The sequence below is a fragment of the Rhizobium sp. BK289 genome (assembly GCF_014193575.1).
GTDB lineage: Bacteria > Pseudomonadota > Alphaproteobacteria > Rhizobiales > Rhizobiaceae > Rhizobium > Rhizobium tropici_C.
The window spans coordinates 1-55,161 of sequence record NZ_JACHZO010000009.1 but is presented as its reverse complement, the minus strand read 5'-3'; the positions used below and the strand labels follow the sequence as shown (position 1 = coordinate 55,161).

Annotated in this window: 59 protein-coding genes and 1 tRNA gene (1 of these 60 only partly in view); 30 read left to right on the top strand and 30 right to left on the bottom strand. The window is 59.2% G+C overall.

Annotation, left to right across the window (positions count from 1 at the left end):
* A protein-coding gene (locus FHT84_RS18575) for a cell wall hydrolase (protein ID WP_183763416.1) crosses the window boundary here: on the top strand, positions 1–680 show its 3' portion. It extends 211 nt beyond the left edge of the window; only the last 680 of its 891 coding nucleotides appear in the window; its start codon lies off the left edge, out of view; it ends in the stop codon at positions 678–680.
* A 75-nt stretch (positions 681–755) separates the two neighbouring features.
* On the opposite strand, the gene FHT84_RS18570 is transcribed toward FHT84_RS18575, so the two are convergent.
* The 6 genes from FHT84_RS18570 to FHT84_RS18545 all read right to left on the bottom strand — a co-directional run bounded on the left by FHT84_RS18570 (position 756) and on the right by FHT84_RS18545 (position 7,694).
* Positions 756–1,178, bottom strand: a complete 423-nt coding sequence (locus tag FHT84_RS18570; protein WP_183763412.1) for a DUF4864 domain-containing protein — start codon at positions 1,176–1,178, stop codon at positions 756–758.
* A 57-nt stretch (positions 1,179–1,235) separates the two neighbouring features.
* On the bottom strand, positions 1,236–2,501 hold the full coding sequence (fabF, locus tag FHT84_RS18565) for a beta-ketoacyl-ACP synthase II (protein WP_183763409.1): 1,266 nt from the start codon (positions 2,499–2,501) through the stop codon (positions 1,236–1,238).
* Between the two features lie 17 nt (positions 2,502–2,518).
* Positions 2,519–3,025 carry a helix-turn-helix domain-containing protein gene (locus FHT84_RS18560; RefSeq protein WP_183763406.1) on the bottom strand — a complete coding sequence of 169 codons (507 nt, stop codon included), beginning with the start codon at positions 3,023–3,025 and terminating at the stop codon, positions 2,519–2,521.
* Positions 3,026–3,170: 145 nt separating this feature from the next.
* On the bottom strand, positions 3,171–3,761 hold the full coding sequence (locus FHT84_RS18555) for an NADPH-dependent FMN reductase (RefSeq protein WP_112340759.1): 591 nt from the start codon (positions 3,759–3,761) through the stop codon (positions 3,171–3,173).
* A gap of 136 nt (positions 3,762–3,897) precedes the next feature.
* Positions 3,898–5,799 (bottom strand): ABC transporter ATP-binding protein, encoded by a 1,902-nt coding sequence (locus FHT84_RS18550; protein ID WP_183763403.1) that lies wholly within the window; start codon positions 5,797–5,799, stop codon positions 3,898–3,900.
* Positions 5,800–5,801: 2 nt separating this feature from the next.
* Positions 5,802–7,694 carry an ABC transporter ATP-binding protein gene (locus FHT84_RS18545; protein WP_183763400.1) on the bottom strand — a complete coding sequence of 631 codons (1,893 nt, stop codon included), beginning with the start codon at positions 7,692–7,694 and terminating at the stop codon, positions 5,802–5,804.
* A gap of 225 nt (positions 7,695–7,919) precedes the next feature.
* Here FHT84_RS18545 and FHT84_RS18540 point away from each other — a divergent pair, with 225 nt between their 5' ends.
* Positions 7,920–8,576 (top strand): dihydrofolate reductase family protein, encoded by a 657-nt coding sequence (locus FHT84_RS18540; RefSeq protein WP_183763397.1) that lies wholly within the window; start codon positions 7,920–7,922, stop codon positions 8,574–8,576.
* Positions 8,577–8,618: 42 nt separating this feature from the next.
* Here FHT84_RS18540 and FHT84_RS18535 read toward each other — a convergent pair whose 3' ends face one another.
* The gene (locus FHT84_RS18535) at positions 8,619–9,509 is read right to left on the bottom strand and encodes a LysR family transcriptional regulator (protein ID WP_183763394.1); all 891 of its coding nucleotides are present in this window, start codon (positions 9,507–9,509) and stop codon (positions 8,619–8,621) included.
* Between the two features lie 101 nt (positions 9,510–9,610).
* On the opposite strand from FHT84_RS18535, the gene FHT84_RS18530 reads away from it, so the two are divergent.
* The 3 genes from FHT84_RS18530 (at position 9,611) to FHT84_RS18520 (ending at position 12,226) form a co-directional block, all read left to right on the top strand.
* A complete protein-coding gene (locus FHT84_RS18530; RefSeq protein ID WP_183763391.1) occupies positions 9,611–9,832 on the top strand; it encodes a DUF1127 domain-containing protein in 222 nt (73 codons plus the stop codon).
* Positions 9,833–10,213: 381 nt separating this feature from the next.
* Positions 10,214–11,068 carry a D-alanyl-D-alanine carboxypeptidase family protein gene (locus FHT84_RS18525; RefSeq protein WP_183763387.1) on the top strand — a complete coding sequence of 285 codons (855 nt, stop codon included), beginning with the start codon at positions 10,214–10,216 and terminating at the stop codon, positions 11,066–11,068.
* A 414-nt stretch (positions 11,069–11,482) separates the two neighbouring features.
* Positions 11,483–12,226 carry a class I SAM-dependent methyltransferase gene (locus tag FHT84_RS18520; protein ID WP_183763384.1) on the top strand — a complete coding sequence of 248 codons (744 nt, stop codon included), beginning with the start codon at positions 11,483–11,485 and terminating at the stop codon, positions 12,224–12,226.
* A 182-nt stretch (positions 12,227–12,408) separates the two neighbouring features.
* Here the strand turns inward: FHT84_RS18520 and FHT84_RS18515 are convergent, their stop codons facing one another.
* From FHT84_RS18515 to metG, 5 genes are all read right to left on the bottom strand, one after another.
* Positions 12,409–12,888, bottom strand: coding sequence for an SRPBCC domain-containing protein (locus FHT84_RS18515; protein WP_112340752.1), 480 nt, complete (start codon positions 12,886–12,888; stop codon positions 12,409–12,411).
* Between the two features lie 72 nt (positions 12,889–12,960).
* Complete coding sequence (locus FHT84_RS18510; protein ID WP_112340751.1) at positions 12,961–13,452, bottom strand: YbaK/EbsC family protein; 492 nt, start codon at positions 13,450–13,452, stop codon at positions 12,961–12,963.
* Positions 13,449–14,276, bottom strand: coding sequence for an MBL fold metallo-hydrolase (locus tag FHT84_RS18505; RefSeq protein ID WP_112340750.1), 828 nt, complete (start codon positions 14,274–14,276; stop codon positions 13,449–13,451). Before FHT84_RS18505 ends, FHT84_RS18510 begins: the two co-directional genes overlap by 4 nt.
* Positions 14,277–14,280: 4 nt before the next feature.
* Positions 14,281–15,063: a TatD family hydrolase gene (locus FHT84_RS18500; protein ID WP_112340749.1), complete on the bottom strand. Its 783-nt coding sequence runs from the start codon at positions 15,061–15,063 to the stop codon at positions 14,281–14,283.
* 8 nt (positions 15,064–15,071) lie between these two features.
* Positions 15,072–16,625, bottom strand: a complete 1,554-nt coding sequence (metG, locus tag FHT84_RS18495; RefSeq protein WP_112340748.1) for a methionine--tRNA ligase — start codon at positions 16,623–16,625, stop codon at positions 15,072–15,074.
* Between the two features lie 250 nt (positions 16,626–16,875).
* Between metG and FHT84_RS18490 the strand changes: the two genes are divergently transcribed.
* On the top strand, positions 16,876–17,676 hold the full coding sequence (locus FHT84_RS18490; protein ID WP_113249966.1) for a sulfite exporter TauE/SafE family protein: 801 nt from the start codon (positions 16,876–16,878) through the stop codon (positions 17,674–17,676).
* Between the two features lie 51 nt (positions 17,677–17,727).
* On the opposite strand, the gene FHT84_RS18485 is transcribed toward FHT84_RS18490, so the two are convergent.
* The 10 genes from FHT84_RS18485 to FHT84_RS18440 form a co-directional block, all read right to left on the bottom strand.
* Entirely contained in the window at positions 17,728–18,759 is a 1,032-nt protein-coding gene (locus tag FHT84_RS18485; RefSeq protein WP_112340747.1) for a DNA polymerase III subunit delta', read from the bottom strand.
* On the bottom strand, positions 18,756–19,433 hold the full coding sequence (tmk, locus tag FHT84_RS18480; protein ID WP_112340746.1) for a dTMP kinase: 678 nt from the start codon (positions 19,431–19,433) through the stop codon (positions 18,756–18,758). The genes FHT84_RS18485 and tmk overlap by 4 nt, the downstream gene beginning before the upstream one ends.
* 153 nt (positions 19,434–19,586) lie before the next feature.
* Positions 19,587–20,795, bottom strand: coding sequence for a D-alanyl-D-alanine carboxypeptidase family protein (locus tag FHT84_RS18475; protein ID WP_112340745.1), 1,209 nt, complete (start codon positions 20,793–20,795; stop codon positions 19,587–19,589).
* 70 nt (positions 20,796–20,865) lie between these two features.
* The gene (locus FHT84_RS18470; RefSeq protein WP_245430259.1) at positions 20,866–21,996 is read right to left on the bottom strand and encodes a septal ring lytic transglycosylase RlpA family protein; all 1,131 of its coding nucleotides are present in this window, start codon (positions 21,994–21,996) and stop codon (positions 20,866–20,868) included.
* Between the two features lie 479 nt (positions 21,997–22,475).
* Positions 22,476–23,348: a sigma-70 family RNA polymerase sigma factor gene (locus FHT84_RS18465; protein ID WP_112340743.1), complete on the bottom strand. Its 873-nt coding sequence runs from the start codon at positions 23,346–23,348 to the stop codon at positions 22,476–22,478.
* A complete protein-coding gene (locus tag FHT84_RS18460) occupies positions 23,341–23,964 on the bottom strand; it encodes a flavodoxin family protein (RefSeq protein ID WP_112340742.1) in 624 nt (207 codons plus the stop codon). The genes FHT84_RS18465 and FHT84_RS18460 overlap by 8 nt, the downstream gene beginning before the upstream one ends.
* Before the next feature lie 326 nt (positions 23,965–24,290).
* Positions 24,291–25,508: an arsenite efflux MFS transporter ArsK gene (arsK, locus tag FHT84_RS18455; RefSeq protein WP_112340741.1), complete on the bottom strand. Its 1,218-nt coding sequence runs from the start codon at positions 25,506–25,508 to the stop codon at positions 24,291–24,293.
* Entirely contained in the window at positions 25,489–25,911 is a 423-nt protein-coding gene (gene arsC / locus FHT84_RS18450; protein ID WP_112340740.1) for an arsenate reductase (glutaredoxin), read from the bottom strand. Before arsC ends, arsK begins: the two co-directional genes overlap by 20 nt.
* Positions 25,908–26,591, bottom strand: coding sequence for an MIP/aquaporin family protein (locus FHT84_RS18445; protein ID WP_112341050.1), 684 nt, complete (start codon positions 26,589–26,591; stop codon positions 25,908–25,910). Before FHT84_RS18445 ends, arsC begins: the two co-directional genes overlap by 4 nt.
* The gene (locus tag FHT84_RS18440; RefSeq protein WP_112340739.1) at positions 26,591–26,956 is read right to left on the bottom strand and encodes a metalloregulator ArsR/SmtB family transcription factor; all 366 of its coding nucleotides are present in this window, start codon (positions 26,954–26,956) and stop codon (positions 26,591–26,593) included. Before FHT84_RS18440 ends, FHT84_RS18445 begins: the two co-directional genes overlap by 1 nt.
* 42 nt (positions 26,957–26,998) lie before the next feature.
* On the opposite strand from FHT84_RS18440, the gene FHT84_RS18435 reads away from it, so the two are divergent.
* From FHT84_RS18435 to FHT84_RS18365, 15 genes are all read left to right on the top strand, one after another.
* Positions 26,999–27,523, top strand: coding sequence for a DUF6428 family protein (locus tag FHT84_RS18435; RefSeq protein ID WP_112340738.1), 525 nt, complete (start codon positions 26,999–27,001; stop codon positions 27,521–27,523).
* Positions 27,524–27,876: 353 nt separating this feature from the next.
* Entirely contained in the window at positions 27,877–29,115 is a 1,239-nt protein-coding gene (locus tag FHT84_RS18430; protein WP_183763378.1) for a site-specific integrase, read from the top strand.
* Complete coding sequence (locus FHT84_RS18425; RefSeq protein ID WP_183763375.1) at positions 29,108–29,620, top strand: hypothetical protein; 513 nt, start codon at positions 29,108–29,110, stop codon at positions 29,618–29,620. Before FHT84_RS18430 ends, FHT84_RS18425 begins: the two co-directional genes overlap by 8 nt.
* A 104-nt stretch (positions 29,621–29,724) precedes the next feature.
* Positions 29,725–29,919 (top strand): AlpA family phage regulatory protein, encoded by a 195-nt coding sequence (locus FHT84_RS18420; RefSeq protein ID WP_183763372.1) that lies wholly within the window; start codon positions 29,725–29,727, stop codon positions 29,917–29,919.
* A 217-nt stretch (positions 29,920–30,136) separates the two neighbouring features.
* Positions 30,137–30,394 (top strand): hypothetical protein, encoded by a 258-nt coding sequence (locus FHT84_RS18415; protein WP_210278898.1) that lies wholly within the window; start codon positions 30,137–30,139, stop codon positions 30,392–30,394.
* Positions 30,395–30,581: 187 nt separating this feature from the next.
* Entirely contained in the window at positions 30,582–31,049 is a 468-nt protein-coding gene (locus FHT84_RS18410; RefSeq protein WP_183763369.1) for a hypothetical protein, read from the top strand.
* Positions 31,050–31,427: 378 nt separating this feature from the next.
* Positions 31,428–31,820: a hypothetical protein gene (locus FHT84_RS18405; RefSeq protein WP_183763366.1), complete on the top strand. Its 393-nt coding sequence runs from the start codon at positions 31,428–31,430 to the stop codon at positions 31,818–31,820.
* Complete coding sequence (locus tag FHT84_RS18400; RefSeq protein ID WP_183763363.1) at positions 31,817–33,313, top strand: terminase large subunit; 1,497 nt, start codon at positions 31,817–31,819, stop codon at positions 33,311–33,313. Before FHT84_RS18405 ends, FHT84_RS18400 begins: the two co-directional genes overlap by 4 nt.
* Complete coding sequence (locus FHT84_RS18395) at positions 33,303–33,929, top strand: hypothetical protein (RefSeq protein WP_183763360.1); 627 nt, start codon at positions 33,303–33,305, stop codon at positions 33,927–33,929. Before FHT84_RS18400 ends, FHT84_RS18395 begins: the two co-directional genes overlap by 11 nt.
* A 2-nt stretch (positions 33,930–33,931) precedes the next feature.
* Positions 33,932–34,381, top strand: coding sequence for a hypothetical protein (locus FHT84_RS18390; protein ID WP_246698568.1), 450 nt, complete (start codon positions 33,932–33,934; stop codon positions 34,379–34,381).
* A gap of 14 nt (positions 34,382–34,395) precedes the next feature.
* The gene (locus FHT84_RS18385; RefSeq protein ID WP_183763354.1) at positions 34,396–34,653 is read left to right on the top strand and encodes a hypothetical protein; all 258 of its coding nucleotides are present in this window, start codon (positions 34,396–34,398) and stop codon (positions 34,651–34,653) included.
* Positions 34,654–34,663: 10 nt separating this feature from the next.
* Positions 34,664–35,368 (top strand): hypothetical protein, encoded by a 705-nt coding sequence (locus FHT84_RS18380; RefSeq protein ID WP_183763351.1) that lies wholly within the window; start codon positions 34,664–34,666, stop codon positions 35,366–35,368.
* 4 nt (positions 35,369–35,372) lie between these two features.
* Positions 35,373–37,838: a NosD domain-containing protein gene (locus FHT84_RS18375; protein ID WP_183763348.1), complete on the top strand. Its 2,466-nt coding sequence runs from the start codon at positions 35,373–35,375 to the stop codon at positions 37,836–37,838.
* Between the two features lie 119 nt (positions 37,839–37,957).
* A complete protein-coding gene (locus FHT84_RS18370) occupies positions 37,958–38,425 on the top strand; it encodes a hypothetical protein (protein WP_246698569.1) in 468 nt (155 codons plus the stop codon).
* On the top strand, positions 38,418–38,756 hold the full coding sequence (locus FHT84_RS18365) for a hypothetical protein (protein WP_183763342.1): 339 nt from the start codon (positions 38,418–38,420) through the stop codon (positions 38,754–38,756). Before FHT84_RS18370 ends, FHT84_RS18365 begins: the two co-directional genes overlap by 8 nt.
* Positions 38,757–38,784: 28 nt before the next feature.
* On the opposite strand, the gene FHT84_RS18360 is transcribed toward FHT84_RS18365, so the two are convergent.
* Positions 38,785–39,123, bottom strand: a complete 339-nt coding sequence (locus tag FHT84_RS18360; RefSeq protein ID WP_183763339.1) for a hypothetical protein — start codon at positions 39,121–39,123, stop codon at positions 38,785–38,787.
* A gap of 375 nt (positions 39,124–39,498) precedes the next feature.
* Here FHT84_RS18360 and FHT84_RS18355 point away from each other — a divergent pair, with 375 nt between their 5' ends.
* Positions 39,499–40,032 carry a hypothetical protein gene (locus FHT84_RS18355; protein ID WP_183763336.1) on the top strand — a complete coding sequence of 178 codons (534 nt, stop codon included), beginning with the start codon at positions 39,499–39,501 and terminating at the stop codon, positions 40,030–40,032.
* Between the two features lie 237 nt (positions 40,033–40,269).
* Here the strand turns inward: FHT84_RS18355 and FHT84_RS18350 are convergent.
* Positions 40,270–40,359: transfer RNA gene (locus tag FHT84_RS18350), tRNA-Ser, on the bottom strand.
* A gap of 414 nt (positions 40,360–40,773) precedes the next feature.
* On the opposite strand from FHT84_RS18350, the gene FHT84_RS18345 reads away from it, so the two are divergent.
* Entirely contained in the window at positions 40,774–41,370 is a 597-nt protein-coding gene (locus FHT84_RS18345) for a DNA-3-methyladenine glycosylase (protein ID WP_112343076.1), read from the top strand.
* A 173-nt stretch (positions 41,371–41,543) separates the two neighbouring features.
* Here FHT84_RS18345 and FHT84_RS18340 read toward each other — a convergent pair whose 3' ends face one another.
* The 4 genes from FHT84_RS18340 to FHT84_RS18325 form a co-directional block, all read right to left on the bottom strand.
* Complete coding sequence (locus FHT84_RS18340; protein ID WP_112343077.1) at positions 41,544–43,088, bottom strand: DHA2 family efflux MFS transporter permease subunit; 1,545 nt, start codon at positions 43,086–43,088, stop codon at positions 41,544–41,546.
* Positions 43,081–44,307 (bottom strand): HlyD family secretion protein, encoded by a 1,227-nt coding sequence (locus FHT84_RS18335; protein WP_112343078.1) that lies wholly within the window; start codon positions 44,305–44,307, stop codon positions 43,081–43,083. Before FHT84_RS18335 ends, FHT84_RS18340 begins: the two co-directional genes overlap by 8 nt.
* Positions 44,300–44,764: a MarR family transcriptional regulator gene (locus FHT84_RS18330; protein ID WP_112343079.1), complete on the bottom strand. Its 465-nt coding sequence runs from the start codon at positions 44,762–44,764 to the stop codon at positions 44,300–44,302. Before FHT84_RS18330 ends, FHT84_RS18335 begins: the two co-directional genes overlap by 8 nt.
* Before the next feature lie 257 nt (positions 44,765–45,021).
* Positions 45,022–45,303 carry a hypothetical protein gene (locus tag FHT84_RS18325; RefSeq protein ID WP_112343080.1) on the bottom strand — a complete coding sequence of 94 codons (282 nt, stop codon included), beginning with the start codon at positions 45,301–45,303 and terminating at the stop codon, positions 45,022–45,024.
* Positions 45,304–45,482: 179 nt separating this feature from the next.
* Between FHT84_RS18325 and FHT84_RS18320 the strand changes: the two genes are divergently transcribed.
* From FHT84_RS18320 to glp, 5 genes are read left to right on the top strand one after another with little or no spacing between them, the layout of a single operon-like run.
* Positions 45,483–47,375 carry a peptidylprolyl isomerase gene (locus FHT84_RS18320; protein ID WP_113249943.1) on the top strand — a complete coding sequence of 631 codons (1,893 nt, stop codon included), beginning with the start codon at positions 45,483–45,485 and terminating at the stop codon, positions 47,373–47,375.
* Between the two features lie 25 nt (positions 47,376–47,400).
* Positions 47,401–48,423: an anthranilate phosphoribosyltransferase gene (gene trpD / locus FHT84_RS18315; protein ID WP_112343082.1), complete on the top strand. Its 1,023-nt coding sequence runs from the start codon at positions 47,401–47,403 to the stop codon at positions 48,421–48,423.
* A 6-nt stretch (positions 48,424–48,429) separates the two neighbouring features.
* Positions 48,430–49,245: an indole-3-glycerol phosphate synthase TrpC gene (gene trpC, locus FHT84_RS18310; protein WP_112343083.1), complete on the top strand. Its 816-nt coding sequence runs from the start codon at positions 48,430–48,432 to the stop codon at positions 49,243–49,245.
* 1 nt (position 49,246) lies between these two features.
* Positions 49,247–49,741: a cyclic pyranopterin monophosphate synthase MoaC gene (moaC, locus tag FHT84_RS18305; RefSeq protein WP_112343084.1), complete on the top strand. Its 495-nt coding sequence runs from the start codon at positions 49,247–49,249 to the stop codon at positions 49,739–49,741.
* A 3-nt stretch (positions 49,742–49,744) separates the two neighbouring features.
* Entirely contained in the window at positions 49,745–50,971 is a 1,227-nt protein-coding gene (glp, locus tag FHT84_RS18300) for a gephyrin-like molybdotransferase Glp (protein WP_112343085.1), read from the top strand.
* A 122-nt stretch (positions 50,972–51,093) separates the two neighbouring features.
* Here glp and gnd read toward each other — a convergent pair whose 3' ends face one another.
* Positions 51,094–52,119: a phosphogluconate dehydrogenase (NAD(+)-dependent, decarboxylating) gene (gene gnd, locus FHT84_RS18295; RefSeq protein ID WP_112343086.1), complete on the bottom strand. Its 1,026-nt coding sequence runs from the start codon at positions 52,117–52,119 to the stop codon at positions 51,094–51,096.
* 305 nt (positions 52,120–52,424) lie between these two features.
* On the opposite strand from gnd, the gene tehA reads away from it, so the two are divergent.
* A complete protein-coding gene (gene tehA, locus FHT84_RS18290) occupies positions 52,425–53,426 on the top strand; it encodes a dicarboxylate transporter/tellurite-resistance protein TehA (RefSeq protein WP_112343087.1) in 1,002 nt (333 codons plus the stop codon).
* Between the two features lie 30 nt (positions 53,427–53,456).
* Positions 53,457–53,828, top strand: a complete 372-nt coding sequence (locus FHT84_RS18285) for a VOC family protein (protein WP_183763333.1) — start codon at positions 53,457–53,459, stop codon at positions 53,826–53,828.
* Positions 53,829–53,861: 33 nt separating this feature from the next.
* On the opposite strand, the gene FHT84_RS18280 is transcribed toward FHT84_RS18285, so the two are convergent.
* The gene (locus FHT84_RS18280) at positions 53,862–54,995 is read right to left on the bottom strand and encodes a citrate synthase (protein WP_112343089.1); all 1,134 of its coding nucleotides are present in this window, start codon (positions 54,993–54,995) and stop codon (positions 53,862–53,864) included.
* Between the last annotated feature and the right edge of the window lie 166 nt (positions 54,996–55,161).

The following is a 55,161-nucleotide window of genomic DNA, read 5'->3' as shown; positions in this document are numbered from 1 at the left end:
CGAGCGGTTACATGGCCGTCGGTACGGTCGTAATGAACCGCCTGACCTCCGGTGCTTATCCGCCCACGATCTGCGGCGTCGTCGCCCAGGAAAAGCAGTTCGCGCCAGGCGTGATGACCAGGGAAGTCAAGGATCAGGCAAAGCCCGATCTTGAGGTCGCTGCCTCGAAGATCCTGCGCGGCGAACGGCATCCCCAGGTGAAGGACGCAATGTTCTTCCATACCGAGGGCCTGAGATTCCCCTACGATAACATGCACTACGTCGCTTATGCCGGCGGCAACGCGTTCTATGAGAAGCGTGGTCGCGATGGTGAATTGCAGACGCCCGCGCCGCTTCCGGCCTACGAGGTTGCCATGAATTATGTGCCCACGCAGGGCGCGCCACAATCTCCGTTCGTCCTGCCGGAAACGCAGCCGGCGCAATCGGCTTCGTCGGTTATGGCCTTTACGCCTGTCTCCAACCCGGTGGTGACGATGCCGCAGAGTGCCGTTCTGATCCCGGCTGCGGTACCGATCCCGACACCGGCACCCACGGACATGGCAATTTCGGGACCGCTTTCGAGCGGCGAAACCACCTATACGAATACGCCAATGCCGGCATCGACGGTCGTCATTCCGCAGCCGCGTCCGGAGTTTGACGGCAACGTGCCTGCGGAAAATTCGCTTAGAATTCGCGGCTAACACCAACTGGCTCAAACCCTCGAGCAGCGCGCTTCTTTCTCAGAGGCGCGCTGTTTTGTTTGGGATGAGCCATGTTCAGATGCCCTCGCTCGTTGCTTTCGGGAGTATCTGCACACCATTGATCTTGTAGCTGCCGTCAGGCTGACGGGTTATCTGATAGATCGCGGTCCAGTCCTGGTCGTCGGTGCCGGTGATCAGCACTTCCTGATAGACGACCGCGCCGTTGTCGATCGCGCGGCTCTTGCCGAAGGCATAATTGCCGGGATGATAGACCGGCTGATAGCTCTTCTTCACCATGGCAAAGAAGGTGTCCTTGTCCGGAAAGAGCGCCTTGATGCCGGGCGCGGCGAAGGAATAGGCCGTCGCTGCGTCATCGTGCAGAAAAGCTTCGATCTGTTGTTCAATGAGGCTCTGTGCCGTTCGAACCGGATCGTCTGCGCGGGCGGCCGATGCGAAGGCGATACAGCAGAGAAAAGCGGCTATGGAAAAAGCGCGCATGTTCGATCCCAGCCATATGGGAAGAGCATAGCGCGCTTTGGTATCAAGCGGAAGCGATTACTGCCAGCGGCGGAAGAGAGCACTGGCGTTGACGCCGCCAAAGCCAAAGCCGTTGGATATCGCATAATCCATGGCCATCGGCCGCGCCTTGGCACCAACAATGTCGATACCTTCGGCCGCCGAATCCGGATCCTGCAGATTGCGGGTCGGCGGAGCGATCTGGTCGCGCAGCGCCATGACAGTGAAGATCGCCTCCATGCCGCCGGCGGCACCCAGAAGATGGCCGGTCGCGGCCTTCGTGCCGCTGACAGCGATACCGCCATCGCGGCCGAAGACGGTCTTGATGGCTTCCATCTCGCCGCGGTCGCCTACCTGTGTCGATGTCGCATGCGCATTCAGGTGTTTGACCTCGGCCGGCGAAATGCGAGCCTGAGAAAGGGCGGCAAGCATGGCCCGGCGCGCACCATCGCCATCTTCCGGCCCGGCAGTCATGTGATAGGCATCGGCGGCAGTGCCGTAACCGACAAGCTCGGCAAGCGGCGTGGCACCACGCGCAAGGGCGTGCTCCAACGTCTCGATGACAAGCATTCCCGCGCCTTCACCCATGACGAAACCGTCACGGCCGCTGTCGAAGGGGCGGGAGGCTTCCTCGGGGCGATTGCTGAAGCCTGTCGAAAGTGCGCGCGCCGCAGCAAAGCCGCCAAGGCTGACCTTGTCGATGCAGGCTTCCGCTCCGCCGCAGATGGCAACATCGGCCTCTCCGGACCGGATCAGCCGCGCTGCATCGCCGATTGCCTGCACGCTGGCCGCACAGGCGGTGACCGGCGCACCGAGCGGCCCCTTGAACCCATAGCGGATACTCACTTGGCCGGCGGCGAGATTGACAAGGAAGGAGGGGATGGTGAAGGGCGACAAACGCCGCACACCTTTCGTTTCCGCTGTGCGAACCGCATCGGCGATGGCGGGAAAGCCACCGATGCCCGATGCGATGATCGTGGCCGTCCGTTCCAGAGCGCTGACGTCAGTCGGTTGCCAGCCGGCCTGCAGGATCGCCTCCTCGGTGGCCGCCATGGCGAACAGGATGAAGCGGTCCATCTTTTTCTGGTCTTTGATCGGCACATAGCGGTCGGCGTCGAAGCCGGCTTCGAGGTCCTCCGCTATATCGGGAACAACACCGCCGATCTTGGCGGCGAGGTCGCCTACCATTTCCTCAGGCAGCAATCGGAGGCCGGAACGGCCTTCGATCAGCCGTTTCCAGCTTGCATTGACACCCACACCCAGGGGAGAAACCAGCCCCATGCCGGTAACGACGATACGATCCATGTCTTGCTCCTATTGTGTCAGGCGTCGAAGCCCAGAAACCATGCTTTCATCTGGGCGATGCGGTCATGAACGGCCTCGTCGGCCGCAGGCCCAGGCACGAGGATCGTGTCTTCAGGCTGAAAGGCGCGGCCAGTGACGCGGTCGATGAGAAGCGGGTCGCGGTCTTCACCGGTATTGGCGTCGGCTAGCCGCACGGCGACCTCTTCGGCAGGCAAATGCCGGTTGCCCCAGGTGAAAAGCGCCATCAGAACCGGGAAGAAATCCCGACCCTTGTCGGTCAGCGCATATTCGTAGCGCGACGGCCGCTCACTATAGAGACGCCGCTCGAACAAGCCTTCATCGGTTAGGTGCTTGAGCCGACGCGTCAGGATGTTCGGCGCAATTCCAAGGTTCTTCTGGAATTCGTCAAACCGGCTCAACCCCTGAAGGGCATCACGCAGAATCAGAATGCTCCACCAGTCGCCGACGCTTTCGAGCGCGCGGGCGGCTGGGCATTTGAAGGTGCTGAAGCTGGTTCTCTGCATGGGCAGGGCAGATAGCATGAGTAACTAGCATTATGCAAGTTACTATCATGAACCGGCGTGTGCGCGAAACGAGAACTCAATCTGCTGATGTGAGGCTAGATGGGAATAAGCGCGATGTGCCCGGCTGTAGCCACGCCGCGAGTTCTTAGTAAGGAGGTGCCTTGCGGGCGCGCTGGTGTTTTGCTGCCTCGGTCCACCAGGCGAGATCCTCAGCAAAACGGGGGAAAGCTCTTGCCAACGCATCGCCTCCGCTCCCGGTCGGTTTACTGTCAACGTCCAACGCCGCCGAGATATTGGCGACCGCGAGGGTGCTTGAGATGACGACCATTCCCATCTCGGAAAGGGTGCCATGCCATGAGACTGCCGCATGGGCGCCGGAAAGGCGGCCGCCGGAATAGCTGGCAATTGCCGCCGGGCGCCAGAACCACTCTTCAAGGTAATGGTCGGTCAGGTTCTTCAGCCCGGGTTGCATGCCCCAATTATATTCGCCCGTAACGAAAACGAAGGCATCGGCCACCCGGATTTTCTCGGCAAGCTGCTCCATTGCCGATGGCGCGGAACCTTTGGGGTATTCCTTGTACATCCGATCGAGCATCGGCAGTCCAACCGCCTTGGCGTCGATGAGTTCGACGGCGTTTCCGCGCTCGCGAAGTCCGGTTACGATATAATTCGCAAGACGGATGCCGACACGATCCGACCGGTAGGAACCGTAGAGAACCAGAATACTGTCGACCATTGGCGATTATGTCCTCACAGCTCGCGCGGCATGTCTGGAGCAGTTCAGCTCTTCATGGAATCTCTGAACCGCTCTATCCCATTGTTTTCAAATCAATTCTGGACGAAAACCGCCACGCACTTTTCCGCGAATTGCTTTAGGTTCGCGACTCCGCCGGCACCGAAGCGGAGACTTCCTCCTCCGGAATATCGTCGAACGACGCGTAGTTGAGATTATAGAGCTTCGAATAGAGTTTGCCATTCGCCATGAGCTGATTGTGGTTGCCGCTTTCAAGCAGCTGACCATTTTGCAGCACCATGATGCGATCGGCCTCGCGGATGGTGGCCAGACGATGGGCGATGACGAGGCCGGTGCGGCCCTCGAGCAGCTTCACCAGTGCCTTCTGGATCAGCATTTCGGTGTAGCTGTCGATATTCGCTGTCGCTTCGTCGAGTACGAGGATCTTGGCGTCAGCGACAAGGGCGCGGGCGAAGCTCACGAGCTGGCGCTGGCCGAGCGAAAGACCGCCGCCGCGCTCGCCGAGAACGGAATCGTAGCCATCCGGAAGACGCATGATGAACTCATGCGCACCGACGGCCTTGGCAGCTTCTATGACTTCCTCGCGCGTCGCCTCCGCCTTGTTATAGCGAATATTATCGAGCACAGTGCCGGTGAAGAGGAACGGCTCCTGCAACACCATGGCGATCTGGCGGCCGAGCGAATCCTGGGTGAGGGAGCGCACGTCGTGACCGCCGACCAGTACCTGGCCCTGCTGCACGTCGTAGAAACGATGGATAAGTGCCATCGAGCTCGACTTGCCCGAACCTGTGGGGCCGATCAGCGCTACGGTTTCACCCGGATTGACCCTGAAACTGACATTCTTCAGCACCGGATGCTTGGGATTGTAACCGAAGACGACGTCGCGGAACTCCACCGAGCCGTCCATGTCCCGCGAAAGCTCGACGGCATCGGGTGCATCCTTGATGTCGATGGGTACATCGAGCACCTCGGTCAGTCGCTGCCCGGACGCCATGGCGCGCTGCATGACCGAATACTGCATGGTGAGGGAGCGGATCGGGTCGAAGAAGCGCTGGATGTAGAACAGGAAGGCGACCATGATGCCGACATCGAGCCTGTGGTTCAGGACCATCGAGCCGCCGACGATGATGACGATCGCCATTGCCATGCCGGTCAGCGTATCGACGATCGGCACCATGATCTGCGCATAGCGCGCCGCCGTCAGATGCGCTTGAAGATTGGTATGCGCCTTGTCGTCGAAAAGCGAGAAGTTGACCCCTTGCCGATGCATGCCCTGAACGGCGCGCACGCCATGGATTGCTTCGGCCAGCGCGCCGTTGGTGACGGAGTTGGTCTCATGCGCGTTCATAAAGGCGAGGCGCGCCTTCGGCAGCCAGAACAGCCGCACGATGAAGAGGATCGGCATGACGGAAAGCGTCAGCAGGCCAAGACGGAAATCCAGCGACAGCATGACGATGACGATGCCGAAAAGCAGGGCTATGTCACCGACGGAAAGCACTGAAGTTTCAAGGAATTCCTGCATGGAGTTAACATCGCCCTGCAAGCGCGACATCAGGCGTCCTACTTCCGTCTTGTCCATGAAGGACAGCGAGACGCGCTGCAGATGCGCAAACATCGCCCGGCGTATGTCGAACAGCACTTCCTCCGCGACCTGGCCGACAAAGGTCTCCTGCACATAGCTCGCCCCGTAATTGACGAGAATTGCCGCCGCGAAAATTGCGAGAGACAGCCAGAGTGCCGAGTAGTCTATGGCGCCCGGTGCCATCGCATTGTCGATCGCATGCCGGATGACGAGCGGTATGATAATCTGTGATCCCGTGAACAGCAGAACGGCCGCGACCGAAATATAGATCTGGCGGCGATAGGGGCTGACGAAGGCCCAGATGCGGCGAATGATCTTGCTGTCGAAGACCTTGCCGAAGACCTCCTCTTCGACGCGGTGCGAGCCGACCACGGCACGGGGAGGGCGGCGACCATCCTCGCGCACGTCATTGCGCTCGGTTTCGGTGATTTCCGACATTGTCAAACCTCCCTTTTTGCCCTCTCGAGCGTGCCGCCACTGGATGTCCTGATGACATCGTCCTCCGGGCGAACCTGCAGATCGTAAAGCGCCTTGTACCGGCCTCCAGCGGCCAGAAGCTGCTCATGGGTGCCGCGCTCGACGATTTCACCATCCTCGATGAAGAGGATCTTGTCGGCATGCATGAGCGAACTCAGCCTGTGGGCGATGACCAGCGTCACGCGATCCCGCGCGAAGCGCTTCATGGCACTGCGGATGCGCTGCTCGGTTGCAGCGTCGATCGCCGCCGTGGAATCGTCGAAGACCATCACGGCCGGCTTCAGCATCAAGGTGCGGGCGATCGTCAGGCGCTGGCGCTGGCCGCCGGAGAGCGACACGCCGCGCTCGCCGACGACCGTGGTGTAGCCGGCAGGCAAGCCGAGAATGTAATTGTGCAGCTGTGCCGACTCGGCGGCGCGCTCAATGCGGGTTTCCTTTGCCCAGGGATCGCCATAGGCGATATTGTTCTCGATGCTTGTCGTGAACAGGAAGGAATCCTGCTGCACGACGGCCACGTTCTGCCGCAGCGATTGCAGCGTCGCCTTGCGGATATCCTGGCCGTCGAGGGTGATCCGCCCGGCCGTGACATCATAGAAGCGCGGAATGAGGTGGGCGATGGTGGACTTGCCACTGCCGGGCGGGCCAACGATGCCGATCGTCTCGCCGCGCCTTGCCTCGAAACAGATATTCTTCAGCACCGGCCGCGTTTCCGAGCCGGGATAGTTGAAGTCGACATTCTCGAAACGCAGCATACCGTCGGTTACGACAAGCGGCTTGGCATCCGGTGCATCCTTGATGGGAATATCGAGATCCAGCAGTGCAAACAGCCGAGAACCGCAGGTCGATGCGCGGGCGAAGGCATTCACCATCAGGCCGAGCTGGCGTACCGGCATCTGCAGGATGGTCATGAAGGTCAGGAAGGAGGCCAGTGTGCCGACGCTGATCTCGCCCGCAATGACCTTGAGACCACCCAGCCAGAGCACCAGCCCCATCGACACGAAGAAGGAGAGGTTCATGGCGCTGGTATTGATGACGCGGATGCCGACGCGCTTATGGGCCAGCGAAAGCGCGTTATGCGAGGCGCGGTCGAACTTCATGAGTTCATGCGCCTGGGCGGCGAAGGCACGGACGACGCGGATACCGCCGAGATTTTCTTCCATCACGCGCGTCAGCACCGAGAGCCGTTCCTGCAGCTCGAGCCAGGTCGAACGCAGCCGCAACTGCGTGACGGAGGAGCGCCACGCGACGAAGGGCACGAAGCTCAGGGCGAGCAGGCCGAGTGCCACATCGGTCGACAGCAGCATATAGGCGCCGACGCCGATCAGCATGGTGAGCAACACCGTGCGCACCAGGGCGGTCGAGAAATACATGCGCACGCCTTCGAGATCGAGCAGGCCTACGGTGATGAGATCGCCGGAATGGACCTTGTCGTGGAAGCTGAAGGAGAGCTGCTGGATTTTCTCGTAACAGGCGAGGCGGAGCTCATAGCCCATGTGGTGGCCGACGGATTCGCTGTAATAGTTCTGCACCATCGTGAACAGGCCGCGCAGGACGCTGACGACAAGCAGCAGCAGAGCCGTCGTCATCAAAGCATTTTCCGCGATCTGGCCGGCAGCGCCACCAGCAACCGCCGTCTGTGTCTGGTCGACGGCTCGACCCAGAAGCCTGGGGATCGTCAACTGCAACGTTGCAGCTACAAAAGTTGCTCCTATGGCCAAGCTTGTCTGCCAGGGGTGGCGCAGCGTCATATGGGTGATACGAACGATCGTCGAGAGGCCCTGGCCCCAACCGACCGCGTTGATATGCGCGCGCGAGGCCAATGGCCGCGCCGCGTTTCTTGATGAATCGCTGCTCACGCTTTTATCCAAGCACAATTAAACGAGGCGGGCCCGCAGTCGGGTTCGTATCTCAGGGAAAGTATTGATAGGATGAATTTTGCCGATTCCGTGGCGACGTTCAAGAGTCAATTGGTCACAAGTCCCGCGCGAACGTTAGATTGCGTGTTCAAAAAATAATCGATGACATGTCGGGATCGAAATCGGCGGGACGTCCTTCGAGCACCAAGCAAAAAGGAGGACATCATGCGCAAGGTCATCGCAGCCACATTTATCAGCCTCGACGGCGTCATGCAGGCACCCGGCGGTCCGGATGAGGATCCGACCGGCGGTTTCAAGTATGGCGGCTGGGTATTTCATTATTCCGACGAAGAAACCTTCAAGACACTCTTCGAAGTGTTCGAAAAGCCGTTCGATCTGCTGCTCGGGCGCAAGACCTATGAGATTTTTGCCGCCTATTGGCCCTATATCGACAATGACAATCCGATTGCCGCGAAATTCAACAGCGTCACCAAATATGTTGCGACACGCGGTAACGGCGAGCTGAAATGGAACAAGAGCCGGTCCCTTGGCAAGGATGTCGTGGCGGCGATCAAGGAACTGAAGGCAGGCGAGGGGCCGGATCTCCTCATCCAGGGCAGCGGCGATTTCATTCAGACCTTGCTGCGCCACGGACTAATCGACGAATTCAACCTGATGATCTTTCCGCTCATGCTGGGTAGCGGCAAGAAGCTGTTTGCCGGCGGGGCGGTTCCCGCGGCGATGAAACTGCTGCGCACACAGTCATCTCCGACCGGTGTCATCTTTGCGACTTACCAGCCGGATGGGCCGGTGAAGACAGGTTCCTTCGTCGGGCCGGATCCGTCTGAAGAGGAGATCGAGCGCCGCAAGCGGTGGAAATAGATAATCGAAGGATCGGGACGACCGGAGAATGCCTTGTCACGATCACATCGCATGTCCGATCGTCTGGAATTCTCGTAGGGATTTCATGATTTCACGAAGACCTTTTGTGAGATGCTTGTCCCGGCGCAATACCATGCCGAGTTGCCGAACGAGTCTTGGTCGGAGCGGAGAGGTGACCAACAGGTCCGATTTGTCACGCCTCAGCGCCATGTCTGGAAGAATGGACCATCCGAGGCCCGCCGCGACCAGCTCCTTTATGGCCTCGACGCTGCCGAATTCCATGGCGGGCTCCGGTTGGGCTCCGCCAGCTCGGAACCAGTCATCCGTGGCGCGACGCGTATTGCCGCCTTCATAAAGCAGCAGCGCCTTGTCCTTCATGAATTCGACATCAGGTCCGCCATCCGGCATTACGCTTCCCTTGGGAGCTACCGCCAAAAGCTCGTCGTCATGGAATGGTTCGATTTCGAGGGAGCGACCGGAGGCGGGCAGGGCGACCACCGCGAGGTCGAGCGCATTGGCTTCGAGATCGTGCAGTATCTCTGCAATATTGCCGATGCGGACGATGATCTCGAGATCGGGCATGCGTTTCTTTGCCGTTGCGATGGCGCGAGGCAGCAGGTGGATCGAGGCCGTGCCGCCGCTGCCGATCCTCACGCGGCCGACCGATCCTTCGCGAAACGGCATCATCGCCTCTTCCGCCATGGAGCAAGCTTCTACGATGCGGCGCGCATGCGGAAGCAGATCGGCACCTGCCGGCGATGGCTGCGCCCGCCGGCCGACACGCTCGATCAGCTTTACACCGAGGCGCTGCTCCAGAAGCTTTACCTGCAGGCTGACGGCCGGTTGCGTCAGCCCTGCCTTGTCGGCCGCGGCGGTAAAACTGCCAAGATCGACGACGCTGATAAAGGCGGCGAGCTGATCCAGATTGAGCATTAGAAGAATTCCTTATGGATTGCATAAAGACCATAAGCTTCATTCGCTGCTAACACCAGTGCATCCTGAAGCCATGTTGATGCGGCTCAGGGAGCATGAAGATGACAATCGATATCGGTAGAGCAACGCCAGCGGCTGACGCGGGCAGGGAACGGCGAAAGCCGGGATTGCTGCGGGCTGCGCTCAAAAGATTTCTGATCTACCTCGAAAAGCGCGAGACAAGATGGAACCTGCGCGACCTGACCGACGATCAGCTTCACGATATCGGCATGACGCGCGCCGAAGCGCGAACCGAGGTCCGCAAGTCATGGTTCTGGAGCTGAATGGCCCGAAGCTACGGGAAGGGGCAAGGTTCCGAAGAGGAGCCGCATAACTGTGCCGTTTGCACAGAGAGGGCTTATGCAGGAAGTGACTGCCGGAAGCGGACGGTCGGAGGACTTTATGCCATCGGCCAAAAGGTTTGACCGAGCGATTTCAAGCGTCATCCCCGGCATACGCACCACAGGTTGCAGCAGGCCGTGATCCTTGCGGCAGGGGCCGGCACTTCGAATGATCTCAACCTCAGTACACAGCAAATATGTCTCATGCAGTCCTTTTTGTGGCAGCGTTCTTCTTTCCGCCATAGAGTTGTCTGATCCATCGCCTTCCAAATTCAGCGGTGCCTTCCGCCCGGATCGTCAATTCAGAGTACCAGATAGAGTTCCATGCTCAAGACAACTTCAATGCTTCTTACCGCGGCGCTTTCGGCCGTGTCTCTTCTTGGCAGTCTTTCGATAGCGCAGGCCGGTCAGGCAAGTTACGTCGTGGACGCGCGTAGCGGCCAGGTGCTGGAGGCATCGAATGAGAACGAATTGAACTATCCGGCATCGCTTACCAAGATGATGACGCTCTATCTCGCCTTCGAGGCGCTGCATGGCGGCCGCCTGACATGGGATCAGAAGCTTACCTTGTCGGAGAATGCCGAGAGCAAGGAGCCCTTCAAATTCGCGATCGGTGCTGGCCGTAAGGTGACGGTGCGCGAGGCTGTCGAAGGCATCGTCGTCCTATCGGCCAATGATGCGGCTGTCGCGATTGCCGAGCAGCTTGGCGGCTCCGAGGAGAGCTTCGGCAAGATCATGACTGCGAAGGCGCATCAGCTTGGCATGAGCAGTACCGTCTTCAAAAATCCCTCCGGCCTGCCGGATCCGGAACAGGTCACGACCGCGCATGACATGGCAACGCTGGGCATTGCGCTGATGCGCGACTTTCCGGAGGAGTTCAAACTCTTCTCGCTGCGCGGCATGAAGTTCCGTGGCATGAAGCTGCGCGGCCACAACAATCTCATGTATCGCTACGCCGGTGCCGATGGCATCAAGACCGGCTATACCGATGCCTCCGGCTATAATCTCGTGACGTCTGCAACGAAGAACGGCCGTCGCGTCGTCGGCGTGGTCATGGGGGAGAGGACCGCCCAGATTCGCGACGACAAGATGGCAAGCCTTCTGGACACCTATCTGGCCCCGGTGGCGACGACGGCCACGGTATCGACCGGCGCTCCCAAGCAAAGCTCGGCGAACTGATTTCGGCTCGATTTCAGCATTCAGCCGACCATTGATCTTTTGGCGGCTGATAAGGGGTGGCTCCGTTTCCGAAGTCGCTGCGAGGAGAAGCTAATCCCGCAGCATGACAGGGTGAGCCTTCACGCAAGGCTTTTTCATGGTCGATCGGTGAGAGGGCTCTCTCATGATGAATAGACGAACAGTGATTGCCGAACTGGCGGACTGCCCTATGTCTACCGTTGCTCGTTCGCTGCGCTTGTCGTGATTTGGTAGGAATCCGCGCCGAACTGCGAATTCGCATAGGCGGAGATATCTGGTTTCAGTTTGTATTCTCCGAAAATGAAGGATCCATCATTGGCCGCGACCGGTCTGATGCTCCTGTAAGATCTCGCTAGCAAATATTTCAACGCATTGGGTCAAGTTGGGAGGACCGGAATGACGTATGATGATGCACGTTTGACGCGTGAGCGCGACTTTCATAATGAACGTTTTGGTGCAGTGGAGGAGCGCAAGGAGGATTCGTTTTATTTCGCCGTCAAAGCCGCTGTGGATGCTTATTGGCGGCTGGTGAGGATGGCTTGCCCCGAAAAGGACGTGCTCGAATACGGATGCTCGAACGGCATGAGCAGCATCGGTCTCGCGCACTCCGCCAAGTGGATCACCGGTATCGACATTTCTGATGTTGCCATTCAGCAGGCCACGAATTCGGCAGCTCTCCGCGGAATCGACAACGTGACGTTCCAGGTCGATAATGCTGAGGACATGAGCCTGCCGTCAGCGGGTTTTGATGTCGTCTTCGGCAGCGGAATCCTGCACCACCTAGTCCTCGAAAAATCGCTCAGCGAGATCCGGCGTGTGCTCAGACCCGGCGGCAAGGCCTTCTTTTTCGAGCCGCTCGGCCACAACCCCGTGATCAATCTCTATCGCAACCGGACGCCGGAGGCCCGCACGGTCGATGAGCACCCGCTCTTGAAATCCGACTTCGACATCGTGCGCAAATATTTCTCGAAGTGCGATCTGGAGTTCTTCGGGCTCGCCGCGCTTGCTTCCATTCCGTTTCGCAGGAGCCCGTTCGGCGCCGCGGTTCGGGGCACCGGCGAACAGATCGACAATCTGCTGCTCAAAATCCCAGGCGTCAGATGGCAGGCCTGGATCGTCGTTATGACACTGGAGGCGTGAAGGGCAGGCCTGTTCAATCGCGCAGAAGAGCAGGCCATTCCATGTCCAAAAATCATGGCTGACGCTGTGTGTTTGTTGCATTCGAAAATGGAACCCACCGGGCTACATACAAAAATCAGATAAGATAGATTATGGAACAAAAGCTGATATGGTCGCGATAAAGAGATTGCCATTTTTTTATTTCATTTCAGATAGTTGTCGAGATTTTCGAGAGTCGATTTCAAGCCCTCGTCATGATCTTTCCTGCTGATGCCATGTGGCACGTTCTCGCAAACTATGGTGACCTTCGTACCAGACGGCAGCTCCATCCACGACCATGTGATGATCATCGTACCGGCGAAGGCTGCGTCGTCGGATTCGAAATTCACCGCCTGAACGATGCGCTTGTCAGGAACGATTTCGAGGAACCGGCCGGAAACGATGTCGGTGTGTTCGGAAGATTTTCCGGGTATGGAATGATCCGCTGCATCATAGGACAGCGCCAGCCGATAAATGCCACCTGGATGTGGCTCGAAGACGTGAATGTGTCCCGTCATGCCTTTGGGCGGAAGCCAGGCGATCAATGCTTCGGGATTGACGAACGCGTCGAAGATCGCGTGTGGCGTAGCGCGGATTATTCTGGAAGCCGTATCGGTTCTTTTTGCGCCTGCTGCCTCACTCATCACGTCCTCCTGGTCGTGGGTATCGCTGCGCTTTGCGCGGCGCGGCCGATTAAATGCCCGCGGATTGCCGCTTCAGTTCGCCTTGATGCGGATCGTCATGGCTGCGATCTTCTCGGCAAGCAGCGCCGGATTGCAGGCAAAGATGCTATCCGGGCGCCCAGCCGCGCACCAGACCTGGTCGTAAGCCAATAGGCTCTGGTCCATGAAAACGGGCAGATCGACGAGATGGCCGATCGGAGCGACCCCGCCGATCGCGAAGCCGGTTTCGTCGCGAACGCGATCGATATCCGCGCGCTTCAGTCGAACACCGTACGTCGTTGCTATATATGCCGTATCGGCATTATGGCTGCCCGAAACAAGAAGCAGCGTCAATTCATGCGTGTCGGCGTTGACGAAAACCAGCGACTTGACGATCTGGCCAACGGCGCATCCGACTGCCTTGGCGGCTTCCTCGGCCGTCCGCGTCGACTGCTCCATACGCTTGATCGCAATATCCAGACCCAGATTGCTCGCCGCCAGCTCGACGCGCTCCAGGCTCGAAAGCTTTCTGCTGTCTTCGCTCATAGATCGTCATCCTCCACGTCGAGTTCGATCTGCATCTGATCGTAGGCCGGCTCGACATGATCGGGCGTTTCTGCCAGCACGGTGTCATAATCGAGTGGCGTGTGCATGTGGGTCAAGATGGCATGTTTCGGCGCCAAGCGTTCGATCCATCCAAGCGATTGTTCCAGCGATAGATGGCTCGGATGCGGCCGATACTGCAGAGCGTCGATGATCAGGACATCGAGGTCTTGAACTTTTTCTACCGATTCCGGCGGGAAATCACTGATATCGCTGCAATAAGCGAGTTTACCGATACGGAAGCCGAGCGAATGAATATCGCCGTGCAGCTGCTTGTGAGGCCAGAAACGGATCGGACCGCCCGCCCCTGCAATCGTGAAGCTTGCCTCGAGGCTTTCTATCAGCACCGGCCGCACGATCGGCGGATAGCTGCTGCCTGGCGGTGTCTCCAGACAATAACGAAAACCCTCGCGAATGCGATCCATGGTCGGCGGATCGGCATGGATCGGGATCCGCTCATGCGAGATATGGAAGAAGCCGCGCAGATCGTCGATGCCGTGAATATGGTCGGCATGGGCGTGGGTATAGAGCACGGCGTCGATGGAGCTGACGCCGGCGCGGATCATCTGCTCACGAAAATCCGGTCCCGTATCGATGACGACCGTGGTAATCCCGCCATCCGGTGCGATCTGCTCGACGAGAAACGCCGCACGTGTGCGCCGGTTCTTCGGGTTCTTAGGATCGCAATCGCCCCAATCCCCGGTAATACGGGGAACGCCCGGCGACGATGAACAGCCCAAAATGGTGAAGCGTCGCCGGTATGTCACGACGTCAGACCCTCGTCATCTTGGAGAAGCAACGGAAGGCGTTCGCCGTGGTGATTTCAGCGATATCCGCCATGCTGACGCCGATCGTATCGGCGAGCACCTCGGCGGTATTGACGACATAGGATGGCTCGTTGCGCTTGCCGCGCCAGCGCTTTGGCGCGAGATAAGGCGCATCGGTCTCGACCAGCAGCCGATCATGCGGGATGGTCTTGGCGATCTCGCGCAGCTCCTCCGATTTCGGGAAGGTCAGGATTCCGGAGAAGGAGATATAGCCGCCGAGCTCGACGCCGGTCTGGGCAAGGGCAGGGCCGGCGGAGAAGCAATGGAGGATGAAGGGGAAAGCCCCCTTCCCCGTCTCTTCCGTCAGGATCGCGGCCATATCCTCATCGGCGCTGCGGCTGTGAATGACGAGCGGCAGCTGCGTTTCGCGTGCGGCAGCGATATGGCGCAGGAAGCCGGTCTTCTGGTCCTCCGGCTTGACGGTGTCGTAGAAATAATCGAGACCCGCCTCGCCGATCGCCACGATCTTTTCGTGCTGGTTGGCCAGCCGCACGAGGTCTTCCGTCTGAATGTCCAACTCCTGGTCGGCGCTATTCGGATGGGTGCCGACCGAGCAGAAAACCGACGGATAGCGCTCGGTAAGCGCAAGCAATCCATCGAGCTTCCTGACCTTGGTCGAGATGGTGACCATCTGCTTGACGCCGACCTCGTGAGCGCGCGCGACGATCGCGTCGCGCTCCTCTTCGAAATCGGCAAAATCCAGATGGCAATGCGTATCGATCAGCATGGAAAACCTTATTCGGCGGTCGGCGCGACATAGCGCGGGAAGACTGGTTTCGGCGCTTCCAGCGGCGTTCCGGCGACGAGTCGGCCCGCCGCGCCGAGCGCCGCGAAATCGCGCTTGTCGGCAGGGATTGCAATGAGATCCAGCAGTTTCGCGGAGGATTCCGGCATGAAGGGCTGCAGCAGAATGCCGATCTGGCGCACGACATCGGCCGTGACATAAAGCACGGTCGCCATGCGGGCCGGGTCGGTCTTCTTCAGCGCCCAGGGCTCCTGGCTCGCGAAATAGCGGTCGGTTTCGGAAACCACTGCGATGATGGAAGCGAGAGCGCGATGAATGAGCTGCTTGCCCATATCTTCGCGAGTCGAGGCAAGCAGGGCATCTGCCTGATCGAGAAGCGCCTTGTCCTCGTCGGTCAGCGGACCGCATTCCGGAATCTGACCGTCGCAGTTCTTGACGATCATCGACAGGGAGCGGCTTGCAAGATTGCCGATGCCATTGGCGAGATCGGAATTGATGCGCGTGCCGATCGCCTCCTCGCTATAGCTGCCGTCCTGGCCGAAGGAGACTTCGCGCAGGAAGAAGTAGCGCACCTGGTCAAGGCCGAAATGGTTCACGAGATTGACCGGATCGACGACGTTGCCGAGCGATTTCGACATCTTCTCGCCCTTGTTGAGCAAGAAGCCGTGGGCATAGACGCGCTTCGGCAGCGGCAGCTTTGCCGACATCAGGAAGGCCGGCCAATAGACCGCGTGGAAGCGTATGATGTCCTTGCCGATGATATGAAGATCGGCAGGCCAGTATTTCGCACGGGGATTGTTGCGGTCTTCGATATAGCCGGTCGCCGTGATGTAGTTCGTCAGCGCATCGACCCAGACATACATGACGTGCGAGGGGTCGTTCGGCACCTTGATGCCCCAGTCGAAGGTGGTGCGCGAGATCGACAGATCCTTGAGGCCGGATTTCACGAAGGAAATGACTTCGTTGCGGCGTTCGGCCGGGCCGATGAAATCCGGGTTCTCTTCGTAAAGCTTCAGCAGGCGGTCCTGGTATTCGGAGAGCTTGAAGAAATAGCTTTCCTCCTGCACCCATTCGACCGGCGTGCCCTGAGGCCCGTAACGCACGCCGTCGGCGCGCAGCTCCGTTTCGTTTTCCTGGTAGTAGGCTTCGTCGCGCACCGAGTACCAGCCGGCATAGGAATCCTTGTAGATGTCGCCGGCATCGGCCATCAGGTTCCATATGTTCTGCGATGTCTCGTGGTGGCGCGGCTGCGTCGTGCGGATGAAGTCGTCGTTCGACGCGTTCAGCAGCTTGCCCATCGCCTGGAATTCGTCGGAATTGCGGTTGGCGAGCTGCTGCGGTTCCATGCCCTCGGCCCGCGCCGTCTGCTGCATCTTCTGGCCATGTTCGTCCGTACCCGTCAGAAAGAAGACGTCGCGGCCGTCGAGGCGCTGGAAGCGCGCCAGCGCGTCGGTGGCGATCAGCTCATAGGCATGGCCGATATGCGGCTTGCCGTTGGGATAAGCGATCGCGGTGGTGATGTAGAACGGAGTTTTTTCGGTCATGTCGGGCAGTGGTCCGCTTTTACTGTTGCGTCTCTGTTATTCTTGGCTCCGCTCGCTTTAGCGCATGTTTGCCGGGAGCGAAACACCAAGTTTCGCGCCCGCAGCATTCGGAAGTTGGGGATGGCGCCTTGCTTGACTTGGCCCCGCCTCGCCTTTACCCCTTCGCAAGACTGGAACGCAGGACTGAGACGGCCGTGAATTTCATTGCTTTATGTATTGGTCTGCCCAACTGCTTCAAGGGCTTGTGAATTTGAGTTTGATCGGTTCCTTTCAGCCGCTTTATTCCTTTTCCGGCTTTTTCGTCGGCATGCTGGTCGGCATAACCGGCGTCGGTGGCGGCTCTTTGATGACGCCCCTCCTCGTCCTGCTTTTCGGCGTGCACCCGGCGACGGCCGTCGGCACCGACCTCCTTTATGCCGCAATCACCAAGACAGCGGGAACGGCCGTGCACGGCATGCATGGGCGGGTCAATTGGAAGGTCGTGAGCCTTCTGGCGTCAGGCAGCGTGCCGGCGGCGCTCGCCATGCTCTGGATCATGGCCGGCGTCAATCGCGAGAGCCCCGCCGTTGCTCATGCCATCACCCTGTCCCTGGGATGTCTCCTGCTTTTGACGGCGCTGATGCTGATCTTCCGTGGCCAGATTCTTCAGGCCATCCGCAAATGGCGCGGCGAACGCGGTACCATATCGCCACGCAACATCGCCCTGCTGACGGTCATCCTCGGCCTCATGCTCGGCACTCTCGTCACCATGACATCGGTCGGCGCCGGCGCGCTCGGTGTCACCGTCCTGCTGGTGCTTTATCCGCAGACGGACGTGCGCGAAATCGTTGGCTCGGATATCGTCCATGCCGTGCCGCTGACCCTGATCGGCGGCATGGGCTATTGGTTCATCGGCGAGATCAACTGGACGATGCTGTTCGCCCTGCTGGTGGGCTCGATCCCGGGCATCGTTGCCGGCAGCCTGCTGGCGCCGCGCCTGCACGAGCGGTCCGTCCGCATCATCCTTGCCGTTACACTGGCTATCGTCGCCTGCAAGCTACTCTTTCCCTGATACGATTCAGAGGAGGCTCCGTGGTGGCTGCCGTTGGGAATTGTGGCCTGTCTATGCCGAAAGCTGTTGCTTGAGCTCGCCGAGGATGGCGATGAGCGTTTGCTTGCGATCGAGATTATAGGCTTGCGACACGTTCAGCCGCTCGGTGGTCTCGGAATGCAGGCGGGCCAGTCTTTCGGCGGCGGCAACGGAACCGTGGAGCGCGGCGGCGCGGGCGCGATCGATGATGTCGTCGCCGATATGAGCGACGAAGAAACCGAAGATCGTGTCGCTATCCTTGGCCGAAAGCGCATCGGCGAGGCGGTGCATCGCCTTGCGGGCCGCGGGTCCATCCGCCGAAAGCACCTGCCTGTAAGCCTCGATGATGTCACCGCCGCCGTAATTCAGGAGCTTGAGCGCCTCGCTGACGCTGCCCTTGGCTGCGGAGAGCAATTCGCTCCCCTGCCCGGCCGGCACGCCCAGATTTTCGAGCGCCATACGCAAGGCATCATCGGGAAGCGGCGCGAGCTTCAAGGGCAGGCAACGTGAGCGGATCGTCGGCAGAAGCCGACCCGGTGCATGCGAAAGCACGAGGAACAAAGCGCGCTTCGGCGGTTCCTCGAGGATCTTCAGAATGGCGTTGGCCGCACTGCGGTTGAGATCGTCTGCGGGGTCGATGACGACGATCCGCCAATTGCCGGTGCCGGAGGTCTGCGAAAAGAATTTTCCGGCGCGGCGCACCTCGTCCACGGTGATTGCGGACTTCACCTTGCCGGTCTTGTCGTCGACCGGCCGGCTTAGATGCAGCAGATTGTGGGAGGCGCCAGCGGAAATCTGGCGGCTGACGGCGGATGCCGGGTCGGGATCGCCGATCGTCTCGGGTGCGGATGCGGGATCGGGATGGGAGAGGACATGATTGGCGAAACGAAAGGCAAGGGTTGCCTTACCAATGCCTTCAGGCCCCTCGATCAGCATGGCGTGATGCCCCTTGCCGGAGCGATAGGATTGGGCGAGGAAGGCTTCCGCCTCCTCATGGCCGAAGAGCCTCGTATTGTCTTGAGGAGGAATGGCGCCGTCGAGGACGCCCGGCCGGTCGTCACTCATTGTGCCGCTTCCGATCCCGAGGCGATATTGGCGGCGCCAAGTCGCTTGTCCACGATCCCGGCTATTTCCGCCGCGATATCGTCTTCGGACCGCTGTGCGTCGATGACGTGGCAGCGATCGGGTTCGCGAGCGGCGATATCGAGAAAGGCCTCGCGGCGTTTCTCATGGGTCTGCATCTCTTCCTTCTCGAATCGATCGGGCGCGGCGACGCCCGAGGCCCGCTTGCGTGCACGCTCCAGGCCCATTTCGGCCGGAATATCGAGAATCAGCGTGCAGTCCGGCACGACACCATTGACGGCGACCCTTTGCAGGGCCTCGATATAGTCGGGCTCGAGATTGCCCGTCACGCCCTGATAGACGCGTGAGGAATCCATGAAGCGATCGCAAAGGACGATGGTGCCGCGCGAAAGCGCGGGGCGAATGACTTCCTCGACATGATCGTTGCGCGCGGCGGCAAAGAGAATGGCCTCCATGCGCGTGCCGAACATTTCCGCAGCACCTGAAAGCAGGACGTGCCGCACAGCCTCGGCCCCCGGTGACCCACCAGGTTCGCGCGTCACCAGAACCTCATGGCCACGCTCGCGCAACCGTTCAGCCAGCCGGCGGATCTGGGTGGATTTGCCGGCCCCTTCCCCGCCTTCGAAGCTTACGAATAATCCGTTTGCATCAGCCAATGATCATGTCCTGCACTTTTCGCGTGCCATCCGTCTGGCATGCGATACGCACCCTGTTTAACCCAAGACATGCCTCGGTGGAACCATGCATGTCTCGATGTGCGTGACTCTATATGGGGTGTGAACAGAGATTTCGCGAGCCGTACGGCCCTCTCAACTCGGCAAAGGCTTGTCCCACAGCCAGGAGAACAGCAGCGACTCGGTCAACTCCATCAGAGCATCGAATGCGCGGCGGCCCAATGTGCCCTGCCCGACCGATTCCTTCGTGTAAAGCGGCAGCTCTCGTAACAGACGTGCGCCCAGGAAGACGCGGAGAGTTCCCGCTTCGTAATCCGCAGCAACCGGCGCCGTCAGCGGCCAGCGATAGACGATGCGGGCGGATAGCCGATCCGGCGTGTCCACAGGGACGTAGACGTCGACTGGTATCTTAGCCCGCAGGCCGACGGTCGATGCGGCGCCGCCATAGACGCTGGCATCGCCGATCACCTCGCCATCGGCAAAGATGCGCTGGCTCTTGAAGTTGCTGAGGCCCCATTCAAGCACGCGTCGCGTCTCCTCAATGCGTTCCTTGTCGCTCTTCAGTCCGCCAAGCGCCAGAAACAGCCGGCGACCATCGCGCTGAATGGAGGCGACGATCGAAAAACCCTCGCCTTCGGCAAAACCGAGCCCCAGGCCATCCACGCCGATATTGAGCAGAAGCATCGGGTTCTTGTTGCGCTGATAGATCTTGTTCCAGGTGAAGTCGGCCTGGCCGAAATACTTATAGAGGTCCGGGTACTTCTGTTGCAGATCCTGTGCCAGCAGAACCATCTCGCGCGCGGAGACCTTGCCGCCGCCATTGGGATCGTTGGCATCGGGAAGTCCGGTGGAATTGGTGAAGGTCGCCCGCGGCATGCCGATCTCGCGCGCCCGTGCCGTCATGCGCCGGGCGAATTCGCGCTCGCTGACGGACATGCCTTCCGCTAGAACGATGCAGGCGTCATTCGCCTGCTGCACGGCAATACCCTGGATCAGATCGCCGACGCGGATGCGCGATTTCAGGGCTGCGAACATCGTCGACGCACGCGAGGGAGCGCCGCCCGTCCGCCAGGCATTTTCCGAGACGGGATATTCCGTATCGAGGCTGATCTGCCCTCGCCCGATCGCGTCGAAAACGACATCCAGCGTCATCAGTTTCGCAAGTGACGCCGGCGAAATCAGCTGGTCCTCGTTCTTGGCAAGCAGGATGGTGCCGGTCGAGGCTTCGATCATGAATGCCTGCGCGGCTTTCGTATCGAAAGTACCGGGTGCCGCCTGCGCAAAGGCGGGGGCGTTGCCGAGCCCGAGGACAAAAAGGAACAAAAGAATCAAACTCTTTGGCATATCGTCCCCTTCATCCGATTACCGGCACGATTATTTTAGTGACGGGTTGAGATTCAGGCAATGATACCGATCAGTCCGCCTGCGTCGTACCCTGATGCTGGCGGCGATAGGACGAAAGGATCGATTCCTGCGTCAGCCCGTCATTGCGAACCATGACGGCATCGAAGGCGAGGTTCACATACGCGGTCTTGACGGGAGCCTCCTGGTAGGCGGCAACGGTCGAGCCCAGGGTTCCATCCGTCAGGCTCGCAAGGCGCCGCGGGAAGTCCGGCCGCTCGTAGGGGATCGGGCCAATTCTCGGCAGAACGACCATGGACGGCTCCGCCGGCTCTGCGGCCGGCATGGCGCCGCCATTCCATTCCATCGGGGGCAGATTGTTGCGCTTGCTGCCATCGTAACCGGCGTCGGGCGTAGAACCGGCGAAAGCCGTCGTCGCATAAGGCGACTGGCGCGGAATGGGAGCGATCGCCGGCGCGGCCTCATAGCTGCGCTGCTGGCGGCTAGCGCGGAAGGGAGTATCCGTTTCGGGCAACTGATCCGCCGTCATGCGGCCGGCGGAAGCAACCATCACACCGGTTGCGATCTGGCCGCCAGGATTGATACTGGGCAGGCGCGAACCCTTCGGAATGTAGGAGGCCATCAGATAAGGCTCGTCATGACCGTCCATGCGGGCGCGGCCGACATATTGCACGCGCACGTCGCCGGTGCCGCTGTGCTGCAGGTCGAGCATCTGCGCGGTCTTGTTGGAAAGGTCGATGATGCGGCCGGGATGGTATGGGCCGCGATCGTTGACACGCACGATGATGGAGGAACCGTTTTCGATATTGGTAACGCGGGCGTAGCTCGGCAGCGGGAAGGTCGGATGCGCCGCGGTCAATGCCTGCTGATCGTAGACTTCGCCATTGGCCGTCAGGCGGCCGTGGAAGGCCGAGCCGTACCAGGAAGCGATACCGACCTTGCTGTAGCTGTAATCTTCCTTGGGGTAATACCACTTACCCTTCACCTGGTAAGGATTTCCGACCATGAAGCGGCCGCCACCCTTCGGCACGGGGCCGTTATTGACGACGCGAGGGCTCGCCTTCACGCCATATTCCTTCTCGGAGAAATATTCCTTGCCGTGCTTGCGCGTCGAAGCAACCTTCTGAGACGTTCCGCACGCCGTGATGGTTGCGCACATCAGGGAAAGAGCAAACCAACGCATACCCGCTGCGCATGTCACCGCACGATTTTCTGATGTCATCTGTCCCAAGCCGCTACTCATTACTCTGACGGAGGTCTGATACCGGTACATCCCTCATTCCGGTATCCTGCTACGCTCCAATCACCTAACGGTGCTTTAATCATGATTGCAGTTTGGCGTTTTTGCGATGCAAATTGAGCTCACTGAAGAAATTCTGAAAGTCATGGTTAATGCATGGTAAAGCGGCGTCGGCTTGAAGTAGTGACGGCAACAATACGCACGCTGAGACACAGGCTCGTCCGCAGATCGTCATCAGCCGTCCAGCTCTGTGACAAACGAGAGCGAGTCGCCACTGGACTCGGGATTTTTTGGATAAATTCGAACAGTGCTTTCAGGCACTTGTATCAAGGCGCATCAGTATCTCGTCGTGATAGACTTCGCCGACCTTCTACGCTTCGGTGTCGACCGCTTTCGTATCTCTCTCTTCGCGCCGTCAATCGTCAATGCGGCAAAGCCTTGATAACGTGCTGCAGCTTGTCCGGATTGCGGGTGCAATAGATGGCGACGACCTTTTCCTGCTCGATCTGCAGCGCGGTCGTCTGCGCGACATTGCCGCCCTCTATCGTCACGAAACCCGGCAGGCCGTCGATGGCGGCATAATGGACCAGCTGGGAGGGCTGCGCGCGGAAAATTCGTGCCAGCTGCTCATGAAGGAGCATGACGGCGGAAAGCCCGACATGCGGCCGCAGCGAGGTCGGTACCTTGCCGCCGCCATCGGCATAGACAACGACATCTTCGGAAAGCAGAGCGCGAAGAGCGGCCATGTCTCCCGTTCTCGACGCCGTGAAGAAGGCGGTGGCGAATTTGAGCCCCTGCTCTTTGCCGATGGCAAAGCGCGGCCGCGCTTCGGTGACATGCGCCCTCGCCCGGCTGGCAAGCTTGCGGCAGGCAGCAGCCTCGCGACCGATCGCGAGCGCAACATCGTCGAAATCCATGCCGAACACGTCATGCAGGAGAAAGGCTGCACGCTCCAGCGGCGACAGGCGCTCCAGCGCCAGCATCAACGGCAGCGTGATGTCGTCGGCCGCATCGCCATCGTCCGGATCGAAGATCGGCTCGGGCAGCCAGGAGCCCACATAGGTCTCCCGGCGACGGCGTGCCGATTTCAGCTCGTTCAGGCAAAGCCGGGTGACGATAGTCCGCAGAAACGCGGCAGGCGTGCGAATCGTGGCACGATCGGCCGCCAGCCAGCGCAGCCAGGTATCCTGCACGACGTCTTCGGCATCCGCGACCGACCCGAGCATCCTGTAGGCGAGCCTGACGAGGCGCGGGCGCAGCTCGGAAAAGATCGGGTCGGACGGCATTTCACACATGGACCGCAAGTTCATGTGCGAACGGATTGACGTCGCGACCGCAGACGAACTGCAGCGTCGTCAGCGCCACCCGTCGCCCAAGATGGCGGGCGGTGGCGAGATCGGAAGCAGGCGGTGCGGTCTCCGGCCCTTCATCCGTATTCGCCTGCGCCGCCGCGCCAAGCCAGAAGCCGAGGCGGTTCAGATCCTCTTCCGAGCCCGTTGAAGAACAATTTGCCGGAGGAAGATCGAGGCCGACCCAATGCATTCCGTGCTGGGCTGCGAAAATCACCATCTGCATCAGCGTCGAAAGCTTGTCACCGGATCGTGACCCCGAAGTGGTGAAGCCCGCCGCAATCTTGTCCTTCCACAGATAGCCCCTGGCGAGAACGGCATGCGATGTTGCCTCCTGAAATGCTTTGAACGATGCGGAGACCGAGCCCATATAGGTCGGCGATCCGAAGATGATGGCCTGCGCCGCGTTGAGATCATCCCAGTGGCGCTCCACCTTGTCCACCGTCAACAGCATAGCCTCGACGCCATCCACCTCCTCAACCCCCGCCCTCACGGCTTCCGCCTGACGGCCCGTATGGCCATAGCCGCTGTGATAAACGATTGCGATGCCCTGCCGGATCATTGCCATCTCCTTCGAAATTGGTGTTGCGAAGGACATGACAAGGCATGGGGGAAGGATTGTGACATGCCGGGATTTTACGGGAAGGTGAAAATGGGGGGAGCCTATCGGCTGTATAATCCAGCGATGTCTGGTCTGAGATTGTGAGGGCGGAAAAGGCCGTACGAAGTCGAGTGGGGCCAATCCTGCTGTCTATCGCTGGTCTGGAAGAAAGATCGCGGTTGTCATTCGCCGCATGCTTAGGCGGATTCAAGGCAGCAGGAGCGTCGTCATAGTGCCGCCAAGGGCGGGACGTGGGACCGATCGGCTCCGCCGAAGCATTCCGTTCGTCAGTTCTGCTCGGTTGGCCTGTGTTGTTCTTGCCGCAATACCGTGATGGAGAGCAGCGCGACTATCGAAAGTCCACCCAAGGTCGCCGTGATGCCGAGAGATGACGGTATGCCGATGTTCTCCATCGAGAAGGCAAGCACGAATGGCGCAAGCGCTGAAAGGATCAGGCGCGCTGCCATCATCTTCCCCTGCAGCCTGCCATAGCCCTCACTTCCAAAGAGATGCAGAGGCAGCGTTCCGGTCACGATGCTCAACAGGCCATTGCCCATGCCGAAGATGATTGCGAAGGCCATGGCACCCAGCACGGATGGCGCTGAGAACAGAAGCACAAGGACGCCGCTGGGGATGAGCACTGCTGCGATCATTGCTAGATGGAGCGCGGACAAGTTCTTCCCGAAGACCATGTTGACGAGCCGACTGCTGACCTGCGAGGGGCCAAAAAGCGCTCCAACGAGGGCGGACGTCGCACCGAGTCCAAGACCGGACAGCAATGGGACAAGATGTACCAAAACAGCCGAACTAATGAGCGACATCAAGGAGAAGCCGGTGACCATGACCGCGAAGCCGATACGGCGTCGTGCGGGTGGGAGCATGCCCTCGACAACGGGTGCAGCGGTGGAGGCCTTCACGCGGTTCGAAGCTCCTTCGCGAGACAGCCAAGTGTGAATCGGCATGCAGACGAATAGGTTCAGCGCTGCGAAGACTAGATAGACCTTCTGCCAGCTCAGATGCGCATGGAGCGCGGTTGTGATCGGCCAGAAGATTGTCGAGGCGAACCCGGCGATCAATGTCAGATAGGTAATGCTGCGGGAAGCGACGTGAGGATGGATTTGGACGAGCAACGCGAAGGCGGCGCCATACTGGACCAGATTGGCCGAAACTTCGACAGCAATGAGTGCGGTGACATAGGCCGCCTTGTTAGGCGTGAGGGCACAAACGGTCAGAGCCGCAGCAGCCACGAAGGATCCGATCGTCATCACACGGGCGGCACCGATCCTATCGAATAAGATACCCAGCCATGGGGCAGTCAGCCCGCCGACCAGTAGCGCGACGGACAGTGCGCCGAATACCCATTCGCTGGACCAAGAGAACTGCGCTGCCATGTCCGGTGCAAGGATGCTGAAGGAATAGTAGAGCGTGCCGTAACCGATGATCTGTGTCAGACCGAGCGCAAGCACGGCAAGAACGGGCACTCGCTCAGACAAGGCGCTTCCCATCAGCGTCGAGAATCTTTTCGCCGTCTTCCTTGCTGAACGGTCCTTTATGAGTGTCAGGAAGGATGTCGAGGACGACTTCCGAAGGCCGAGCAAGGCGGGTCCCCAAGGGCGTGATGACGAACGGCCTGTTGATCAGAATCGGATCTTTTATCATCGCATCCAAGAGCTGCGCGCCTGTCAGGTCGGCATTGTCGAGACCCAGCTCCGCATAGGGCGTGCCCTTCTCGCGGATAGCTTCACGGACAGTTAATCCGGCGTCGGCAATCAGTTTCACGAGCTGGGCGCGCGTGGGCGGGTTCTTCAGGTATTCGATAACGGTCGGTTCGATCCCGGCATTGCGGATCATGGCCAGCGTGTTGCGGGACGTGCCGCAATCCGGATTGTGGTAGATGGTGACGTTCATGATGCTGTCTCCACGGTTGGGGTCGGCCGAAGCAGCCAAGTGACCAGAACGAAGGCGCATAGCGCCCCGATGAACTCCGCCGTAACGAATCCCGGAAGATCGGCGGGCCGAATTCCAGAGAAGGTGTTCGTGAAGGCGCGCGCGACCGCGACGGCGGGATTGGCGAATGATGTAGAGGACGTGAACCAATAGGCCGCCGTGATGTACAGGCCGACCAACCAAGGGATTGCCCCTCGATCGAAGCGGATGCCGAGAAGAATGACCGATACGAGCCCAAAAGTGGCAACCCATTCCGCCGACCATTGGCTCTCTCCAGAGCGCTCTTTCAAGGACCATTCGAGGATGGGGTGTGCGAACATCATATGAGCCGCCATCGTACCCGAGACGCCGCCAGCGATCTGAACGATGATGTAGGCAGCTAGGTCGCGCCTAGGCAGCACACGCGACAGGGCGAACACCAGCGACACGGCGGGATTGAAATGCGCTCCCGATATCGGGCCGAGCACCGTGACGAGCACCGCCAGCATCGCGCCCGTCGCCAACGTATTCCCAAGCAGGGCGAGCGCTGTGTCCTGCGTCAGGGAGGATGCCATAATGCCGGAACCGACGACGGTCGCGACCAGCAAGGCGGTTCCGATGGCTTCTGCAGCCAGCCGCCGATGAAGATCGAACTCTTGCATCAGTTCGCCTTCTTCGACATCGACGTCGCCCCGTCCGCGCAACATGCGGCCACGGCTACAGCCGGAGCGCAGATTTCAGGATGTCCGGCGCAGCAGTCTTCCATCAGGAACCGAACAAGTCCCCCAAGAGCATCGTAGGCCGCTGAATAAATGATCGAGCGGGACTCCCGCTGCTGGTTGATGAGACCTGCTCGCTCCAGTTCCTTGAGGTGAAACGAGACGTTCGACGGAGAGACTTCCGCGTTCTCGGCGATCGCGCCTGCGGACATGCCATCGGGTCCGGCGACCACAAGCATTCGGATGATCTGTAGACGCGTCTCCTGCGACAGGGCGCCGAACGACGCCAGGGCTTGACGTTGATCCATATTTCAATAATCCTTGAATTGTTGAAACAAGGATTACCGGAAATGAATGCCATCGACAACAGCAAAATACAGACGGACGACATTAGCCTGGGCGCCCTCGTCTCAATTCTTTCCAGAGCGAAGGATTCTCCTCTGGTGTTCTACTATGACGGACATCCGGTGAAGTCCGGTTATCACGTCACAGAGGTCAAGGCCGGACAGTTCTCGGCTCTCGACTGCGGTGCCAATCCGGAGGCCTGGTCAGAGATATTCATCCAGCTCTGGGACATCGATGAAGCCGATCGCACGCACATGGCTGTGGGCAAGTTCCACTCGATTATCCGAAAGGTGACCGAGCACGTGCAGCTCGACGGATCGGCGAAGCTAACCTTCGAAGTCAGCGACGGCGTGCGACCGATGCAGCTCTACTGCGCATCTTTACCGACACTCCGGGGCGGAGCTGTCCATGTCGAACTCCTGCCGCGCCCGGCGAGCTGCAAGCCACGTGACCGCTGGTTGGTCGAGAACGCAAAGGGGGGCGCTGCCTGCTGCGGACTAACCGCCTCCCAAAGCGGTTGCTGCGCCTAGTCTCGAAAACGAAGAAAAAGGACATGGGAGGGGCGGATTCTGCCGCCTCTTATCAAGCTGCCCGCTGCAACCGAATCGGGCGCTCCTGCAACACGTATGCAGTTACGGCATTGTTGCAGCTAGCTGTTGACAATGTTGCAGATCAGCCTCGATCAACACTCACTATGCCAACAAAATTTGCCAAAAATATCAATGACTTATGGCGGAAGAGGTGTCATCCTTCCGCCATCCTATGAAGTCCAATGTGATCCAAATCGCAGCAAAAATCCCCAGAAACTCTGGAATTTTTAGTCTTTACAAGTCCTGTAAAGTCCAGCATGTTCCAACTATGATTTGTACGTAGGAATGTGCGTATGCCAAAAGTGAACAAGCTGACCGATCAAGGAATAAAGGCGCTCACTAAGCCCGGCCTCTACAGCGATGGCCTTGGGCTTTACCTGCAGGTCTCCGCCTTCGGCACAAAATCGTGGCTCTTCCGGTTCATGCGCGACGGCAAGGCGCGGAAAATGGGGCTTGGTGCTGTTCATACTATTAGCCTCAAGGCGGCCCGCCAGAAAGCATTGGAGTGCCGCATCAAGCTTGACGCCGGTTTTGACCCGATTGAGGACCGGAAAGCCACCAGGGCTGCGCTCAGGGCCCAAACGGCGAAGATGATGACGTTCAAGGAGTGTGCTCAGAAGTATATCGAGGCGCATCGGGCGACGTGGAAGAACCCGAAGCATGCCGAACAGTGGCCTTCTACCCTCAAGACTTACGTCTATCCGACGATTGGCGATCTGTCGGTCGATGCGGTTGACGTTGGTCTCGTCCTCAAGATCCTCGAACCCATCTGGCAGGAGAAGCCGGAAACCGCCTCGCGCGTTCGAGGCCGCATTGAAACCATTCTCGATTGGGCTGCCGCGCGCAAGCACCGTCATGGCGATAACCCGGCCCGCTGGCGCGGCCATCTCGATAAGCTCCTGCCGGCACGCGGCAGGGTCGCCAAGGTCAAGCACCACGAAGCCCTCGCCTATCGTGAGATTCAGCCACTTATGGCCGAACTGCAAGCGAACGAAAGCTCGAGCGCTCGTGCCCTTGAGTTCACGATCCTTACCGCCGTTCGAACGAACGAGGCGCTCGGTGCCGTCTGGTCAGAAATCGACAAGGACAATCGCATGTGGACCATACCGGCCGAGCGCATGAAAGGCGGCCGGGAACATCGCGTGCCGCTTAGCGATCGTGCCATTGCCATTCTCGATGCACTTCCCAGGGAGAAGGACGCGGACATTGTCTTCGTCGGCGCATCGAAAGGCAAAGCCCTATCGAACATGGCAATGCTTGAGATGATCCGCGGCCTCCGCCCCGGCAAGGGACTGACGGTCCATGGTTTCCGCAGCACCTTCCGCGACTGGGCAGCAGAGCAGACCGCCTTTCCAAATGAGCTGGTCGAGATGGCGCTAGCTCACGCCGTTAGCGATAAGGTCGAGGCTGCCTATCGTCGCGGAGATATGCTTGATCGTCGTCGTCGCCTAATGAAGGAATGGGCGGAATATTGCTCGATGCCGGCGCGCTCGGCTGACGTCGTCACCATCAGGAGCTCGATCGATGGCTGATTGGATATCACGAACCGAGGCAGCGGCCCGAGTTGAGTTAAGAACCGGTCTTAGGAACGGCTTAGAACTCATTGATGACGCTATTCAAACAGGCGTTCTATTGGCGAAAGCGCCGGAGAAAGAGGTGTCGCTTACTCGATGGGACCCGATCAACATGTACGCTGGCGGCCCAACCTATGTCGATTCTGCGTTGGGTGGGGATAGCTTGATCGCCGTGGATAGCCTCCATAGCTGGATAAACCACCTGCTCGATGCGGACACGGCGACGGCCAAAAATAAGTCAGGAGCGAAACCCAAGTATGATTGGGAGGAGTACGAGCGCGTCTTTCAGCAGAGAGTTGCTGAGATTGGCCTGCCAGACCCGCAGAATGAAAGGGGCTGGCGCTCCAAAGCCGATGTCAGGAGGTATCTGCTGAACCTTGCCGCTAAGGACAACGCGTTTCCTTCTGACGAGCAAGCGAAGAAGTACGCGAACGATTTCCTTCAAAGAGCTGGGTGGAAATAATTGCCACCTATTCCCACCCATTACCACCCGCTTAAATCGTAGGTTTCTGAGACCTTGTTCCTGCGTCCAGCACAGTCTTGCTGGACCTTAGAAGGAACGAAACCATGCAGATTATTCTTCGTCGTAATGACGTCCAGCGCCTCACCGGCCTCCCTCGGTCGACGATCTACGACCGCATCAGCAAAGGCACCTTCCCCAAGCCCATCAAGCTTTCCACCCGCTCCGTCGGTTGGCTGGAAACGGAAATCGCGGACTGGCAGAAAGCTCGTATCGCCTCTAGGGAACGGGGGGATAAGTGATGACGCCTATAACGATAAACCCGGCGGCGCCTGCCAGCGCCAACCGGGTTCCGAAAATCGTAGCAACCGCCAAGCCGCTCGATGTTTGGAATCCTACCGATACAGCGCCAGAATTTCAATCCGAATTGCATGCAATTCGTACAGTAATGCGACGTTGCAGGGTCACTTTCTGGCACGCCAAGACCATTTGCCAGCTTAGTGGGCTTGGGGGCGCTGCATGATGGCGGACATTGAGAAAAAGATCACCAGGCAAGCCAAATGGAGCCTTGCCCATCCGAAAGAGCGCTGGGCGCATTCTGCCCTTCGTTCGGCTCTCAAGCGCGGCCTGATCGAAAAGCGTCCATGCCAGGTTTGCGGATCCGAGGATTCAGAGGCCCACCATCCTGACTATGATCGGCCGATGTTGGTCGAGTGGTATTGTCGTACGCACCATAAGGCCGAGCATCGCCGACTCTTGGAAGGTGGTCAGCAATGACAGATCATCAGCACTCCGAAGCCGTCATCTTGGCCGCTCAGTGGCTCGCGGACGAACGTGAGCCGCCGAACCCTCTCGTGCCTGTCCTGCGCTCTAGGTTCCATCTGAGCGCCCTCGAAGCGTGCGAAGCAATCGCCCTGGCGCGAGACTATCGCATCCTTCGCCGGGCATTCGGATAGGAGGCACCATGCGGGATTACACAAAGGTGTCGCCGCTCATCTGGCGTGACAAGCGCTTTCGCTCCCTGGCGTCTTCGGACGCCAGGCTCGCAATGCTGTATTTCGTCACCTGCGAGCATCAGAACAGCACCGGGTGCTATCGATTGCCTGACGCTTATGCCGCTGTGGATCTTGGTTGGGAACTCGATCGGTTCATCAAGGCGCGCGAGGCTGTCGTTTCCGCCGGTCTGATCCTCACCGATGCAGATAGCTCAGAGATCTTCGTCGTTGGCTGGTACGAGACAAACACCCCAACGAACGACAAACACGCCATCGGCACCAGCCGTTTGATAGCGAAAATTGAGAGCGACCAACTGCGGGAGGCAGCGGAAGAAGAGTTTCTCGCCTCTGAGCAGAAGAGACTAACAAGCAAACCGTCGCCAGGGAGCAACCTATTAGGCACCGGGTTTATGAACGGAGCGACGAGACGATCATAGCATATCGATACCCTATCCAAAGCCTATCGATATACCGAGACAGGAGACAAGACAGAAACAGGAGACCGAGACAAGAAACCAAGAAAAAGACAAAAACAAAAAAAAGACTTTGAGACCGCCAAAATCGAAAGCGCGGTAGCGAAAAAGGGCTTTTGATAGGTAAAATTGGCACCGAGGGCTTAGAGTGAGGGAGAATATTATTCCTCACCATCTCTTCCCTGGAATTCTTCGGAATCAAGCCGGGAAAAGCCAATCTTAAATAGGGCTTGGCGGAGAAATAATCCGCCAAATGTGTTTGATTTCATTATATTTTTATGATTGTCATTTGCTCTGCGTACAAACGAAAGTACAATGTGCCTCGATTTGGAGGCGTAAAACATGGCCGCGAAAAGCTCGGCTCTAGCTAAGACAAAGCCACAGGCAAAGTCACGCATCGGCAACGGTAAAGCGCTGCTCGATGGCGTCGACGGCCGATCTGTCTTGATGCGCCGTGTTCGCGAGATTCTTGCTCAGTTGACCGTCGACATGGGCGGAGACCCATCCGAAGCCAAGATGATCATTGCGCGGCGCGCCACCACGATTGCTGTGTGGTGCGAGGCTCAGGAAGCACTGCTTGCCAATGGCAATGAATTTGACATCAGCGAGTTCACGACGGCCACCAATGCGTTGCGCCGGCTGCTGGCAGACATTGGGCTTGAACGCAAGGCCAAGGACATCACGCCAACGCTTGAGAAGTATCTCAGTCAGCAATACAGCGAGGCCGCCGAATGACCACGCCACGGCTGCGCTCCATCACCATCGACCAGGCCCTTACCGACAAGAAGCTGCTCGGTGCTGCTCTTGGCGATCCCACGACATGGAACACATGGATATCGATTCTTCGAGCTACGTTCGGCCTTAAGCTTGATGCTGGTCAGCTTGAACGCTTCCATCTCGTCGCAGGCGATAGAGACCCTCCCAACAAGCGCGTTCGTGAGCTTTGGGCCATAATTGGCCGTCGTAGCGGCAAATCGCGCACGGCTGCTGCTCTGGCCTCGTACATCGCTGCCTTCGTGGACCACCGCGGAAAGCTCGCCCCTGGCGAAGTCGGCACCATCCTCGTGCTTGCTGCCTCTCGCGTTCAGGCCGCATCGGTCTTCAACTACATCCGCGCCTTCTTCGATGAGAGCCCCATCCTGCGTCAGTTGATCGAGAATATGTCGTCGGACGAGATTCGACTCGAGGGCAATATCGCCATTGCCGTGCACACGAACAATTACCGGACCGTGCGCGGCCGGACATTGATTGCAGCGATCTTCGATGAGGTCGGCTTCTGGAGAGACGAAACCACGTCCCTGCCCGACGTCGAGACCTATCGTGCGGTGCTGCCGGCGCTGGCGACGACGAACGGCATGTTGATAGGCATCTCGTCTCCCTACGCGCAGCGCGGATTGCTCTTCACCAAGCATCAGTCGAGCTTTGGCGTCAATGACGGCTCTGTTCTCGTCGTGCAGGCCGGGACGCAGGCTTTCAATCCGACCATCAACGCGCAGGTGATCGAGGATGCCCGGCGGGACGATCCGGAAGCCGCTCTGGCAGAATGGGATGCGCAGTTCCGCGGCGATTTGTCGACCTTCATCGATCGCGCCGTCGTAGAGCGCTGTGTCGAGGTCAACGCTCTGGAGCGGCCATATGACCGGAAATTCCGCTATGTGGCTTTCTGCGACCCGTCTGGCGGCGTTCATGATTCCATGACGCTCGGCATCGCCCATCGCGAGGGCGATATGCAGATCCTCGATTGTGTCCGGGAGGTGAAGCCACCATTTGCGCCTGACGACGTGGTGGCCGAGTTCGTTCAAGTTCTCAATGTCTACAAGATCGCGACCGTGAGCGGTGACCGGTACGCGGGGAGCTGGGTGTCCGAAGCCTTCAAAAAGCATGGAATTCGGTATGTCGCGAGCGAGCGCAACCGCTCTGAGATCTATCTCGATGCTCTGCCGACGATGATGACCGGCACGTCGATCCTTCTCGATTTGCCGCGCCTAGTTGGCCAGATTTCGCAGCTTGAGCGCCGCACGACGCGCACCGGCCGCGACACCATCGATCACATGCGTGGTGCAAAGGACGACCTGGCGAACGCCGCGCTCGGCGCTATTGTCCACGTCCCATCGACAAGGCGAACAGAGACCGCCGCGCGCTCCGCGCCGACGGTCAATTTGGGCCATGCAAACATGAAGGGCAAGCGGATGCTCCAGACACAGACTGGAGGCAGATATGCACGTTGAAACGATAACGACGGATGTGGTGCACGATTGGTCTGCCCGGCGCCAAACCGCCCAAACGCTGCTTGATGAGCTTCGTCAGGAGCGTGGCATCGCCCTGCTGGAGGGCAAAAGCTTCGATCACAAGCGCATCCTTGATGCGGAGGCGCAGCTTGACGCCCTTCAGATCGCCGAGGTCGAGGCCGAACGCCGACGCCGTGAAAATACCGAGCGGGAACGCCTGGCGCAGATCAAGGCCAAGAAGGCCGAACTGCGGCATCTGCAGAATTTGCGCCTCTCAGCGATCGATGACGCGGAGAATGCCGCTGTTGGCCTGATGCTCGCGCTGAAGCAGTTGAGCGCAACCACATTGAAGGCTTCCGCCGCGATCAACGCTCTCGGATTTCCCGTGCCCGTCAGCCTGTCGCCGAGCGAGGTCGATCTCCGCACGAGCATCCGCGTCGCCTCCATCCTTTCTGAAGCCACCAGCAACGGACATCTCGGCTTGATCAAGCTGCCAGGCGGCGTTTTTCGCAGCCCGATGCTGCCGGACGGCACAAAAAAATCAAGCGTGTGGCGTGATGTCGAGATTGCCAAGACCGAAGCCGCCCTATCCGCAATCCTCGAAGAGGGAGAATGAACATGCTCAAGGAGCAAAAACGCAACGTCGATCCGTCCAAAGTCATCATCAACAGCGCTGGCCAGGTCTTTCGCGAGATCTTCATTCGTCTGCCGAAGGAGGCGATTGCCGACGATTTGAAGGAGCCTGACCTTTGGCAAGCCGTGCAGCGCGGCCCCAAGGCGCTCAAGAAATTCGACCGGCTGGTAATCGTGGCGTGGGATGAATCCTGGGTCGCTGAGGCGATCGTCTCCCATGCCGATGGCAATATCGCTGTCGTCGCCAAGCCGAGGATCACGCAGTTCCCCGAGCGGGTGGAGAAGCTGTTCAGTGATGGAACCTATGCCATTCGCTGGAACGGCGCCGGCTATGACGTCGTCCGCCTCAGGGATGGCGCCGTCGTCAGCGGTGGGCACCACAATGCAGCCTTGGCAGAGCGTGCACTCGCAAACATGTACCCGAGACGGGCATAGGCAGGAGAATCCCCATGGCAAATCTCTTTTCCAGGCCAAAGGCTCCCGATCCGGCGCCGGTCCAGCGCATGCCCGACACGGAAGACCCAACGGTCGTCGCCGCGCGCCGCAAGGCTGCCATCGACGCACAGACTCGTTCAGGCCGTGCATCTACGATCCTGACATCGCGTGCAACTCGCGTCGCGATGGATCCAGGAGGAACCGCCTATACGAACACCTCGCTTGGTCTCAGCCTTGGCGGCACCGGTGCAACCCCCACCCCAACCAAGTAGGGGAAAAAGCATGTCAAACGACCTTGTTGTTTCTTCAGGCGCCCTTCCGACGGCAGATAATCCGTCCTCAGAAGCACATCACGTCCCACCGTCAACTTCATCCTTAACTCGCGCGGAAATCGAGAGGATTCGGGACACCGATATTGATCGATATTTCGCTGAGGGGCTTGACCGTCGACTGCTGCGCATAACAGCGGCTGAGATGGGCAGTACCGAGCCTACCGAATTCATGCCGGTCAATGAGAGCCGATCAGCGATGATGGAAACGTCAGAAGGCGCCCAATTGGTCATGCAATTGGAGCGAATGGGCACTTTCAATCATCAGATACAGCAAATTCAAAACACAATCGCCAGCTTCGTGCGCGACCTAGGTGATCATCGCCATCAGAAAGCGTTCATGGAACGCTTCGACCAAGCGATCCCAGAGGCCGTCCGATACAGGATTTACATGCAGATTGCGATGGGAGCTCCTTCGTTTGTCGTCCCAGTCGGTGATGATGACATTGAGCACTTCTCGTCGAAGGAAGCGGGAAAAAGTCTTGTTTCGGAATGGGGGTCCAGAGCCGCGGAAGGCATCGCGATAGTCTGGAAGAGGATGGACTATCTTCATGCCGAGATTGGCTCCGAACCTATGGGTTTCGTTGTTGACTGGTTCGAAAGCCTCGTCCCATCGCTTCAAAAGCGCCTTCTCAAATTCATCGCCACAGGAAAGTGACGCAATGACCTCGATCCTCATTGACAGAACTGACGGTCTGGCCTCGGCAGTGGCCATCAAAGGTCCGTGTCGCGCGGCAACGACTGGAAATATTTCACTCTACGCGCTTCAAACGATCGACGGCGTAGCCCTTGCTGATGGCGATCGGGTGCTCGTCAAGGATCAAACGGCGGCTTATGAGAATGGCATTTACGTGGCCGATACAGGGCAATGGCGCCGCGCCAAGGATTTCAACCGTAATAATGACGTCAGAACCGGCACGCTAATTCTGGTGACCAGCGGGACCGCGAATGCCGGGAACGTTTACCAGATCGCGAACGATAATCCGATCGTCATCGGCACGACACTGCTGTCTATCGTCGAGACGGATTTCAGTGCTGCAAGCATCGCCGGCCCGCTTCCGACGACGGCCTCTCGCTACATCCGCCGCAATGATGCAGGGACGGCTTACGAGGCCCTTACGGCTCAGCAAAGCGCCAATATTGACGAGTTGCGCGATACGAATCCAGGCACCGCGGGACTGACGATCCTCGGCCATTCCGTTGCAGCGGATACGCGGGATTTTCTCGACGTCCCACCGTATGTTGCTTCTCGTACCGCGCTGAAAGCTCTCGATACCAGCAAGGATGGTCTTGCCATTTTCGACGGCTCGGTTTGGGAACGCGTGAACACCGTTGCTTATTCGGCCCTCATCACGGCCGACACGCAGGAAGGCCTTTTCGCGCTTTCGACATTCAATACAAGTTTCGCATGGCGCCGCCGTTACAATGGCCCAATTCGCACGAGCTGGTTTCAGACGGCCGGCGATGGCGTTACGGACGATCGTATTCCGCTCACGGGCTGGCTTACGATGGCCGGCCTCATTGGTCTCGGTGCCAGGATTGATGCTGCATCCCATGTCTGCAGCGCCATCCTCAGCATCACGACCAGCAAAAACATACTGATTACCGGTGAAAGCGAAGAGCTTTCAATCATTCTCTTCACCGGGTCTACGGCTGGCATCAAGCTCAAATCGAGCAAATATAGCGTCGGCAGCAGTACGACCGCTGATAGCCGCCCATTCTTCGGCGCCCGCGACTTCACCATGCTGACCAGCAACACGGCTGGCACACAGGATGCGCTCAGCTTCGAGTTCCCCTATTTCCATTCCTCGCAACATCGGGAATACGACATCTCGAATGTGACGATCGGCGTCATCAGCGCGCAACAGGCCGGCGGCCAGAAATGGCGCAACGCCATCCGAATCCGCAACGGCTGGAATGGCCATATCGGCAAAATCACTGCCAACCAGCATGCGGATATCGCGGCAAATTATAGCGGCTCAGCGGTCTATCTGGACGGATTGAGCCCGTCTGCGAACATTCACGATTGCAATTTCCAGTGGTGGAACACTGCCGTTGAAAACACCTACATGGTGCTCAAGAAGCTTGTTGGCACCGTAACAGGATCGTTCTGGATGCATGAAATCGTGACCGGTGGCACGAGTGGCGCCACAGCTCGCGTAGCGCGCTTCGATGGCTACGGTGGTTCGAACCTTGCGGTTATGGAAGTCACGGGGACATTCATCAATGGCGAGACGGTCACTGGACAGTCGACGGGCGCAACCATCGTTCTCAGTTCTGCCCCAACAGATATGCAGCAATCTAATGAAGGTCTCTATTTCCAGAACAGCGATGCTGTTGCCTGCAACTACGGTATCCTTAGCCTGCAGCCTTCGACAGCGGTAACACCTGGCGTTGGTCTTTGGGTTGTCGGCAGCCATTTCAACGTTCAGCAGTCGGCGATCTTTACGCAATATCACCATCAGCAGAATATCATAGGGAACCTGGTATACCCGCAAGGGAGCACCAGCGTAGGGTTTTCCATCGACAATGGCGGTAACAATACGATCAGCGGAAACACTCTGCTTGGACCGGGTGGCAATGCTACCGGTATCGGCCTGTCGAATAGCGCAAGCAATTCCGTCGTAGGCAATTCGATACAGAATTTCGTGACTGGCATTGCGATCGCTGCTACCGTCACGAATTCCAAGATCGACGCCAGCAACACCTTCGTTTCGTGCACCACGAACATTTCCAACCTTGGCCCCAATTGGCCTACTGCGAACTGGAACACCGTCGAGGACGATATTTGGTATGCCTATGTCTCAACGATGACGGCGGCATCCGGGACGATCACGACGAAATCGGCAAGTGGTCGTTTCCGGAAGCGTGGGAAAACGATTGAGATCTGCATCACCGGGAGCATCACGACTAACGGTACTGGTGCGGGTAGTATCTTCTGCACGCTTCCTGGCGGCATCGCGGCGTCGTCGGTATCCATGCTTTCCGGGCGCGGCACGGCCGTTAGCGGAGTGGCGATCAGCGGCCAAGTTAGCGGTGCGAGTGTCAACATTGTCACGGCTACAGCAGCCTATCCCGGCTCGGATGGTTACGCGTTCACGATATCCGGCGTCTACGAAATACCGTAGGGGGTATCATATCATGGCAGACAGCAGTTTGCGCGATCCAACTATGAGGCCGCTGGCCTCTCAACTGGCAGAATTCACCTATGGTCGGAACATATGAAATTTTCGCGGTCGGCCGCTGCATGGGCGATCTCGTGCCGGAGGGAACGACGCTGCAGGCCGATGCGACAGCCGAAATTCTGCCAGGCCAGATTGTTGCTGTTGTGCTTGAGGCGGGTGGCCCTTTTCGAGAATTGAGTGGAATGCTTGAGACGAACGGTAGCCTCGGCGTCATCAAACTCTACCTCGGCAAAACCGCGACCGCCGCCGGCAGGACAGTTTTCCTGCTGGGCCAACTGAACCCGCCTGTTGTCTTCGCTGTGCCGTCGGCGAGTCTGCTGGCGATGCACAGCATTACCGCCACGGTGAGCGAAGCTCCGCGGATGGACGGAGTACCGGAAGATGCAAAGGCGATCCTCTCCGCCCAGCTTGATCTTCTATCGCCTTTTTTCTGCCAATCGGAAGCGACGGCGCCCGTAGGGCCGGACTGGCGTCCTGTCGATCTCGATGCCCTCGTTCAAAACACAAATCTGGAGCAAGTCGATGAATAAGCTTCCTACCTTCCACTGCGGCGCGCTGGAGACGTTCTCCGGCCCGGTGGTAGGCACATTGTCAGATATCATCAATCTGCCGCTGAAAACTCGCGATCAGGTTTTTGATGGAAAGCCGGTGACGACGGCCGGCGACTTGCTCAACATCATCCTGAACAACTCGCCCTATCTGAACCTGACCTATGTACGGCCGGCGCTCGATACGCTGTTTATCAACGCCCTGCGCAACACCTCATGGTCGAAGAGCCTGCAGCGGCAGTACGATCAGCGCCAAAAGCAGTATGGGCAATCCCATTTCGATCTGATCCAGGCGATCACCGGCCGGCGCTGATCATATCGAGACGATATACGGACGGTAGCTATCTTGGCCGACCGTCCCCGCCACCTGAATCAATTGGGGTATCCACCTCCTCGTAGATCCGGGCCTTCAAAGAAGCGGTCATGGCTATCAGATTTCTTTTTCCGCGAATCAGCGCCGCAGCCGCTGAAATGAAGGCCGATACGCCAGCATCGCCAACCTGTTTGCGCTTGGAAATAATGAATATCAAGAGAAACAGTATGAAAAGCCCAAGTATGGAAAAGGCAAGATTCTGCTCGGCCAAGTCGTCGTGATGCTTCTGAACCTGTATTGCGCTCGCAAGAAACTCCTGGTCAGTAAAGCCATTTCCAGTGGGCCCTGGAATAAATTCGAAGCTCACGTTCGCCCCCGTTCGCTGATCATGGTTCCATGATGGGGACGATACTTCAAATAGTCTAGTGGATAGAATCCAAGCTTTTACGACGTCTTCAAGAAGCCGTTGCTTGTCAGCCAATCCCGTAGAATAGACCGGATCGCTTCTGACTGATTTGGGATCGGCTTAACCGACGCCCGATACTCATCCAGCGCATCAAGCATATCCTGATCAAAACCGACGAGTTTCTTGAATGGAAATTCCGGAGGACGACCCATTTTGTATATTTCGCATATGCCTTATTGACGATAACAGATATACCATATATACGAAATATGCGGGCTGGGCAAGAGTTGGCGCTCTTACCCGGCCCTGACCATCACGAATATAGGAGAATTCGATATGGCTAAGGCCCGCAATACAACGGAACAGGTTTCCCACACCACTATCGCTGAAGATAAGGTCAAGGTCGCAGCTAACTTTGCGCGCATGTTCAGCGCGAATGAGCCTGCTGGCGCCGAAGACGTGCTTATCATCAACCGACCAAATCTGCGTGCGATGAAAATGAAAGAACTTAACGCGCTCTATGATGCGATCGAGGTCATCACGTCAACGCTCTGCGGTATCGTCAGCCAGCCGAAGTTTTTCTCGAACGATGCTCTCAACGCCGCCGGTGAGGAGGTTGAAAGATTACTCAACTATCTGGGCAATTACCAAACAGCCGTCGTGGACACCGTCGAAACTGCAGAGCTTGAAGGGGATGATCCGATCGAAACCGAAGCCAGGGCTTGGACCCTCATTAAGTTCTCCGCGAGATGTGAAGACAATCTCTATCAGTTCGCGAAGCTTGTTGGCGAAGAGGTAGCAAATCTCTCAACAGCCGAACATCGCGCCACTTGGAACGAGAAGATGGCGCGAGCAAAGGCGCTTGGCTAGCCCTGCGATCTATCGCTTTCGCCGAGCCGAGATTGAAAAGAGAATCGACGAGCTTATTGCTTTGCTTGATCTAATTGACGGCGACCCCGACCTTGAGGATGACGAGCTTGAGGACATCGACGAACGAGAGCCGCCGACTGCTACGGTAGCGGGCGGCTCCTGAGCATAACCAGAGACGTACGCTGGATTGTGCTTAGACCTGAAAATATCAAAATTAAACAATAAAAACAATGGCAATGGCGGAAGAGGTGGGATTCGAACCCACGGTACGGTTTCCCGCACGCCGGTTTTCAAGACCGGTTCCTTAAACCACTCGGACACTCTTCCAAGCAATTGAAAAGGCTGAAAAATCCATGCAGTACTGATTTTTCGGAACCGGGTGGTGCTACCGGTTTTCTACCCAATCACTCGACGGCTGGCTTTTTAGCAGCTTTGGTCGCCGCGTCAACTTGTTCCGCCGCGCTCTCCCGCATTCTCGATATCAGATGGAATTGTGGTTGAGGGATATCGGCCGAGTGCGCGGCAGCATGCGCGATTCGTTTCGCCAAAGTGCCGGAAATAAGGTGGTACGGCCGATGGAGACGGCCGGGCCACCTTCGCCTGGTCAGGGGTCAAATCTGACTGAAGCAAGTTATTAATAAGCTAAGCTTATAATTTGTCAATTATCGACATCGGCTGTGAAGGTCTTGCTTTGCGAACGTCGTGTTGATGGCTTCGACTATCCGGGATAGTTTCCTCGCCATGACTTCTGATGATCATTCCCTGTCGCTCGGCACCAAGCCCCTCGCCGGCCCTGCCCTCACCGCCTTTTTCAGCCGCGATGCCGTCGTGGTCGCGTCCGACCTGATCGGGGCGCGTTTCACGGTCGCCGGCATAGGCGGTCGCATCGTCGAGACGGAGGCCTATCTACCCGATGACGAGGCTTCTCATGCATATCGGGGACCGACGCCGCGCAATACGGCCATGTTCGGACCGGCCGGCCACGTCTATGTCTACCGCTCCTACGGTATTCACTGGTGCCTGAATTTCGTTTGCACCAAGGGAAGCGCTGTGCTCATCCGGGCGATCGAGCCGGAAAACGGCATCGAGGAGATGATACGGCGGCGCGGACTTGCCGATATCGCCTCGCTCTGCAACGGGCCGGGCAAGCTGTCGCAGGCGCTTGCTATCGATATAAGCCTCGACGGCCGCTCGCTGGATGCGGCGCCGTTTTCGGTGTCTCGGGCGGAACCGGTGCCGGTCGTCTCCGGCAAGCGCATCGGCATCACGAAGAATGTCGATCCGCTCTGGCGTTTCGGAGCTGCCGGCTCGCGCTTTGTCAGCCGCCGTTTTCCGTGATTGAACAAAAACGGCCACCGGGGTGGTGCCCGGCAGCCGCTGAGCCACGCAGTGAAACTGGAAAGGCTGCGTGGCAAGCATTTTCGCTTCTCTTCGAATCGCGAAACGCTTGTCTTATGATTTCTCAATGCATTCCGGACGGAAAACCGCTTCGCACTTTTCCTGGAAATGCTCTATTCCATCGCGACGCTGTGGTCGACCGCCGGCGGCGCCTTCGGCTTGCGGAGCAGCACCAATAGCGGCATGGCGAAGATCGACATCAGCATCAGCAGTTTGAAGTCGTCGATATAGGCGATGACGGTTGCCTGGGTGGTGATCATGCCGTCGAGCGTCGCGCGTCCCACAGCCGTCAAGGGGCTCACGCCCTGTGCGGCCGCCGCATCGAAATAGCGGTTGAACGGCGTCACATAGGCGGCAATGTTGGCATGATTGACCTGCGTGTTCTCGGTGATCAGCATCGAAACGACGGAAATGCCGACGCTGGAGCCGATATTGCGCGAGAGGTTGTAGAGGCCGGTCCCTTCACCGCGCATCTGTGCCGGCAGCGTCGCAAAGGCGATCGTCGTCAGCGGCACGAAGAGGAAGCCGAGGCCTGCGCCCTGGACGAAGCCGACCGATATCAGCGTCCATTGCGAAACATCCGGTGTCCAGCCGGTCATGTCGTACATGGCCCAGGCCGTCAGCGCGAGGCCGATGAACAGCAGCCAGCGCGTGTCGACCTTGCCGATCAGGCGTCCCACCAGGAACATGCAGAACATGGTGCCGAGGCCGCGCGGTCCCATGACGATGCCCGCGGTCACGACCGGATAGCCCATCAGCGTCTGCAGATAGGGTGTCATCAGCGCCAGCGAAGCCAGATAGGTCACGCCGACGATGAAGATGAACAGGATGCTGACGGCAAAGTTCTGGTCCATGAACAGGCGTGGATTGACGAAACTCCGCTCGGCCGTGAACATGTGCACGAGGAAGAGATAGAAGGCGCTGACGCAGACGAGCGCCTCGATGATGATCTCGCTCGAGTAGAACCAGTCGAGCTGCTCGCCGCGGTCGAGAAAGAGCTGCAGCGCCGCAATCGCGATCGAAAGCATGCTGAAGCCGAACCAGTCGAGCTTCGCCAGCGCATCGAGCTTCGTTTCCGTCACATAGACGACAATGCCGAAGAAGGCGAGCGCCCCGATCGGCACGTTGATGTAGAACACCCAGCGCCAGCTGATATTGTCGGTCAACCAGCCGCCGATGACGGGTCCCAGCACCGGACCGACCATGACCGAGACGCCGAACAGCGCCATGGCGCGGCCGCGCTCCTCGATATTGTAGATATCGAGCAGAATGCCCTGCGACAGCGGCACCAGCGAGGCGCCGAACAATCCCTGCAGCAGGCGGAATCCGACGATCTGCACCAATGATTCCGACAGGCCGCAGAGGACGGAAGCGGCGACGAAGCCGGCGATCGCGACCAGCAACACTCGCTTGCGGCCGAATTTTGCCGAGAGGAAACCCGAGGGTGGCGTCATGATGGCGGCCGCGACGATGTAGGACGTCAGCACCCAGTTGATCTGGTCGGCGCTCGCGGAAACGTCGCCCTGGATATGCGGCAGCGCGACGTTGGCGATGGTCGTGTCCAGCGCCTGCATGATCACGGACAGGATGACGCAGGCGGTGATCGCACCGCGATTGGCGACGGGTGCCGCCGGCGAAGAATTGGTCGCGCTACTCATGATCCTGACCGCGGGAATGGCCGAGCAGGTTGGTGATGAAATCAGGCAGGCCGCGGGCATGGCCGGTCTCGACATCGGCGACGACGCTCATTCCGACGCGCAGCGGCGGTTTGCCCTGCATGTCGTCGATGCTGATGATCATCGGAATGCGCTGTACGACCTTGACCCAGTTGCCGGTCGTGTTCTGGGCCGGCAGCAGCGAGAAGCTGGAGCCCGATGCCGGCGAGATGCTGGCGACCGTACCCTTCCACGTCACGCCCGGATAGGCATCGACCGAAATGTCGACCTTCTGGCCGGGACGCACATAGGTAAGCTCGGTTTCCTTCGGGCTCGCATTGATCCACACATGGCTCGTGGAAACCAGCGAGAATCCCTGCTGCGCGGCCGTCAGGTAGGCACCGACCTGAAGCGAGGGCACGTTCGCGGTGATGCCGTCGAACGGCGCGCGCACCACGGTATCGTCGAGCTCGCGCTGTGCGTTGTCGACCGCGGCCTTGGCCTGGAGATAGAGCGGATTTTGCTCGACGGGCAGATCGGCGGCACCCTCGCCGCCCAACTGCGCAAGGGTCGTTGCCGCCTGGGCCTGTGCGACCGATACCTTCTGCTGCGCGGCTTCCAGATTGTGCTTGGCCTGATCGAATGCCGCCTTGGAGGCAACCGAGCTGTTGATCAGGTTCTGCTGGCGCGTGAATTCCGTCTGGTAATAGGGAATGTCGGCCTGTGCCTGGGCGATTTCGGCTAAGGCCTGTTTGTAGCTCGCCTGCAGGTTCAGGATCTGGTTCCTGGCGTTGCCGAGCTGTGCTTTGGCACCGTCCAGCGCGATCCGGAAGGAGTCGGGCTTCAGGCGAAAGAGCACCTGGCCTTTCTTCACCACCTCGTTTTCATGCACATCCACCGAGATCACCGTGCCGGATACGTCGGTCGAAACACCCACCATGTCGGCCTGGATATAGGCATTGTCAGTGGACATGATCTGTCCGCCGGTGACGTAGTAATAGCCGCCGATGACGAGCGCGACAGGCAGTAGTGCAAACAGCACCGGTCGCGTCAGGTTGCGGCGTTTGCGCGGCGTTTCCGGGGGTGCGACCGGGGCCGCCGCTGCAGCTGCTGCGGGCTGCGGTGGGGGATTGGAGGACGGGGCCTCGGCCACCGGGGCCTCGGTCTGTTCAGCGGAATTTGCGTTTGCAGGCACGCGGAGTGAGGAAGATGCATCAGCCATGTTGTAACTCTTTGTCGACCGCCTTTGAACGGCAGGCGCTAAGCAGGTTCGATTTCATGAGGGTAAGCAATTCGTAGAGGCGCTCTTGATCCTCCTGCGAGGTTCCTTCGAGCGCTTCCTTACGTGTCTGGTCGCCCATGTTGCGCATGGTCTCGATCAGCGGACGGGCTTCCTCGCGCATGTAAAGAAGCCAGCTTCGTCGATCGCTCGGATGCTGCCGGCGCTCCACCAGACCGCGTTCGCTCAGCTTGTCGAGGATGCGGACCAGCGTAATCGGCTCGATCTCCAGCATTTCCGCGAGACCGGCCTGATGGATACCTTCATTGTTCGCGAGGTAGGCGAGCGTCTGCCATTGCGAACGCGTCAGGCCCAAATCCTTTGCGCGCTGCTCGAACCGCTTGCGAAACAGCCTGGCAACGTCATGAAGGAGAAAGCCGAGAGTGGGTGTCGAATTCATGGTATGAAAAGCCTGCTATTGATAAGCAACCTTATAATGATTAACACATATAGTAAGCGCCCATGCGATACAAGAGGCGGGCAATCAAGAAATGGCAGTTGTCGAAGATGTCGCAGGGCTGTCACAAAGATGCCGCAGTGGCGAGTTGCCGATCGCCAATTGAAAAGGCGCGGGCCGATTCGCCCGCGCCTTTTCGGCAGTTTCGCAGCAGAGGTGGTACGTAGGGGGCGTCCCACCCGTCAGAGTTCGACCTGAAGCTAGCGTCGGCTGAGAAGACCGATGAGATAGCCGATGCCAGCTGCGGCAGCGACCATGAAGATCGGCTCCTCGCGAACTCTTTCGCGCAACTGCTCGGTGATCTCCTGGGCTTCTTCCGCGACGACAGATTTCGCTCCCTGCCCCACGGCTGCCATGCTCTGCGACAACCTCGACAGATCTTCGCGCAATGCGGCGACCTGCGCGGCAAGGTCCTCCATTGCCATTTCGGTCTGTGCTCGCGCGGAAGAAGATTGGGCGGAAGCTGATTTCGTTTCTGCCATCGTATGCTCCTTTGTCTTCTGGTTCCTAGAACGCCGCTGCCTGTCAAAGGTTCCGGCGTCTTTGCCCGCCGTCCGGCGATTTCCCCAGTGGCTCTTCAATTCCGGTTCGGATTGTTCTAAGGAACTCCGATTGTTTCGCCCGCGTGCGAAGACTTGATGATGACGAGGTTTGCTTTCCGATGTTCGACGTGCTGAGAAAAATCGCCCAGACCTGGCTTGCCAAGGGCCTGTTGCTTCTTCTTGCGGCAGCCTTCGGTGTATGGGGTGTCGAGCGGTCCCTCATCACCGGCGGCAGCAGCAATACGGTTGTCACGGTTGGCGATCAGCACATCGATACCAATGAATTCCGTCTTGCCTACCGTCGCCAGATCCAGGCGATCAGCCAGCAACTGCGCATGCAGATCACGCCTGAGCAGGCCCGTGCGTTCGGGATCGGACAGCAAACGGTGGCGCAGCTCGTCGCCGGCGCCTCGCTTGACCAGCTTGCCGCCGATATGGGCCTCGGTCTTTCGCAGGACCGGCTGGCCAAGCTGATCGGCGACGATCCGGCCTTCAAGGCGACGAACGGTGCTTTCGACCGCCAGAAATTCGACTTGCTGCTGCGCAACAGCAACATTTCGCCTGACGATTACATCAAGGAGCGCAGCAAGGTTGCGATCCGCGGCCAGATCGTCGAGGCGGTATCGAACGGCTTTACTGCGCCGCAGGTCCTGGTCGACGCCGTCAAGCAATATCACGACCAGACCCGCAGCATCGATTATCTGCTGCTGACCAATGCCAATATCGATCCGGTCAAAGCGCCGGCCGACGATGTCTTGCAGAAGTGGTTCGACGGCGTGAAGTCGAAGTATCGCGCTCCGGAATATCGCAAGTTCGGCTATGTCAAACTGCAGGCCGAGGATATCGCCGATCCGGCGAGCGTGTCCGACGACGAGGTGCGCGCGCAGTTCGACAAGCGCAAGGACAGCTTCACGACGCCGGCGACGCGCACGATCGAGCAGCTGACCTTCCCCAACAAGGATCTCGCCAACGCCGCAGCCGATGCGCTGAAGACGGGAACCACCTTCGATCAGCTCGTCTCCGACCAGGGCAAGAAGCCTTCCGATGTGCTGCTCGGCACCTTCACCAAGGACCAGGTTCCGGACAAGACCGTCGCCGAAGCCGCGTTTGCCGTCGCCAAGGAAGGCGGCACGAGCCCTGTCGTCGACGGTTCGTTCGGCCCGGTCATCCTGCGCGTGACCAACGTGAAGAATGAGACTGCGAAGAATTTCGACGAGGTCAAGGAAGATATCCGCAAGCAGATTGCGCTCAGCAATGCCGCCAGCGAAATCACCAGCGTCCACGACAAGTTCGAGGACCTGCGCGGTTCCGGCGCCTCGCTGCAGGAAGCCGCCTCGCAGCTGAAGCTGAAACTGGTCACCGTCGATGCCATCGATCAGACCGGCCTCGACCAGAATGGCAATGAGATCAAGGATCTGCCGGCGCGCCAGCAGCTGCTTTCGGAAGTCTTCAAGGCCGACCAGGGTGGCAACCCTGCTCCACTGACGGTCGGCAATGACGGCTATATCTGGTACGACGTCATGAACATCACGCCCGATCACGACCGGCCGCTTGCGGAAGTGCGCGAAAAGGCCGTTGCCGATTGGACTGCCGAGCAGCAGAGGATCGCGCTTGCCGCCAAGGCGACCGAGCTGAAGCAGGAAGCACAGAAGGGCAAGTCGCTTGCCGATATCGCCGCGCCGCTCGGCATTGCCGTTGAAAACAAGACGAGCATCATGCGCTCGACCGATGATCCGGTTCTGGGTCGTGGCGGCGTCGCAGCCGCCTTCTCCGGCCCGGTCGATGCGGTCGCCACTGCCGTCGGCGCCGATGATACGACGCAGATCCTGCTCAAGGTCACCGATGTCAACGACAATCCGACGACGGACGCGCTGAGCAATGATGATCAGCAGGTTGCCCAGATTGCCAATGCCGCCGGCGACGATATCCTCGATCAGATGGTGAGCCAGTTGCAGGGCAAATATGCCGTCACGGTCAACCAGAGCCTCGCCGAACAGGCGATGTCTCGCTAGGCCCGGTCGGGAGGATGGATAGTCGATGAGCGAATTGAAGCCTTTCCTCGCCAAGGTCGCCAATCGCGAGGCATTGACGCGGGATGAGGCCCGGCAGGCATTCGAAATCCTGATGTCGGGTGAGGCCACGCCATCTCAGATCGGCGCGTTCCTGATGGCTCTGCGGGTGCGCGGCGAAACCGTCGATGAAATCGTCGGCGCCGTGACCACGATGCGCGCCAAGATGCTGCCGGTGAAAGCCCCGGCGGATGCCATCGATATTGTCGGCACGGGCGGCGATGGCGTCGGCACATACAATATCTCGACGCTGGCGGCATTCATCGTTGCCGGCGCGGGCGTGCCGGTTGCCAAGCACGGCAACCGCGCTCAAAGCTCCAAGGCCGGGACCGCCGATACGCAATCCGTGCTGGGCATCAAGCTCGACATCGGACCGGAGACGATCGCCCGCTGCATTCGCGAGGCCGGCATCGGTTTCATGTTCGCGCAGCTGCATCATTCTTCCATGCGCCATGTTGGCCCCTCCCGCGTCGAGCTCGGTACGCGGACGATCTTCAATCTCCTTGGGCCTCTATCCAACCCAGCCGGCGCGCGCCGGCAGCTGCTGGGCGTCTTTGCGGCGCAATGGGTATTGCCGTTGGCCGAGGTGCTGAGGGATCTGAACGCTGAGAGCGTCTGGGTTGTGCACGGCGACGGTCTGGACGAGATCACGACGACCGGCAAGACCTCCGTCGCAGCGCTCGAGAATGGCAATATCCGCACCTTTGAACTGACGCCGGCCGACTTCGGCCTGCAGCATGCCGACCTCGCCGACCTCAAGGGTGGCGATGGCATTGCCAATGCGGCGGCGCTCCGCGGCGTGCTCGGCGGCGCAAAGAATGCCTATCGCGATATTGCCCTCGCCAATGCTGCTGCCTCGCTGGTCATTGCCGGTAAGGCGGAAACGCTCCATGATGGCATGAAGCTCGCCGCTCATTCGCTCGATAGCGGCGCCACGGCCGTTGCTTTGGAAAAGCTTATCGCCGTTTCCAATGAGGAAGAACAGGACTAGGACGTCATGACCGATATCCTCCAAAAGATCGAGGCCTACAAGCGCGAGGAAATTGCCGCCGCCAAGGCCAAGCTCTCTCTTGCCGATCTCAAGGCCATGCAGGCCGGACAGTCCGCGCCGCGCGGCTTCCACAAGGCGCTGCTCGCCAAGAAGGATGGCGGCGCTTTCGGCCTGATTGCCGAGATCAAGAAGGCAAGTCCGTCAAAGGGACTCATCCGCCCTGATTTCGACCCGCCTGCCCTCGCCAAGGCCTATGAAGCCGGGGGAGCAGCCTGCCTTTCGGTGCTGACCGATACGCCGAGCTTTCAGGGCGCTCCGGAGTTCTTGACGGCGGCCCGCGCCACCTGCTCGCTGCCGGCGCTGCGCAAGGATTTCATGTTCGATACCTATCAGGTGCAGGAAGCCCGCGCCTGGGGTGCCGACTGCATCCTGCTCATCATGGCGTCGCTCTCCGATGACGATGCCAAGCGCCTCCAGGATGAAGCGTTCGGCCTCGGCATGGATGTACTGGTGGAAGTCCACGACGCCGAAGAGATGGATCGCGCCCTAAAACTCTCCTCCCCGCTAATCGGCATCAACAACCGCAATCTCCGCACCTTCGAAGTAAGCTTGACGGTCAGCGAGAAGCTGGCGCCCATGGTGCCGGAGGACCGGTTGCTGGTTGGCGAAAGCGGCGTCTTCACACACGCCGACTGTAAGCGCCTTGAGGCCGTCGGCATCAGCACCTTCCTTGTCGGCGAGAGCCTCATGCGCAAGGACGACGTGACGGCGGCGACGAAACTGCTGCTGAACGGCGAAACCGGCATTCTGGCGGCCGAGTGAAATGAGCATCGAGAAGGCCGGCCTGACCCATATCGACGCTTCGGGCGAAGCGCATATGGTCGATGTTGGTGACAAGGCAGAGACGGCACGCAGCGCTACCGCGACCGGTTACGTCAAGATGAAGCCTGAGACCTTGACGCTAATTCGCGAAGGCAACGCCAAGAAGGGCGACGTCATCGGCACAGCGCGGCTTGCCGGCATCATGGCTGCCAAGCAGACGAGCAGTCTCATTCCGCTCTGCCATCCCCTCATGCTGACCAAGGTTGCCGTCGATATCGCGGAGGATGCCGCCCTGCCCGGCCTGCGCGTGACGGCGACGGCGAAGCTGACCGGCCGCACCGGCGTCGAGATGGAAGCGCTGACGGCGGTTTCCGTCGCCTGTCTGACGATCTATGACATGGCCAAGGCCGCCGATCGCGGCATGGAAATCGGTGGCATCACTCTATTGGAGAAATCCGGCGGCAAATCGGGGGATTTCCGCCATCCGGGGGCCTGATCTATGAGCCTATTGCCCGTTGCCGAAGCGCAGGCACGCCTGTTGGACAGTGCCGCGCCGATCCATCGTGTTGAAAGCGTTCCGCTCGATATGGCCGAAGGCAGGGTTCTGGCCAAGGATCTTGCCGCCCGCCTGACCCAACCGCCCTTCGACGCCTCGGCGATGGACGGTTACGCGCTGCGCTTCGAGGATGCTGCAACGCCTGGCTCGGAGCTGCAGGTCATCGGTGCCTCCGCAGCGGGTCATGCCTTTGAGGGAGCCGTCGGCAAGGGAGAAGCGGTTCGCATCTTCACCGGTGCACCCGTTCCGGCCGGCGCCGATTCGGTACTCCTGCAGGAGGACGCGGAGCGCCTGGAGAGTGATCGCATCCGCACGACCTACCCCTTGCGCAAGGGGCAGCATATACGCCCGCGCGGACAGGATTTCCTGGAAGGCGAATCGGTGCTTTCCGCCGGCATCGTCATGGATTTTTCGCGGCTCACCGTCGCTGCCGCCATGAATCATCCGGCCTTGGCTGTCTATCGGCGGCCGCTGGTGGCGATTCTCGCGACCGGCGACGAGCTCGTGGCGCCTGGCAATGAACCGGGGCCATCGCAAATCATCGCCTCGAACACGTTCGGCATTGCTGCACTGGCCCGCAACGCCGGCGCCCATGTGCTCGATCTCGGTATCGTTTCCGACGACAGCGACGAGATTACCGCCGCCATCGGCCGTGCGCAGGTGGCCAAGGCCGACATCATCGTCACGCTCGGCGGCGCCTCTGTCGGTGATCACGACCTGGTGCAGGCGACAATGGTGGCTGCAGGCATGAAGCTGGATTTCTGGCGCATCGCCATGCGTCCCGGTAAGCCGCTGATGGTCGGCAGCCTCGGCGAGATGCATGTCCTCGGCCTCCCCGGCAATCCCGTCTCCAGCCTCGTTTGCGGACTGCTCTTTCTCGAGCCATTGATAAGAAAGCTCGCATCCCTGCCTCCGGTAAAGCGTGAAGGCATTGCGCGTGCTGCCGTGCCCTTTGCTGCAAACGATCAGCGGCAGGATTACGTCCGCGCGACACTGACGAAAGCTGCCGACGGCGGCTGGCTCGCCGAGCCCTTCTCGAAGCAGGATTCGTCGATGATGAAGGTCTTTTCGCGCGCCGACTGCCTTGTCGTTCGCCCGCCGCATGCCTCGCAGCTGGAAGTCGGTTCGCCCACTCCGGTCATATTCTTACGGCCCGATCTGCTGGGCTGAAGGTGCCCCGGAAGGGTGAACGGGGTTTCCGGCTCAACTCAGGGGGACGATCAAAGCGGGCAAGCAAAAGCCGGGAGGTTTGACCCACCCGGCTCGCGATCATTACATCGACAGAGCGAAATTTATTTCGCCGGCTTCTCATGGTGGCCGCCGAAGCCGGCGCGCATGGCAGAGAGAACCTTGTTGGCGTAATCGTCATTCCCGCGCGAAGCGAAACGGCCATAAAGCGCAGCGCTCAGCACCGGCGTTGGAACGCCTTCGTCGATCGCCGCCGAGATCGTCCAGCGGCCTTCACCCGAGTCGGAAACGCGGCCGGCATATTGCGAAAGGGCTGCGTCGCCATGCAGCGCGTCGGCCGTGAGGTCGAGCAGCCAGGAGGTGATCACGCTGCCGCGGCGCCAGACTTCCGAGATTTCAGCGATGTCGAGATCATACTGGTAATATTGCGGATGGGAGAGCGGCGCGGTTTCGGCATCCTTCTCCGCGTCCTGCTTGCCGATGTTGGCATGGCGCAGAACGTTGAAGCCCTCGGCATAGGCAGCCATCAGGCCATATTCGATGCCGTTATGGACCATCTTGACGAAATGGCCGGCGCCGGATGGGCCGCAATGCAGATAGCCCTGCTCTGCCGTGCTCTTCTTGGCAGCCTCTTCCGAGCGCATTGCCGACGGAGCGACGTCGCCGACGCCGGGGGCAAGCGTTGCGAAGATCGGCGACAGATGCTGTACGGTTTCCTTCTCGCCACCGATCATCAGGCAATAGCCGCGCTCCAGACCGAAAACGCCGCCGCTGGTGCCGACGTCGACATAGTGGATGCCCTTCGGCTTCAGCTCTTCGGCACGGCGGATATCGTCGTGATAATAGGAATTGCCGCCATCGATGACGATGTCGCCCTCTTCCAGCAGTGGGACGATCGCCGCCAGTTCCTGATCGACGATTGCCGCCGGCAACATAAGCCAGACGACGCGGGGCTTAGCGAGCTTCGATACGAAATCCGCGAGAGACTTGCTGCCGGTGGCGCCGAGCTGCTCAAGCCCGGCGATGCTTTCCGGACGCGCATCGAAAACAACCGCGCTGTGACCGCCTCTCATCAGGCGCTGCACCATGTTGTTGCCCATACGGCCAAGGCCAATCATTCCGATTTGCATATTTCAGTCTCCTAGGACGGTTTTAATCGTTTGAATGTTCAATAGAGACATTTCGCAGCATTTTCCAATGAACAAATGACGGGCGAGCTATGCATAAGCCGGTCAGCGAAGGAAAATTCGCCCGTTCACGCATCTGTGATGTCGCCTGGTCAGACCTCCCGCTTTTCGCCATGATCGCGCTTTGCCGGTTTCGAGGAAAGCTGTATTTTGCGCTTCATTCATGTTGATGGACTTAGCATCGATCTCGGGTTCTTTGCATCATTCTCTTTCGGGCGGCGCTCACAGAGGGCGTCAAAAGGAGGCATATGGCCGCGTCTTTGAAACTGCCGCTGATTCCAGCTTCTTTTTTCGGGGTGGTTCTGGGGCTTTCCGGTCTCGCCAATGCCTGGCGCGTGGGTGCCCGCATCTGGCATCTGCCGGTACTGATCGGTGAAGTTCTGACCTTTATTGCACTGGCCGTCTGGTTGGTGCTGATCGTGCTCTACGCTTTGAAATGGATGCTAGTGCGCGAGGAGTCCTTGAAGGAGGCGGCGCACCCAGTCCAGTGCTGCTTCATCGGCCTCATCGGTGTCGCAACCATGCTGGTGGCCGGTGGCCTCTTGCCTTATTCGCGTATCGGTGCCGAAACCATATTCCTGATCGGCGCCGTCTATACCCTGGCATTCTCCGTCTGGCGCACCGGAGGGCTCTGGCAGGGTGAACGCGATATCGCCACGACGACAGCCGTGCTCTATCTGCCAAGCGTCGCCGGCAGCTTCGTGACTGCTATCGTCGGCGCGGCGCTTGGCTTTCCGCAATGGGCGCAGCTTTTCTTCGGCGCCGGCTTCTTCGCCTGGCTTGCCATCGAATCCGCCCTGCTGCATCGCCTGCTGACGGGGCCTGCGCTGGCACCGCCACTAAGGCCGACCCTTGGAATTCAGCTGGCTCCCCCGGTCGTTGGTGCGCTTGCCTATATCAGCGTCACGCAAGGCCCTCCTGACATGCTCGTCCATGCAATGATCGGCTACGGCTTGCTGCAGGCCCTGATCATGTTGCGCCTCCTGCCCTGGATCATGAAAGAAGGCTTCAGCCCCGCTTATTGGGCCTTCACCTTCGGTGCGACTGCACTGGCAACGGCCCCGATGCGCCTTGTCGAACGCGGCGATGTCGGCCCAGTGACGCAACTTGCTCCCATTCTCTTCGTCACCGCCAATATCGTTGTGGGTTTGATCGCGCTGGTGACGATCTGGCTGATTGCCAACCGCAAACTCGTTATTGGCTGGGTCGAGCTTGCCGACCGAGACGCTGGTGCCGTTGGCCAGCGATAATAGAGTTCGATCCTACTTTTGGAGGGTGATATGCTGGATCATGTCACGATCGGGGTTTGCGATCTCGAGCGATCGAAGGTCTTCTACGACACGATATTGCGCTCCATAGGCATAGAACGCCTTTATGCCGAAGGCGAAAGATTTGCGGGTTACGGCATTGGACAGAAGGCTTTCTTCTGGATCGGTCAGCGCGATGCTTTGCAAACAGGCACGCATATCGCCTTTGCCACTCCAAACAGGGAACTCGTCGATAATTTCCATCGGGTCGGGATCATTGCCGGGGGCACCGACAACGGTGCTCCAGGTCTGCGCCCTCATTATCATCCGAACTACTATGGCGCTTTCATTCTCGATCCTGATGGCCACAATATCGAAGCCGTTTGTCACCTATCGGTGAGTTGAGCAAAAAGCGCCCGCTGTCCGGTAAGAATGAGATCATGGTATCGGAGGACCGACATAGCGCGCACGCGGGCGAATGAGCCTGCCGCTGGTGGCCTGCTCCATGGCATGCGCAAGCCAGCCGACCGTCCGTGCCAGCGCGAAGATGATCAGCGGTGCATCCTCCGGCAGACGATAGGCGTGGGTCATCGCTGTCAGGGCGAAATCAACATTGACGCGCTCACCGACCAATTGCTCGCCGACATCGCGAACCCTGGCGAAGAGCGGAGGCAGTTTGAAGCAGCCAAGCAGCGCCTCGCCACGGATATCGACATCAGGATAAAGCTGATGGCCGAAAGCCGGCAATGGCCGTCCTTCCGCCAGATAGCTGCGGACCGCTTCGTCCACCCCCGTCGTGGCTGCCCGCGCGATCAGCGTGCGCACGCTCTGCCATGCGCCGCCATGCAGCGGACCGGTCAGCGTCGAAAGGCCGGATAGAGTGGCCGCAGATAACGTCGCGCCTGCCGATGCCGTGATCCGCGCGGTGAAGGTCGAAGCGTTCAGCTCGTGATCGGCAAGCAGCACAAGGCTGCGGCGGATCATATCGGCGGCATCGGGACGGTCCCAGGCAGCCGCGAGGCGCCGATGCAGCGGTTGATCCCACGCGCCCGGTGCCAGGGCTTCAGCCACCGTACCGAGCACGCTTTCAGCTTCGTTCTGCAGGGCCGGAAGCGAACGCCCGAGTGATGGCAGGTCGCTTGTTATGCGCTCTGCCAATGTTGAGAACGCAGCATTCAGAGAAGGAAGTTTTTGCTGAGCCGTACTTTGCTCGAATCGCAACGGCCGCTTCATGTCCCAAAGCAGCCGCGCGATATCTTCGAGGCTTGCGCTTTCGGCAAGCCGCGCCGCATCCTGGCCGCGATAGAAAAGCCTGCCGCTCGAAACCGTCGACAGCGCCGATGGCAATACCGGATCGCCCCATTGAATAGCCTCGGCGGCCACCGTCTCGGTCTTGCGCCGTCCGGCATGACGCATGGCCAGTCGCTTGACGTCATCGGTGAAATAGAGGCTGCGTCGTGTATCGGCAGGATCCGGCTTCGCGCGAATGCGCCCGCGGCTGACATTGGCGTATAGCGTCTGTGATTTCGTTCCCAGCAGGTTCAGCGCCTGCTCTGCCGTCAGCCAGCTCATCGGTCCTCATGTTGATCAATTGCATCAAGATTGACGTCAATAGGAATAGATCCGATCTAATCGGATAGTCAAAGGAGGTGACATGAAAGAGGCCACCTCCGCCGATAGAACGGATGACTGAGATGCAGGTGATGATCGAGGGACAGTCACACTTCCGGTGTTTCGG

What these genes read in the sequence shown, in the direction of transcription:
- FHT84_RS18550 (WP_183763403.1), bottom strand. Translation starts at nt 5,799, where the DNA reads ATGTCGGAAATCACCGAAACCGAGCGCAATGACGTGCGCGAGGATGGT.
- FHT84_RS18365 (WP_183763342.1), top strand. Translation starts at nt 38,418, where the DNA reads ATGAATAAGCTTCCTACCTTCCACTGCGGCGCGCTGGAGACGTTCTCC.
- FHT84_RS18330 (WP_112343079.1), bottom strand. Translation starts at nt 44,764, where the DNA reads ATGAATTCGACACCCACTCTCGGCTTTCTCCTTCATGACGTTGCCAGG.
- FHT84_RS18370 (WP_246698569.1), top strand. Translation starts at nt 37,958, where the DNA reads ATGGGCGATCTCGTGCCGGAGGGAACGACGCTGCAGGCCGATGCGACA.
- FHT84_RS18570 (WP_183763412.1), bottom strand. Translation starts at nt 1,178, where the DNA reads ATGCGCGCTTTTTCCATAGCCGCTTTTCTCTGCTGTATCGCCTTCGCA.
- FHT84_RS18415 (WP_210278898.1), top strand. Translation starts at nt 30,137, where the DNA reads ATGATGGCGGACATTGAGAAAAAGATCACCAGGCAAGCCAAATGGAGC.
- FHT84_RS18345 (WP_112343076.1), top strand. Translation starts at nt 40,774, where the DNA reads ATGACTTCTGATGATCATTCCCTGTCGCTCGGCACCAAGCCCCTCGCC.
- gnd (WP_112343086.1), bottom strand. Translation starts at nt 52,119, where the DNA reads ATGCAAATCGGAATGATTGGCCTTGGCCGTATGGGCAACAACATGGTG.
- FHT84_RS18500 (WP_112340749.1), bottom strand. Translation starts at nt 15,063, where the DNA reads ATGCTGATCGATACGCATTGCCATCTGGATTTTGCCGATTTCGAAGAG.
- FHT84_RS18475 (WP_112340745.1), bottom strand. Translation starts at nt 20,795, where the DNA reads ATGCCAAAGAGTTTGATTCTTTTGTTCCTTTTTGTCCTCGGGCTCGGC.
- arsK (WP_112340741.1), bottom strand. Translation starts at nt 25,508, where the DNA reads ATGGGAAGCGCCTTGTCTGAGCGAGTGCCCGTTCTTGCCGTGCTTGCG.
- FHT84_RS18510 (WP_112340751.1), bottom strand. Translation starts at nt 13,452, where the DNA reads ATGAGCGAAGACAGCAGAAAGCTTTCGAGCCTGGAGCGCGTCGAGCTG.
- FHT84_RS18525 (WP_183763387.1), top strand. Translation starts at nt 10,214, where the DNA reads ATGCTCAAGACAACTTCAATGCTTCTTACCGCGGCGCTTTCGGCCGTG.
- FHT84_RS18430 (WP_183763378.1), top strand. Translation starts at nt 27,877, where the DNA reads ATGCCAAAAGTGAACAAGCTGACCGATCAAGGAATAAAGGCGCTCACT.
- FHT84_RS18335 (WP_112343078.1), bottom strand. Translation starts at nt 44,307, where the DNA reads ATGGCTGATGCATCTTCCTCACTCCGCGTGCCTGCAAACGCAAATTCC.
- FHT84_RS18380 (WP_183763351.1), top strand. Translation starts at nt 34,664, where the DNA reads ATGTCAAACGACCTTGTTGTTTCTTCAGGCGCCCTTCCGACGGCAGAT.
- FHT84_RS18410 (WP_183763369.1), top strand. Translation starts at nt 30,582, where the DNA reads ATGCGGGATTACACAAAGGTGTCGCCGCTCATCTGGCGTGACAAGCGC.
- FHT84_RS18390 (WP_246698568.1), top strand. Translation starts at nt 33,932, where the DNA reads ATGCTCAAGGAGCAAAAACGCAACGTCGATCCGTCCAAAGTCATCATC.
- FHT84_RS18520 (WP_183763384.1), top strand. Translation starts at nt 11,483, where the DNA reads ATGACGTATGATGATGCACGTTTGACGCGTGAGCGCGACTTTCATAAT.
- FHT84_RS18555 (WP_112340759.1), bottom strand. Translation starts at nt 3,761, where the DNA reads ATGGTCGACAGTATTCTGGTTCTCTACGGTTCCTACCGGTCGGATCGT.
- FHT84_RS18325 (WP_112343080.1), bottom strand. Translation starts at nt 45,303, where the DNA reads ATGGCAGAAACGAAATCAGCTTCCGCCCAATCTTCTTCCGCGCGAGCA.
- FHT84_RS18465 (WP_112340743.1), bottom strand. Translation starts at nt 23,348, where the DNA reads ATGTGTGAAATGCCGTCCGACCCGATCTTTTCCGAGCTGCGCCCGCGC.
- FHT84_RS18435 (WP_112340738.1), top strand. Translation starts at nt 26,999, where the DNA reads ATGAATGCCATCGACAACAGCAAAATACAGACGGACGACATTAGCCTG.
- FHT84_RS18420 (WP_183763372.1), top strand. Translation starts at nt 29,725, where the DNA reads ATGCAGATTATTCTTCGTCGTAATGACGTCCAGCGCCTCACCGGCCTC.
- FHT84_RS18485 (WP_112340747.1), bottom strand. Translation starts at nt 18,759, where the DNA reads ATGAGTGACGACCGGCCGGGCGTCCTCGACGGCGCCATTCCTCCTCAA.
- FHT84_RS18560 (WP_183763406.1), bottom strand. Translation starts at nt 3,025, where the DNA reads ATGCAGAGAACCAGCTTCAGCACCTTCAAATGCCCAGCCGCCCGCGCG.
- FHT84_RS18400 (WP_183763363.1), top strand. Translation starts at nt 31,817, where the DNA reads ATGACCACGCCACGGCTGCGCTCCATCACCATCGACCAGGCCCTTACC.
- tehA (WP_112343087.1), top strand. Translation starts at nt 52,425, where the DNA reads ATGGCCGCGTCTTTGAAACTGCCGCTGATTCCAGCTTCTTTTTTCGGG.
- FHT84_RS18515 (WP_112340752.1), bottom strand. Translation starts at nt 12,888, where the DNA reads ATGAGTGAGGCAGCAGGCGCAAAAAGAACCGATACGGCTTCCAGAATA.
- fabF (WP_183763409.1), bottom strand. Translation starts at nt 2,501, where the DNA reads ATGGATCGTATCGTCGTTACCGGCATGGGGCTGGTTTCTCCCCTGGGT.
- FHT84_RS18460 (WP_112340742.1), bottom strand. Translation starts at nt 23,964, where the DNA reads ATGATCCGGCAGGGCATCGCAATCGTTTATCACAGCGGCTATGGCCAT.
- FHT84_RS18280 (WP_112343089.1), bottom strand. Translation starts at nt 54,995, where the DNA reads ATGAGCTGGCTGACGGCAGAGCAGGCGCTGAACCTGCTGGGAACGAAA.
- FHT84_RS18425 (WP_183763375.1), top strand. Translation starts at nt 29,108, where the DNA reads ATGGCTGATTGGATATCACGAACCGAGGCAGCGGCCCGAGTTGAGTTA.
- trpD (WP_112343082.1), top strand. Translation starts at nt 47,401, where the DNA reads ATGAGCGAATTGAAGCCTTTCCTCGCCAAGGTCGCCAATCGCGAGGCA.
- metG (WP_112340748.1), bottom strand. Translation starts at nt 16,625, where the DNA reads ATGACCGAAAAAACTCCGTTCTACATCACCACCGCGATCGCTTATCCC.
- glp (WP_112343085.1), top strand. Translation starts at nt 49,745, where the DNA reads ATGAGCCTATTGCCCGTTGCCGAAGCGCAGGCACGCCTGTTGGACAGT.
- FHT84_RS18530 (WP_183763391.1), top strand. Translation starts at nt 9,611, where the DNA reads ATGACAATCGATATCGGTAGAGCAACGCCAGCGGCTGACGCGGGCAGG.
- FHT84_RS18405 (WP_183763366.1), top strand. Translation starts at nt 31,428, where the DNA reads ATGGCCGCGAAAAGCTCGGCTCTAGCTAAGACAAAGCCACAGGCAAAG.
- FHT84_RS18375 (WP_183763348.1), top strand. Translation starts at nt 35,373, where the DNA reads ATGACCTCGATCCTCATTGACAGAACTGACGGTCTGGCCTCGGCAGTG.
- trpC (WP_112343083.1), top strand. Translation starts at nt 48,430, where the DNA reads ATGACCGATATCCTCCAAAAGATCGAGGCCTACAAGCGCGAGGAAATT.
- FHT84_RS18540 (WP_183763397.1), top strand. Translation starts at nt 7,920, where the DNA reads ATGCGCAAGGTCATCGCAGCCACATTTATCAGCCTCGACGGCGTCATG.
- FHT84_RS18320 (WP_113249943.1), top strand. Translation starts at nt 45,483, where the DNA reads ATGTTCGACGTGCTGAGAAAAATCGCCCAGACCTGGCTTGCCAAGGGC.
- moaC (WP_112343084.1), top strand. Translation starts at nt 49,247, where the DNA reads ATGAGCATCGAGAAGGCCGGCCTGACCCATATCGACGCTTCGGGCGAA.
- FHT84_RS18355 (WP_183763336.1), top strand. Translation starts at nt 39,499, where the DNA reads ATGGCTAAGGCCCGCAATACAACGGAACAGGTTTCCCACACCACTATC.
- FHT84_RS18385 (WP_183763354.1), top strand. Translation starts at nt 34,396, where the DNA reads ATGGCAAATCTCTTTTCCAGGCCAAAGGCTCCCGATCCGGCGCCGGTC.
- FHT84_RS18470 (WP_245430259.1), bottom strand. Translation starts at nt 21,996, where the DNA reads ATGCGTTGGTTTGCTCTTTCCCTGATGTGCGCAACCATCACGGCGTGC.
- arsC (WP_112340740.1), bottom strand. Translation starts at nt 25,911, where the DNA reads ATGAACGTCACCATCTACCACAATCCGGATTGCGGCACGTCCCGCAAC.
- FHT84_RS18440 (WP_112340739.1), bottom strand. Translation starts at nt 26,956, where the DNA reads ATGGATCAACGTCAAGCCCTGGCGTCGTTCGGCGCCCTGTCGCAGGAG.
- FHT84_RS18535 (WP_183763394.1), bottom strand. Translation starts at nt 9,509, where the DNA reads ATGCTCAATCTGGATCAGCTCGCCGCCTTTATCAGCGTCGTCGATCTT.
- FHT84_RS18340 (WP_112343077.1), bottom strand. Translation starts at nt 43,088, where the DNA reads ATGAGTAGCGCGACCAATTCTTCGCCGGCGGCACCCGTCGCCAATCGC.
- FHT84_RS18445 (WP_112341050.1), bottom strand. Translation starts at nt 26,591, where the DNA reads ATGCAAGAGTTCGATCTTCATCGGCGGCTGGCTGCAGAAGCCATCGGA.
- FHT84_RS18285 (WP_183763333.1), top strand. Translation starts at nt 53,457, where the DNA reads ATGCTGGATCATGTCACGATCGGGGTTTGCGATCTCGAGCGATCGAAG.
- FHT84_RS18395 (WP_183763360.1), top strand. Translation starts at nt 33,303, where the DNA reads ATGCACGTTGAAACGATAACGACGGATGTGGTGCACGATTGGTCTGCC.